Source organism: Sphingopyxis sp., assembly GCF_040216815.1.
Lineage (GTDB): Bacteria > Pseudomonadota > Alphaproteobacteria > Sphingomonadales > Sphingomonadaceae > Sphingopyxis.
Genome location: NZ_JAVJOJ010000011.1, coordinates 229,121 through 285,821, shown reverse-complemented (window position 1 = coordinate 285,821; position 56,701 = coordinate 229,121). Strand labels below are relative to the sequence as shown.

The 56,701-nt window shown below is 64.3% G+C and carries 53 protein-coding genes and 1 other RNA gene (2 of these 54 cut by a window edge); 36 read left to right on the top strand and 18 right to left on the bottom strand.

Going from position 1 to position 56,701, the window contains the following annotated elements; all coding sequences use genetic code 11:
- From RIA72_RS16290 to RIA72_RS16280, 3 genes are all read right to left on the bottom strand, one after another.
- On the bottom strand, positions 1 to 1,001 hold the 5' portion of the coding sequence (locus RIA72_RS16290; protein WP_350033115.1) for an NAD(P)H-dependent flavin oxidoreductase. It extends 403 nt beyond the left edge of the window; only the first 1,001 of its 1,404 coding nucleotides appear in the window; its start codon is at positions 999 to 1,001; its stop codon lies beyond the left edge, outside the window.
- 86 nt (positions 1,002 to 1,087) lie between these two features.
- On the bottom strand, positions 1,088 to 2,272 hold the full coding sequence (locus RIA72_RS16285) for a glycosyltransferase (RefSeq protein ID WP_350033114.1): 1,185 nt from the start codon (positions 2,270 to 2,272) through the stop codon (positions 1,088 to 1,090).
- A complete protein-coding gene (locus RIA72_RS16280; protein ID WP_502957975.1) occupies positions 2,269 to 3,036 on the bottom strand; it encodes an alpha/beta fold hydrolase in 768 nt (255 codons plus the stop codon). The genes RIA72_RS16285 and RIA72_RS16280 overlap by 4 nt, the downstream gene beginning before the upstream one ends.
- A 282-nt stretch (positions 3,037 to 3,318) precedes the next feature.
- Between RIA72_RS16280 and astD the strand changes: the two genes are divergently transcribed.
- The 6 genes from astD (at position 3,319) to RIA72_RS16250 (ending at position 8,770) form a co-directional block, all read left to right on the top strand.
- A complete protein-coding gene (gene astD / locus RIA72_RS16275; protein ID WP_350033113.1) occupies positions 3,319 to 4,764 on the top strand; it encodes a succinylglutamate-semialdehyde dehydrogenase in 1,446 nt (481 codons plus the stop codon).
- Between the two features lie 89 nt (positions 4,765 to 4,853).
- Positions 4,854 to 5,642: a uroporphyrinogen-III C-methyltransferase gene (cobA, locus tag RIA72_RS16270; RefSeq protein WP_350033112.1), complete on the top strand. Its 789-nt coding sequence runs from the start codon at positions 4,854 to 4,856 to the stop codon at positions 5,640 to 5,642.
- Positions 5,639 to 5,935: a DUF2849 domain-containing protein gene (locus RIA72_RS16265; protein ID WP_350033111.1), complete on the top strand. Its 297-nt coding sequence runs from the start codon at positions 5,639 to 5,641 to the stop codon at positions 5,933 to 5,935. Before cobA ends, RIA72_RS16265 begins: the two co-directional genes overlap by 4 nt.
- A gap of 1 nt (position 5,936) precedes the next feature.
- On the top strand, positions 5,937 to 7,568 hold the full coding sequence (locus RIA72_RS16260; protein WP_350033110.1) for a nitrite/sulfite reductase: 1,632 nt from the start codon (positions 5,937 to 5,939) through the stop codon (positions 7,566 to 7,568).
- Positions 7,561 to 7,974 (top strand): DUF934 domain-containing protein, encoded by a 414-nt coding sequence (locus tag RIA72_RS16255; protein ID WP_350033109.1) that lies wholly within the window; start codon positions 7,561 to 7,563, stop codon positions 7,972 to 7,974. The genes RIA72_RS16260 and RIA72_RS16255 overlap by 8 nt, the downstream gene beginning before the upstream one ends.
- Positions 7,967 to 8,770, top strand: coding sequence for a phosphoadenylyl-sulfate reductase (locus RIA72_RS16250; protein ID WP_350033108.1), 804 nt, complete (start codon positions 7,967 to 7,969; stop codon positions 8,768 to 8,770). The genes RIA72_RS16255 and RIA72_RS16250 overlap by 8 nt, the downstream gene beginning before the upstream one ends.
- 51 nt (positions 8,771 to 8,821) lie before the next feature.
- On the opposite strand, the gene RIA72_RS16245 is transcribed toward RIA72_RS16250, so the two are convergent.
- On the bottom strand, positions 8,822 to 10,333 hold the full coding sequence (locus RIA72_RS16245) for a replicative DNA helicase (RefSeq protein ID WP_350033107.1): 1,512 nt from the start codon (positions 10,331 to 10,333) through the stop codon (positions 8,822 to 8,824).
- 131 nt (positions 10,334 to 10,464) lie between these two features.
- On the opposite strand from RIA72_RS16245, the gene RIA72_RS16240 reads away from it, so the two are divergent.
- From RIA72_RS16240 to RIA72_RS16180, 13 genes are all read left to right on the top strand, one after another.
- On the top strand, positions 10,465 to 10,962 hold the full coding sequence (locus RIA72_RS16240) for a UPF0262 family protein (RefSeq protein WP_350033106.1): 498 nt from the start codon (positions 10,465 to 10,467) through the stop codon (positions 10,960 to 10,962).
- 2 nt (positions 10,963 to 10,964) lie between these two features.
- On the top strand, positions 10,965 to 11,720 hold the full coding sequence (locus RIA72_RS16235; protein ID WP_350033105.1) for a GH25 family lysozyme: 756 nt from the start codon (positions 10,965 to 10,967) through the stop codon (positions 11,718 to 11,720).
- Entirely contained in the window at positions 11,717 to 12,169 is a 453-nt protein-coding gene (locus RIA72_RS16230) for a cytidine deaminase (RefSeq protein ID WP_350033104.1), read from the top strand. The genes RIA72_RS16235 and RIA72_RS16230 overlap by 4 nt, the downstream gene beginning before the upstream one ends.
- Before the next feature lie 74 nt (positions 12,170 to 12,243).
- The gene (gene dcd / locus RIA72_RS16225) at positions 12,244 to 12,798 is read left to right on the top strand and encodes a dCTP deaminase (protein ID WP_350033103.1); all 555 of its coding nucleotides are present in this window, start codon (positions 12,244 to 12,246) and stop codon (positions 12,796 to 12,798) included.
- Positions 12,799 to 13,084: 286 nt separating this feature from the next.
- On the top strand, positions 13,085 to 14,452 hold the full coding sequence (locus RIA72_RS16220; RefSeq protein ID WP_350033102.1) for an MFS transporter: 1,368 nt from the start codon (positions 13,085 to 13,087) through the stop codon (positions 14,450 to 14,452).
- Between the two features lie 20 nt (positions 14,453 to 14,472).
- Positions 14,473 to 15,561, top strand: coding sequence for an ABC transporter ATP-binding protein (locus tag RIA72_RS16215; RefSeq protein ID WP_350033101.1), 1,089 nt, complete (start codon positions 14,473 to 14,475; stop codon positions 15,559 to 15,561).
- A 112-nt stretch (positions 15,562 to 15,673) separates the two neighbouring features.
- A complete protein-coding gene (locus RIA72_RS16210; RefSeq protein ID WP_350033100.1) occupies positions 15,674 to 16,702 on the top strand; it encodes a LacI family DNA-binding transcriptional regulator in 1,029 nt (342 codons plus the stop codon).
- Between the two features lie 37 nt (positions 16,703 to 16,739).
- On the top strand, positions 16,740 to 17,987 hold the full coding sequence (locus tag RIA72_RS16205; RefSeq protein WP_350033099.1) for an extracellular solute-binding protein: 1,248 nt from the start codon (positions 16,740 to 16,742) through the stop codon (positions 17,985 to 17,987).
- Positions 17,984 to 18,880, top strand: coding sequence for a carbohydrate ABC transporter permease (locus tag RIA72_RS16200; RefSeq protein ID WP_350033098.1), 897 nt, complete (start codon positions 17,984 to 17,986; stop codon positions 18,878 to 18,880). The genes RIA72_RS16205 and RIA72_RS16200 overlap by 4 nt, the downstream gene beginning before the upstream one ends.
- Positions 18,877 to 19,692 (top strand): carbohydrate ABC transporter permease, encoded by an 816-nt coding sequence (locus RIA72_RS16195; protein ID WP_350033097.1) that lies wholly within the window; start codon positions 18,877 to 18,879, stop codon positions 19,690 to 19,692. Before RIA72_RS16200 ends, RIA72_RS16195 begins: the two co-directional genes overlap by 4 nt.
- A 32-nt stretch (positions 19,693 to 19,724) precedes the next feature.
- Positions 19,725 to 20,468: a carboxylesterase family protein gene (locus RIA72_RS16190; RefSeq protein ID WP_350033096.1), complete on the top strand. Its 744-nt coding sequence runs from the start codon at positions 19,725 to 19,727 to the stop codon at positions 20,466 to 20,468.
- The gene (locus RIA72_RS16185) at positions 20,465 to 21,811 is read left to right on the top strand and encodes a GH1 family beta-glucosidase (RefSeq protein ID WP_350033095.1); all 1,347 of its coding nucleotides are present in this window, start codon (positions 20,465 to 20,467) and stop codon (positions 21,809 to 21,811) included. Before RIA72_RS16190 ends, RIA72_RS16185 begins: the two co-directional genes overlap by 4 nt.
- Positions 21,811 to 22,674 carry an endonuclease/exonuclease/phosphatase family protein gene (locus tag RIA72_RS16180; protein ID WP_350033212.1) on the top strand — a complete coding sequence of 288 codons (864 nt, stop codon included), beginning with the start codon at positions 21,811 to 21,813 and terminating at the stop codon, positions 22,672 to 22,674. The genes RIA72_RS16185 and RIA72_RS16180 overlap by 1 nt, the downstream gene beginning before the upstream one ends.
- Positions 22,675 to 22,693: 19 nt before the next feature.
- On the opposite strand, the gene RIA72_RS16175 is transcribed toward RIA72_RS16180, so the two are convergent.
- On the bottom strand, positions 22,694 to 24,214 hold the full coding sequence (locus RIA72_RS16175; RefSeq protein ID WP_350033094.1) for a glucoamylase family protein: 1,521 nt from the start codon (positions 24,212 to 24,214) through the stop codon (positions 22,694 to 22,696).
- 68 nt (positions 24,215 to 24,282) lie between these two features.
- The gene (locus RIA72_RS16170) at positions 24,283 to 27,303 is read right to left on the bottom strand and encodes a TonB-dependent receptor domain-containing protein (protein ID WP_350033093.1); all 3,021 of its coding nucleotides are present in this window, start codon (positions 27,301 to 27,303) and stop codon (positions 24,283 to 24,285) included.
- A gap of 272 nt (positions 27,304 to 27,575) precedes the next feature.
- On the opposite strand from RIA72_RS16170, the gene bglX reads away from it, so the two are divergent.
- The 3 genes from bglX to RIA72_RS16155 are packed head-to-tail and all read left to right on the top strand — an operon-like array spanning position 27,576 to position 32,728.
- Complete coding sequence (gene bglX / locus RIA72_RS16165; RefSeq protein WP_350033092.1) at positions 27,576 to 29,894, top strand: beta-glucosidase BglX; 2,319 nt, start codon at positions 27,576 to 27,578, stop codon at positions 29,892 to 29,894.
- A 4-nt stretch (positions 29,895 to 29,898) separates the two neighbouring features.
- Positions 29,899 to 31,458, top strand: a complete 1,560-nt coding sequence (locus tag RIA72_RS16160) for a sulfatase family protein (RefSeq protein WP_350033091.1) — start codon at positions 29,899 to 29,901, stop codon at positions 31,456 to 31,458.
- Between the two features lie 40 nt (positions 31,459 to 31,498).
- On the top strand, positions 31,499 to 32,728 hold the full coding sequence (locus RIA72_RS16155) for an MFS transporter (RefSeq protein WP_350033090.1): 1,230 nt from the start codon (positions 31,499 to 31,501) through the stop codon (positions 32,726 to 32,728).
- 4 nt (positions 32,729 to 32,732) lie between these two features.
- Here RIA72_RS16155 and RIA72_RS16150 read toward each other — a convergent pair whose 3' ends face one another.
- Together RIA72_RS16150 and RIA72_RS16145 are read right to left on the bottom strand one after the other, a co-directional pair.
- Complete coding sequence (locus RIA72_RS16150) at positions 32,733 to 33,665, bottom strand: winged helix-turn-helix transcriptional regulator (RefSeq protein ID WP_350033089.1); 933 nt, start codon at positions 33,663 to 33,665, stop codon at positions 32,733 to 32,735.
- A gap of 133 nt (positions 33,666 to 33,798) precedes the next feature.
- Positions 33,799 to 36,087: a TonB-dependent receptor gene (locus RIA72_RS16145; RefSeq protein WP_350033088.1), complete on the bottom strand. Its 2,289-nt coding sequence runs from the start codon at positions 36,085 to 36,087 to the stop codon at positions 33,799 to 33,801.
- Between the two features lie 116 nt (positions 36,088 to 36,203).
- Here RIA72_RS16145 and RIA72_RS16140 point away from each other — a divergent pair, with 116 nt between their 5' ends.
- From RIA72_RS16140 to RIA72_RS16120, 5 genes are read left to right on the top strand one after another with little or no spacing between them, the layout of a single operon-like run.
- The gene (locus RIA72_RS16140) at positions 36,204 to 37,172 is read left to right on the top strand and encodes an NAD(P)H-dependent flavin oxidoreductase (protein WP_350033087.1); all 969 of its coding nucleotides are present in this window, start codon (positions 36,204 to 36,206) and stop codon (positions 37,170 to 37,172) included.
- Positions 37,169 to 38,665 carry a carotenoid oxygenase family protein gene (locus RIA72_RS16135; RefSeq protein ID WP_350033086.1) on the top strand — a complete coding sequence of 499 codons (1,497 nt, stop codon included), beginning with the start codon at positions 37,169 to 37,171 and terminating at the stop codon, positions 38,663 to 38,665. The genes RIA72_RS16140 and RIA72_RS16135 overlap by 4 nt, the downstream gene beginning before the upstream one ends.
- Position 38,666: 1 nt before the next feature.
- Entirely contained in the window at positions 38,667 to 40,358 is a 1,692-nt protein-coding gene (locus tag RIA72_RS16130; RefSeq protein WP_350033085.1) for a class I adenylate-forming enzyme family protein, read from the top strand.
- A 1-nt stretch (position 40,359) separates the two neighbouring features.
- A complete protein-coding gene (locus RIA72_RS16125; RefSeq protein WP_350033084.1) occupies positions 40,360 to 41,589 on the top strand; it encodes an acetyl-CoA acetyltransferase in 1,230 nt (409 codons plus the stop codon).
- A gap of 4 nt (positions 41,590 to 41,593) precedes the next feature.
- A complete protein-coding gene (locus tag RIA72_RS16120; RefSeq protein WP_350033083.1) occupies positions 41,594 to 42,754 on the top strand; it encodes an acetyl-CoA C-acyltransferase in 1,161 nt (386 codons plus the stop codon).
- A gap of 204 nt (positions 42,755 to 42,958) precedes the next feature.
- On the opposite strand, the gene RIA72_RS16115 is transcribed toward RIA72_RS16120, so the two are convergent.
- Together RIA72_RS16115 and RIA72_RS16110 are read right to left on the bottom strand one after the other, a co-directional pair.
- Positions 42,959 to 43,303, bottom strand: coding sequence for a RidA family protein (locus RIA72_RS16115; protein ID WP_350033082.1), 345 nt, complete (start codon positions 43,301 to 43,303; stop codon positions 42,959 to 42,961).
- 110 nt (positions 43,304 to 43,413) lie between these two features.
- Positions 43,414 to 44,037, bottom strand: coding sequence for a cation efflux transmembrane domain-containing protein (locus RIA72_RS16110; RefSeq protein ID WP_350033081.1), 624 nt, complete (start codon positions 44,035 to 44,037; stop codon positions 43,414 to 43,416).
- A gap of 69 nt (positions 44,038 to 44,106) precedes the next feature.
- On the opposite strand from RIA72_RS16110, the gene RIA72_RS16105 reads away from it, so the two are divergent.
- Both RIA72_RS16105 and RIA72_RS16100 read left to right on the top strand, forming a co-directional pair.
- Entirely contained in the window at positions 44,107 to 44,517 is a 411-nt protein-coding gene (locus RIA72_RS16105; protein WP_350033080.1) for a MerR family transcriptional regulator, read from the top strand.
- 71 nt (positions 44,518 to 44,588) lie between these two features.
- A complete protein-coding gene (locus RIA72_RS16100; protein WP_350033079.1) occupies positions 44,589 to 45,080 on the top strand; it encodes a CinA family protein in 492 nt (163 codons plus the stop codon).
- A gap of 38 nt (positions 45,081 to 45,118) precedes the next feature.
- On the opposite strand, the gene ssrA is transcribed toward RIA72_RS16100, so the two are convergent.
- Positions 45,119 to 45,474: a transfer-messenger RNA gene (gene ssrA / locus RIA72_RS16095) on the bottom strand.
- A 38-nt stretch (positions 45,475 to 45,512) separates the two neighbouring features.
- Entirely contained in the window at positions 45,513 to 45,935 is a 423-nt protein-coding gene (gene mscL / locus RIA72_RS16090) for a large conductance mechanosensitive channel protein MscL (protein ID WP_350033078.1), read from the bottom strand.
- A 117-nt stretch (positions 45,936 to 46,052) separates the two neighbouring features.
- On the opposite strand from mscL, the gene RIA72_RS16085 reads away from it, so the two are divergent.
- The 4 genes from RIA72_RS16085 to RIA72_RS16070 all read left to right on the top strand — a co-directional run bounded on the left by RIA72_RS16085 (position 46,053) and on the right by RIA72_RS16070 (position 48,851).
- The gene (locus RIA72_RS16085) at positions 46,053 to 46,655 is read left to right on the top strand and encodes a LemA family protein (protein ID WP_350033077.1); all 603 of its coding nucleotides are present in this window, start codon (positions 46,053 to 46,055) and stop codon (positions 46,653 to 46,655) included.
- Between the two features lies 1 nt (position 46,656).
- Complete coding sequence (locus tag RIA72_RS16080) at positions 46,657 to 47,502, top strand: TPM domain-containing protein (protein WP_350033076.1); 846 nt, start codon at positions 46,657 to 46,659, stop codon at positions 47,500 to 47,502.
- Positions 47,503 to 47,513: 11 nt separating this feature from the next.
- Complete coding sequence (locus RIA72_RS16075) at positions 47,514 to 48,203, top strand: TPM domain-containing protein (protein ID WP_350033075.1); 690 nt, start codon at positions 47,514 to 47,516, stop codon at positions 48,201 to 48,203.
- A 105-nt stretch (positions 48,204 to 48,308) separates the two neighbouring features.
- Positions 48,309 to 48,851 (top strand): NUDIX hydrolase, encoded by a 543-nt coding sequence (locus RIA72_RS16070; protein ID WP_350033074.1) that lies wholly within the window; start codon positions 48,309 to 48,311, stop codon positions 48,849 to 48,851.
- A 121-nt stretch (positions 48,852 to 48,972) separates the two neighbouring features.
- Here RIA72_RS16070 and RIA72_RS16065 read toward each other — a convergent pair whose 3' ends face one another.
- The 6 genes from RIA72_RS16065 to carA form a co-directional block, all read right to left on the bottom strand.
- The gene (locus tag RIA72_RS16065; protein ID WP_350033073.1) at positions 48,973 to 49,608 is read right to left on the bottom strand and encodes a rhomboid family intramembrane serine protease; all 636 of its coding nucleotides are present in this window, start codon (positions 49,606 to 49,608) and stop codon (positions 48,973 to 48,975) included.
- Between the two features lie 16 nt (positions 49,609 to 49,624).
- The gene (greA, locus tag RIA72_RS16060; protein WP_350033072.1) at positions 49,625 to 50,101 is read right to left on the bottom strand and encodes a transcription elongation factor GreA; all 477 of its coding nucleotides are present in this window, start codon (positions 50,099 to 50,101) and stop codon (positions 49,625 to 49,627) included.
- Between the two features lie 96 nt (positions 50,102 to 50,197).
- Positions 50,198 to 53,518 carry a carbamoyl-phosphate synthase large subunit gene (carB, locus tag RIA72_RS16055; RefSeq protein WP_350033071.1) on the bottom strand — a complete coding sequence of 1,107 codons (3,321 nt, stop codon included), beginning with the start codon at positions 53,516 to 53,518 and terminating at the stop codon, positions 50,198 to 50,200.
- Positions 53,518 to 53,835: a hypothetical protein gene (locus RIA72_RS16050; RefSeq protein WP_350033070.1), complete on the bottom strand. Its 318-nt coding sequence runs from the start codon at positions 53,833 to 53,835 to the stop codon at positions 53,518 to 53,520. The genes carB and RIA72_RS16050 overlap by 1 nt, the downstream gene beginning before the upstream one ends.
- On the bottom strand, positions 53,832 to 54,188 hold the full coding sequence (locus RIA72_RS16045) for a hypothetical protein (protein ID WP_350033069.1): 357 nt from the start codon (positions 54,186 to 54,188) through the stop codon (positions 53,832 to 53,834). Before RIA72_RS16045 ends, RIA72_RS16050 begins: the two co-directional genes overlap by 4 nt.
- The gene (carA, locus tag RIA72_RS16040; RefSeq protein WP_350033068.1) at positions 54,185 to 55,456 is read right to left on the bottom strand and encodes a glutamine-hydrolyzing carbamoyl-phosphate synthase small subunit; all 1,272 of its coding nucleotides are present in this window, start codon (positions 55,454 to 55,456) and stop codon (positions 54,185 to 54,187) included. The genes RIA72_RS16045 and carA overlap by 4 nt, the downstream gene beginning before the upstream one ends.
- Positions 55,457 to 55,587: 131 nt before the next feature.
- On the opposite strand from carA, the gene RIA72_RS16035 reads away from it, so the two are divergent.
- The 3 genes from RIA72_RS16035 to dnaG all read left to right on the top strand — a co-directional run.
- Positions 55,588 to 56,040 (top strand): GatB/YqeY domain-containing protein, encoded by a 453-nt coding sequence (locus RIA72_RS16035; RefSeq protein ID WP_350033067.1) that lies wholly within the window; start codon positions 55,588 to 55,590, stop codon positions 56,038 to 56,040.
- A 123-nt stretch (positions 56,041 to 56,163) separates the two neighbouring features.
- Positions 56,164 to 56,418 carry a GIY-YIG nuclease family protein gene (locus tag RIA72_RS16030; RefSeq protein WP_350033066.1) on the top strand — a complete coding sequence of 85 codons (255 nt, stop codon included), beginning with the start codon at positions 56,164 to 56,166 and terminating at the stop codon, positions 56,416 to 56,418.
- A 157-nt stretch (positions 56,419 to 56,575) separates the two neighbouring features.
- Positions 56,576 to 56,701 carry the start of a DNA primase gene (gene dnaG / locus RIA72_RS16025; RefSeq protein WP_350033065.1) on the top strand. The gene runs 1,752 nt beyond the window's last position, so the window shows 126 of its 1,878 coding nt (coding positions 1-126); its start codon is at positions 56,576 to 56,578; its stop codon lies beyond the right edge, outside the window.

Sequence of the window (56,701 nt, the reverse complement as noted above, 5' to 3'; positions counted from 1 at the left end):
CCCTTCACCCCCACGTCGAGTTGGACGACATGGTCGCCCGCTTCCTGTTTCGAGTAGGGAATCTGACGTTCCGAGCGCGCTTCGAGGTCGCGGAGGAAGGGGTTGCGCACCGCGCTGGAGTAAAATCCGGTCGGCGAGAATCGGTGGAGCAGCACGTCGCCCTCGTCGAGCGTGCGGAGGCGGTCTTTCCACGCCTGCGGGATCGGGCTTTCTTCGGTGAGGAGCGGCCGCGTGCCATATTGAAAGGCGATCTGGCCGAGTTCGGGATTGTCGATCCAATGCTCCCAGTCGCGCAGATACCAGACGCCGCCCGCCATCACGATCGGCACGCTATCGGCGATCCCCTCTGCGCGCATCGTGTCGCGCAGCGCCTTGACGCGCGGATAGGGATCTTCGGGTTTCAGCGGATCTTCGGCGTTCGACAGGCCGTTATGCCCGCCCGCGAGCCACGGATCTTCGTATACCACCGCCGCCATCAGGTCGGCGACCTTGTGATAGGCGCGCTTCCACAACGCGCGAAAGGCGCGCGCCGACGAAATGATCGGCAGATAATGGACATTGTGCCGCGCCGCGATCTCGCTGAGCTTGTACGGCATTCCCGCGCCGCAGGTGACGCCGGTGACAAGCCCCTTGGCGCGTTCTAGCACGCCTTCGAGAACCTGCTGCGCACCACCCATTTCCCACAGCACGTTGATGTTGATCGCGCCCTTGCCGCCCGCGATGTCGTGCGCGCGCTTCACCTGTTCGACCGCGCCGTCGATCGCATAGCGGACCAGTTCTTCGTGCCGTTCCTTGCGCGTCAGCGCGCGATAGATTTGCGGGATGATCTTGCCGTCGGCGTCATAGCTGTCGGCGTTGACCGCCGAAACCGTGCCGATACCGCCGGCCGCGGCCCACGCGCCGCTCGACATATGGTTGGTCGCCGACACGCCCTTGCCGCCTTCGACCAGCGGCCAGACTTCACGCCCGCCATAAAGGATGGGCTTCAAACCTTTGAACACTCTAAACCTTCTCTCTCTCCGCCGACCCGCGCGTGCGAACCGGCCCCCGTCATGCCGCTTCCGTAAGCGGAAGAGGCCCCTGCTTGTCAATCGAAGCCGATCCAACGCCCCGTAAAAACGTCATACCCATCAAGCGCGCCAGCATAGAGCTTTTGATAGCGCGCGACCATGATAGATTCGTCAAAGCGTTCCGCGGCGACGCGCCGGTTCGCGGCGCCGACCGCCGCGCGCAGCGCCGCGTCGGTGCCCAAGCGGGCCAGCGCCGCGCGAAAGGCCGCTTCGTCGTCCGCAATGAACGGACGGTTCGCGTCCGACACCATCGCCGCGACATCGCCGACATCGGGGCTGACGACCGGCAGACCTGCCGCCATCGCCTCGATCACCGCGATCGGCGCCTGTTCGCTGCGCGACGACAGCGCGAGCATATCGAAATGGCCAATCCAGCGCGCGGGTTGGGCCATAAAGCCCGGCATCAACAGCCGGCCCGTCATGCCGCAGGCGGCCGCTTCGGCCTCGATCGCTGCCCTTTCGGGTCCTTCGCCGACGATGACGAGGCGGATATGGGCGGGCAGCGGCGCGACCGCGCGGACCAGGCGCGGCAGATCCTTGACCTTGCGCAATCCCGCGACGGTCCCGATCACCACCTCGCCCTCGCGCCGGACGAAGCCGGATATCGCCTGCGTCGGCGCTTCGCCATAGGCCGCGACGTCGATGCCGTTGCGGATGAGCCGCACGCCGTCGCCGACGCCCCATTCGCGGACGGCGATCCGCTGAAGCTGGACCGAGGGCACCACCACCGGGGCGCAGCGATACAGCGCGATGCGCCGGAACAGATTGCGTTTCCAGTTGCGCCGGACGCTTTCATCCTCGTTGAACCCATCCTCATGGTGGACAAGGTCGGGCATCGCGTGGCCGTGACGCGCAAGATTCAGACGGCGCGCCATCACCCCGTCCATCGCCCCCCAATTATAGCTGAGCAGCAGGTCAAACCGGCAGAAATAGCGCGCAAGATCGCGATAGCGGGCGAGCGACGGGCGCCCGTGCAGCGGCGGTGCGTCCTTCGGAAATTCGACGCGGACGGCGGGATCGATTGCCTCGCGCGCGCCGAGCGCGTCGGGAACGGCCGACAGGATCGTGTGCTGCGCGCGATCCTCCATCAAATTCATCAGGCGGACGGCGCGGGCTTCCTTGCCGCCCAGCGAAAAGCTGGAATGGAGATGGAGGATGCGCACGGGATGTTCACGTGGCGCGATGTCACCGCGTCCGGTCATGCGGGCGGCAGGCTGGCAACCCAGGCGTCGATCGCCGCGCGCGCTTCGGGTTCGTCCATCGTCGGCGCATGACCGACGCCCGGCACTTCGACAAGGCGCGCTCCGGGCAATTCGGCCGCCATTTTTTCGGCCGCGGAACGGGCCAATATATCCGACAGCGCGCCGCGCAGGACGAGCAGCGGAATGCCGCCGAGCGCGCGATAGGCGGGCCACAGGTCGATCCCTGCGTCGCCGCCGTTGGGAACGCGCAGCGGCGCCGCGATCTGCTTGTCATAATCGGTGACGATCCGCCCTTCGGGGGTCAGCTTGTGCGTGCGCTTGGTCAGTCGCAGCCAGTCGTGGATGCTATAACTGGGATAAATCGCGGCATTGAGCTCGGCGAAGGTGCGCGCGGCATGCATCCAGGTCGGCTGGCTTCCGCCGGCGCCGATATAGTCGCGAATGCGGTCGAGCCCCGCGGCCTGCAATTCGGGTCCGACATCGTTGAGCACCGCGCCGACGATGCGCCCCGGCAGGCTGGCCGCCATCAGCATCGACACCAGCCCGCCGAGCGACGTGCCGATCGTCGCGAAGCGGTCGATGCCCAACTCGTCGAGCAAGGCGACGACATCCTGAACATAGGTCAGCGGCACATAGGTCATCGGGTCCTTGGCATAGGCGCTCTCGCCGCGGCCGCGGAACTCGACCACGATCACCTGGCGATATTGCGCGACATGCGGCGCCAATCCTTCGAAATCGCGGGCATTGCGCGCAAGGCCGGGCATACACAGGACCGGCGGCGCGCCTGCGCTGCTGTCGGGGCCGGAATAGACGCGCGCGTGCAGCCGGACGCCATCGTGCGACCACCAATAATGGTCGGCCCATTCGCGGCGGCTGTCGTCTCTGCCCAGAATCGATTGTCCCCTTGGTCTGTATCGCGCCCGACAAATGCTGCGCGGGAGTCCCCCCGTCTATCGCCAAGGCGGCGCATCGGCGCAAGCAATCCGTCGCGAAAGCCGCCGCCGTGGTTGCCGACGTCCGCTTTCGCCGATAAGAGCGGGACGACCATGAGCGAAGAGCTGCTTTCCTTCGAACCCGCCACCGGCGAACAGCTTTGGCGCGGCACGGTAAGCGACGTCGATGCCGAGGTCGAAATCGCGCGGCGCGCCTGGCCCGAATGGGCGGCAAAGCCGGTCACTTTCCGCACCGAGACGCTGCGCCGCTTTGCCGACCGGGTGAAGGCCGAGGGAGAGGCGCTGGCCGACCTGATCGCGCGCGAGACGGGCAAACCGCTGTGGGAAGCGCGCACCGAGGTCGAATCGGTCGCGAACAAGGTCGATATTTCGGTCAAGGCCTATGCCGAACGCACGCCCAACCGCCGCATCGAGGGGGCGATGGGGCTGCGGAGCGCGGTGCGCCACAAACCGCACGGCGCGCTCGCGGTGCTGGGCCCCTATAATTTCCCCGCGCACCTGCCGAACGGCCATATCGTCCCCGCGCTGATCGCGGGCAATTCGGTCGTTTTCAAGCCGTCCGAAAAGACCCCGGCGGTCGGCGCGAAGCTGGTCGAGCTTTTCCACAGCGCGGGTGTGCCGCAAGAGGTGCTGCGCCTCGTCGTCGGGGGGCCCGACACGGGCAAGGCGCTTGCCGCGCATCCCGGCATCGACGGATTGCTGTTCACCGGATCGGCGCGCACCGGATTGGCGCTCAGCCGCCAGTTCGCGGGACAGCCGGGCAAGATGCTCGCACTCGAAATGGGCGGCAACAACCCGATCGTGGCCTGGGACACCGCCGACCTCCGCACCGCGGCGATCGTCATCGTCCAGTCGGCCTTTCTCAGCGCCGGACAACGATGCAGCAACGCCCGGCGGCTGGTCGTCAAGGACAGTCTGGCCGACGCGCTGATCGCCGAAGTGCGCGACCTCGCGAACCGGCTGATCGTCGACCATCCGCACGCCGACCCCGCGCCCTATATGGGGCCGGTGATCGACAATGAGGCGGCGGACGGGCTGACCGAAAGCTTTCTGGTGCTCATGTCGAACGGCGGCCAGGTGATCCGTCACATGACGCGCCCCGTTGCGGACCGTCCCTTTCTGACCCCCGGCATCATCGATGTCACGGCGATGCCCGAACGGCCCGACATCGAATTGTTCGGGCCGTTGCTCCAGGTGATCCGCGTCGAAACGTTCGAGGCGGCAATCGCCGAGGCGAACAACACCGCCTTTGGCCTGTCGGCGGCACTGGTCGGCGGCACGCCGCAGCTTTACGATCAGTTCTGGGCCAATGCGCGCGCGGGCGTGATCAACTGGAACCGGCCGACCAACGGTGCCTCGTCGGCCGCACCGTTCGGCGGCATCGGCCTTTCGGGCAACCACCGCCCCAGCGCCTTTTACGCCGCCGATTATTGCGCCTATCCGGTCGCGAGCGCCGAAAGCGACGCGCTGCGCGCCGCCATCGGGGTGGGCCTGCGCGATCCCGAAGGGTCGCAATTGGTGACGAAGAAATATCTCTGACCCTTCGGACGACGCGCGCAATTTTACCTACACCCCCGCCAACAAAGCCTGCTTTGCGCTTTCCGGGCGCGTGAACCATCTTTGTCGACATGGAAAAGTCTCTCTCCCCCGCGGGCAAGCTTTGGCTCGTCGGCGCCGGGCCCGGCGATCCCGACCTCCTGACGCTGCGCGCCGCGCGGTTGCTTGAGAGCGCCGATCTGGTGGTGCACGACGGGCTGGTCGGCGGCGGCGTGCTCGCGCTGATCCCCCCGCATGTGACGCGTATCTCGGTCGCCAAACAACGCAGCCGCCACACGATGAAGCAGGAATTGATCAACGACCTCCTCGTCCGCGAAACGCGCGCGGGCAAGCAGGTCGTGCGGTTGAAGGGCGGCGACCCGTTCATCTTTGGCCGGGGCGGCGAAGAGCTTGACGCCGCGCGCGCGGCGGGCATCGCGGTCGAGGTTGTCCCCGGCATCACCGCCGCCGCGGGCTGCGCCGCGCAGGCGGGCCTCCCCCTCACCCACCGCGAGGATGCGAGCGCGGTCAGCTTCGTCGCGGGCCAGTGCAAGGATCTGACCGATCAGGACTGGTCGGGCCTTGCGGGGCATGGCCGCACACTCGTCATCTACATGGGCCTCGCGACCGCTTCGGCGATCGCCGACAAGCTGATCGCCGACGGTGTTTCGCCCGACCTGCCGGTTGCGGTGGTCGAACGCGGGACGACGGCGGACGCCCGCGTGCTCCGCACCTTGCTCACCGACCTTGGCGATCTGGTCGCGCGCGAACGGGTGGCCAGCCCGGCGCTGATCATCGTCGGCAAGGTCGCGGCACGCGCGGATGCGCTCGACTGTCTCGGCATCCCAGGCACCGCTGCACAAATGGGGAATCTTACATGAAATTGCTTACGGGCAACGACCTCAAAACCGGGTTCGTGACATGGTGGACCGGCGCCGACTGGTCGATCCATATCGAAGATGCCGCCGACGTCGGCGAAAATGGCGACGCCATCCTCGCCGTCGAGGAAGCCGCGCGCCGCGTCAACGCGCCCTATATCATCGCGGGTGAAATGACCCCCGATGGCCCGCGCCCCGCGCATATCAAGGACCGCATCCGCGCATTGGGCCCCACGGTGCGCCCCGACCTGACATTGAAACCCGCCGATCCGACGGCCGGCGACTGGGTGATCTGACATGTATAAATATGACGAATATGACCAGGCGATGGTCGAGGCGCGCGTCGCCGAATTTTCCGACCAGGTTCGCCGCCGTTTGGCGGGCGAGATTACCGAGGACCAGTTCAAGCCGCTGCGGTTGATGAACGGCCTCTACCTCCAGCTTCACGCCTATATGCTGCGCGTTGCGGTGCCCTATGGCACGCTCGACAGTCGGCAAATGCGGATGCTCGCGCACATCGCGCGCACGTATGACCGCGACTACGGCCATTTCACGACGCGCCAGAATATCCAGTACAACTGGATCAAGCTGGAGGATGCGCCCGCGATCCTCGCCGACCTTGCCTCGGTCGAAATGCACGCGATCCAGACGAGCGGCAATTGCATCCGCAACATCAGTTCGGACCAGTGGGCGGGCGCCGCCGCCGACGAGATCACCGATCCGCGCCCCTGGGCGGAGCTGCTGCGTCAGTGGTCGAGCTTTCACCCCGAATTCAGCTATTTGCCGCGCAAATTCAAAATCGCGGTGATCGCCGCCGACGAGGACCGCGCCGCGATGCGCCTGCACGACATCGGCATCCAGATCGTCGAGAAGGATGGACAGCACGGCGCCGCCTTCTATGTCGGCGGGGGTATGGGCCGCACGCCGATGATCGCGCCGCTGATCAAGGATTTCGTGCCGCTCGACGATCTGCTCAGCTACACCGAGGCGTGCCTGCGCGTGTACAATCGCTATGGCCGCCGCGACAATATCTACAAGGCACGGATCAAGATCCTGATCCACGAGCTCGGCGCCGACGAATATCGCCGCCAGGTCGAGGAGGAATTTGCGCACGTCAAGACGCTGGGCATCGACCCGCCGCGCGCTGAGTTTGATCGTATCGCCGCGCAATTCGCGCCGCCGCCGCTCGACGCCTCGGCGCCCGACGCGGTCGACCGCAGCGACCCCGATTTCGCCGTCTGGCTGGACCAGAATGTCGCCGCGCACAAGGTGCCGGGCCATGCGATCATCAATATCAGCCTGAAACCCGTCGGCGGCATCCCTGGCGATGCGAGCTCGGCGCAGATCGACCTGATGGCCGACCTTGCCGAGACATATAGCCACGACGAACTGCGCGTCACCCACGCGCAGAACATCGTGCTGCCGCACGTCCGCAAGGCCGACCTCTATGCCATCTGGCAAAAGCTCGACGAAGCGGGGCTCGCGACGCCGAACCTCGACCTCATCAGCGACATCATCGCCTGCCCCGGTCTCGATTATTGCAGCCTCGCCAATGCGCGCTCGATCCCGGTGGCGCAGAAAATCGCGACGCGCTTTGCCGACCTCGGGCGGCAGAAGGAATTGGGCGAATTGAAGCTCAAGATTTCGGGCTGCATCAACGCTTGCGGGCATCACCACGCGGGGCACATCGGCATCCTCGGTGTCGACCGCAAAGGCACCGAAAATTACCAGCTGTTGCTTGGCGGGTCGGGCGCGGAGGACGTCAGCCTCGGCACGATCACCGGCCCCGGTTTCGACGAGGACGGCATCGTCGACGCGATCGAACGCGTCACCGACAAATATCTGAGCGAACGGACCGAGGGCGAGCGCTTCGTCGACACCTTCCGCCGCGTCGGCATGGCGCCGTTCAAGGAGGCGATCTATGGTTGAGCATCTGCAAGCCGACGGCGAAGAACCCTGCGTCACGCTTGACGCCTTTCTGTCGCAGTCGAACGCGACCGCGGTGCGGCTCGAAAGCGACGAGGATGCGCGCGCGCTCATCCCCTATCTCGACCGGCTCAAGCTGATCGAAATCGCCTTTCCGGCCTTTCGCGACGGACGCGGCTATTCGTCGGCACGCATCCTGCGCGAGGCGGGCTATACGGGCGAATTGCGCGCGCAGGGCGACGTGCTGGTCGACCAGATCGCCTATATGAAGCGTTGCGGCTTCGACAGCTTCGCGTCTGAAAAGCCGCTCAACCCGGCCGATGTCGACGCGGCGCTGGCGCGCTGGCCGCACCATTACCAGGGCGCCGCCGACGCAGCGGTGCCGATATGGAAATTGAGGCATGGCTGACGTGACCTTCTCTCCCCAACGCAAGGCCGAAGACCGCGCCCGCGACCGCATCGACGTCGCGCCGCGCTTCACCCAGGCCGACGTCCTCCGCCTCAACAACCTCTTCCGCGGGCAGGACGCCGCCGAGGTTGTCGCGAGCGTGATCGGTGCCGGACTGATCGGCGAAACCGCAATCGTGTCGAGCTTCGGCGCCGAAAGCGCGGTGCTGCTGCACCTCGTCACGCGCGTCGCGCGAGACATGCCGGTGCTGTTCCTCGACACCGGCAAGCATTTTCCCCAGACGCTGGCGTATCGCGACGAATTGGCGGCCAGGCTGGGGCTTAACATCGTCAACCTGACCCCCGATGCCGAGGAGCTGGCGCAGAAGGATGCGACCGAGCTGCGCTGGTCGTACGACCCCGATGGCTGCTGCGAAATCCGCAAGGTCCGGCCGCTCGAAAAGGCGCTGGCCGATTTCGATACCTCGATCACCGGCCGCAAGGGCTTCCAGTCATCGACGCGGCAGGGCCTGCCGCGCTTCGAACTCGACGGCACCACCGGGCGGCTCAAATTCAACCCGCTCGCCAATTGGACGCGCGAGATGCTCGACGCCTATTTCGCCGAGCACGACCTGCCGCGACATCCGCTGGAGGCGGAGGGTTATCCCTCGATCGGCTGCTCGCCCTGCACGTCGAAGGTCAAGCCCGGCGAAGACCCGCGTTCGGGCCGCTGGCGCGGCTGGGACAAGACCGAATGCGGCATCCACACCGCGGTCACGCCAATCGACGACGATCCGGCGAACGATCCGGCGTTCTGACAAACAAACGTCGTCCCAGCAAAAGCTGGGAAGACGATTGTTCGCTAATCATCACTCATAATCCTCATACGCCATGCTGTCGTCGGCAAGGTCGCTGAACTTCGTCGTCTTGGCCTCGAAGTGCAGGCGCACCTTGCCCGTCGAGCCGTGACGCGATTTGGCGACGATGACTTCGGCAAGGCCGAAGACGCGCTCCATCTCTGCCGCCCATTCCTCGTGCGCGGCGTGGATTTTGACATCGTCGCCCTCGATCGGGCGCTTCGGTTCGCGCGCCGCGACATAATAATCCTCGCGGAACACGAAAAGCACCATGTCGGCGTCCTGCTCGATCGAGCCCGACTCGCGAAGGTCGGAGAGCTGCGGGCGCTTGTCCTCGCGGCTTTCGACCTGACGGCTGAGCTGTGACAGCGCCATTACCGGGACGTTCAACTCCTTGGCCAGCGTCTTCAGGCCGCGCGAAATTTCGGAGATTTCCTGCACCCGATTGTCGCCGCTGCGCGACGAGCCCTGAAGGAGCTGGAGATAGTCGACGATGATGAAGCCGATACCGTGGCGCCGCTGAAGCCGCCGCGCCCGCGTACGCAGTCCCGCGATCGTCAGGCCGGGCGTGTCGTCGATATAGAGCGGCAGCGTTTGCAGCGTCTGCGCGGCGCGCGAGAGCTGCTGGAACTGCTCCTTGCTGATCTTGCCCATGCGCAGCGCCTCGCCCGAGACGCCCGACTGTTCGGCGAGCACACGCGTCGCGAGCTGGTCGGCCGACATTTCGAGACTGAAAAAGGCGACCTTCGCACCCATGTTCTTTTCGGGCGGAATGCCGTCCTCCTCGTCGCGCCGCCAGCGTTCGGCGGCGTTATAGGCGATGTTCGTTGCGAGCGAGGTCTTGCCCATGCCGGGACGCCCGGCCAGGATCATCAAATCGCTGTTGTGCATCCCGCCGATCTTGGCGTTCATGCTCGCGATGCCGGTGGTGATGCCCGACAAATGCCCGCCCGAATTGAGCGCGCGCTCGGCCGCCTGCAGGGCGGTGAGGCTCGCCTGGTTGAACGTCTTGACCGACCCCATTTCGGCTTCGCCCCCGGCAACCCGGTAGAGCGCGGTTTCAGCCTCCTCAATCTGTGCCTGCGGGTCGACGCGTTCGCTGGTGTCGAGCGCATTGTCGACCAGCGTACGCCCCACCCCCGCGAGTTCGCGAAGCAGCGCAAGGTCGAATATCTGCTTCGCAAAGTCGCGCGCGCCGATCAGCCCCGCGCCGCTGCCGGTGAGCTGCGCCAGATAGCCGACCCCGCCCACCGCCTTCATCGCCTCGTCGGCCTCGAAATAGGGTTTGAGCGTCACAGGCGTCGCGATGCTGTTGCGTTCGATCAGCGCCATCGTCTGCTGAAAGATGCGGCCGTGCAGCGGCTCGAAAAAATGTTCGGGCGTCAACTGGACGGGCAAATCCTCGACGACTCGGTTGTCGATCAGAATCGCCCCCAGAAACGCGGCCTCGGCCTCGATATTGCGGGGCAATTGACGCTCATCCCCGGCCGTCGCCGGGGTCGGGATAAGGGCTAATTCGGGCATGGCGACCTTCATGGGCCGGTGGCCCCGGCGGCGCAACCGGCGATGTCGCGAGACATATCATAACTGTGGAATGCTGTGAATAAGTTGCCCCCCTTGCCCTTCGGCGCAGCCCAAGTAGAAGCACGGTCAGCATGTCCGACGCCGATCCTTCCAAACAGCGTATCATTTCGGTCGATCTCGACGAGGGTTCGATCGTCTGGCGAAACCCCGACGTCGAGCAGGAACGCCGCGTCGCGATCTTCGACCTGATCGAAGACAATAAGTTCGTGCCGCAGCGCGGCCACCCCGACGGCTATGCCGGACCCTACCGGCTGAAACTGCGTGTCGAGGACGGGCGCCTGATCTTTGAAATATCGCGCGAGGACGGATCGCCGTTGGAGGCGATCATTCTCGGCCTCGGCCGCTTTCGCCGTCCGATCCGCGACTATTTCGCGATTTGCGATTCCTATTATCAGGCGATCAAGACCTCGACCGCGCAGCAGATCGAAACGGTCGATATGGCGCGCCGTGCGCTGCATAACGAGGCCGCGGAGATGCTGATGGACCGGCTCGACGGCAAGATCGCGGTCGATTTCGACACGGCGCGGCGATTGTTCACGCTGATCTGCGTGCTGCACATCAAGGGGTGACGATGAAGGCGGGGGCGATCAGGGGCGGAAAAGCGGCGCAAGCTGCGGCCGCATGGCGTACCGCGGCGCTGCAAGCCCTGCGCCGGATCGGCGCCCTTGTCGTCCTGCTTCTTCTCGCCACCGGACTCGCGCTGTGGTGGGCGGCGCGCTGGACGCCCGACCGCGCCGTCTATCCGGTGCAGGGGGTGACGATCGACGCGGATAATGGCGAGGTTCACTGGGGGTCGATCAAGGCCGCCGGCGCCGATTTCGCTTATATCGCCGCGACCGGCGGCGCCGCGAGCGTCGACGCGCAATTCGCGCGCAATCTGTCGGACGCGCGCGAAGCGGGGGTGCAGGTGGGCCCGATCCATCGTTACAGCCTCTGCCGCCTCGCCACCGACCAGGCGGCCAATTTCATCCGCCACGTTCCGCGCCGCGCCGACATGCTGCCCGCAGTGGTCTGGCTCGATTATGACGACCGCTGCCCCGACCGCCCGACGCGCGCACTTCTGCTCTCCGAACTCGCGACCTTTCTTGCGCAGATCGAGGCGCATATGGGCAAGCGGAGCCTGATCGCCCCCGGTCCGGCGTTCGAGGCCGATTATCAGGTAACGCGTGGCATCGCGCGCACGACATGGCTGCGACGCGACTTTTTCGAACCCGATTACGGCGCGCACGCCTGGACCATGTGGCAGGCGAACGATTATGTCCGCCTGTCGGGTGCAACGGGCACCGTCGGCTGGAATGTCCTGCGCGCGCGAGGAGACATGCCATGAGCGAAATGACCCGCAACGCGTTGATCGACGCCGCGCGCGACGCGGCGAGCCGCGCCTATGCGCCCTATTCGGGTTTCCACGTCGGCGCCGCGCTACTGCTCAAAAATGGCGACGTCGTGACCGGCGCCAATGTCGAAAATGCCAGCTATGGCCTCACCCTCTGCGCCGAAACCGCGGCGGTGGCGAAAATCGCCAACGAAGGCTGGATCGGCGAGCTTGCCGAAGTCGCGATCGTCGGCGGGCGTCCGCAGGGCGCGGCGCTGATCGGCAGCGAACCGGTGCATCCGTGCGGCCGCTGCCGCCAGATTTTGAACGAAGCCGCCGAACGGTCGCGAACCGATATATTGGTTCATTGCGCCTCGGGCGACGGCAGCGCGATCGCGACCTACCGGCTGAGCGAGCTTCTGCCCGCCGCCTTTGGGCCGAAGGATCTCGGCCTTATCACATAGCCATCGTGTCCGCCGCGAAGGCCGGGCGTTACTGATCGCTTGCGCGAAGCGCGGCTCCCCGACAAGACAGCGACATGAGCATTCTTTCCGACAAATGGATTCGCGAAGCCGCCCAAACACAGGGCATGATCGAACCTTTCGTCGAGGCCCAGCGCCGCGACGGTTGCATCAGCTATGGCCTCTCCTCCTACGGCTATGACGCGCGCGTGGCGCCCGAGTTCAAGATTTTCACCAATGTCGACAGCGCGGTCGTCGATCCCAAGGACTTTGCGTCGAACAGCTTTGTCGACCGCGAAACCGACGTGTGCATCATTCCGCCGAACAGCTTTGCGCTTGCCCGCACGGTCGAATATTTCCGCATCCCGCGCGATGTGCTCGTCATCTGCCTGGGCAAATCGACCTATGCGCGCTGCGGCATCATCGTGAACGTCACCCCGCTCGAGCCTGGCTGGGAAGGCCATGTGACGCTGGAATTTTCCAACACAACCCCCCTGCCCGCCAAGATATATGCCAATGAAGGCGCGTGCCAGTTCCTGTTCCTCAAAGGCAACGAGCCGTGCGAGACCAGCTACGCCGACCGCGCGGGCAAATATATGGGGCAAAAGGGCGTAACGCTGCCGAAGTTATAGGCGCGACCCCGCGGGACAGGATGACAGGCCCCGACCGAAAGCGGGCGTTCATTTCATCGTCATTGCGGACGTGATCCCGGATGACGAAGGTTGGGGGTATCAACGTCGGATCCTCCCCCAAACCGGACATCGCAAATATTCCACGCCGCTTTGTGTCATCCCGCATTCGGGCCCGGCACCCTCGATTTCCCGGTCCTCCGCTCGCATCTATGTAACCGGTTGCATTGATCGACACCCCGCATTAGACCCTTTGCTCAATAACAATTTCGGGAAGAGGAAATTCGGGATGGACGCACCCAGCGCGGCGCCGGACGCCGGCACGAAGTCCACCGCGATGGCGGCCTTTGCCGCGGTGACGGTGCTCTTTTTCGCGTGGGGGTTCATCACCTCGCTGATCGATCCGCTGGTGGCGGCGGTAAAAGGCATTTTCACGCTCAGCGATGCCGAGGCGCAACTATCGGCTTCGGCCTTTTTTATCGCCTATGGCCTCATGTCCTTTCCCGCCGCCGCGCTGATCGCGCGCTTTCATTCGGTGCCGTCGATCCTCACCGCGCTGTCGACGATGGTTGCAGGCTGCCTCGTCATGCTCGCCGCGGCGAACCTTGCGATCTATCCGCTCGTGCTCGCTGGACTGTTCATTCTCGCGAGCGGCATCACCATATTGCAGGTCGCGGCGAACCCGCTCGCCGCCGCGCTCGGCGACCCCCGGCGCAGCCATTTCCGCCTGACCTTCAGCCAGACTTTCAACAGCTTCGGCACCTTTCTGGGCCCATTGATCGGATCGCATCTCTTCCTTGAAGGGGTTGAGGTGAAGGAAGGGACGGTCGTTACCGAAGCGGTGCGAAGCCAGGCGCTCGCGGGGATCGACTCGGCCTATTTCTGGATATGCGGGCTGATCCTTGCGCTGCTGCTTTTCTTTTGGGTCAGCCGCCGCATCGTCGATGCCGCGGTCCCGCCCGCGCCGATGGGACGGCGCGCGCGCATAGGCGAACTCATCGGCGAGGCTTTCTCTTCGCGCTGGGGCCTGTTCGGCGCCGCCGCGATCTTCCTCTATGTCGGCGCCGAAGTCGCGATCGGTACGCATATGGCGCTGTTCCTCAACAGCGATGCCGTGTGGGGCCAGTCGGACGCCCCGTTCGGCGTACCGCTGCTCGGCTGGTTCATGGGCAGCGACGGCGTCCCCGGCGTGTCGTTGCAGGAAGCGGGCAAGGCGGTCGCCTTTTACTGGGGCGGCGCGATGGTCGGCCGCGCGATCGGGTCGGTGCTGCTCGCGCGCATGTCGGCCGCAAAGCTGCTCACCGCCTTCACCGCCGCAGCCACGCTGCTCTGCCTTTATGTTGCGCTCGTCGGGGGCGTGAATGCGGGATTTGTCGCGCTCGGCATCGGCCTGTTCAACTCGATCATGTTCCCGGTGATCTTCACGCTGACGCTCGAACGCTCCACCGCGCGCGCGGAAGCGACGTCGGGGCTGCTCTGCACTGCGATCGTCGGCGGCGCGGCCATCCCCTATTTCGCGGGGCTTCTCTCCGACGCCGTCGGCTATGGCATGGCGCTGGTGCTGCCCGCGGCATGCTATGCACTGCTCTGCGTCTTTGCTATCGCCGCAGGGCGCACCCCGGCGCGGCAGATGAGCGCGGGCGCGACGGTCCACTGAGAAGGGGCGCGAGGGGGAGCATGGCGGGACTGTCGATCGAGGGCGCGCGCAAGAGCTTCGGCGGAACCGAAGTGCTGAAAGGCGTGTCGATCGACGTCGCCGACGGCGAGTTCGCGGTGATCGTCGGCCCCTCCGGTTGTGGCAAATCGACGCTGCTGCGCGCTGTTGCGGGGCTGGAGGATCTGACCGGCGGGCGGATCGCGATCGGCGGCCGCGATGTGACGGACCTCGCCCCATCGCAGCGCGGCATTGCGATGGTGTTCCAATCCTATGCGCTCTATCCGCACCTGTCGGTCCGCGACAATATGGCGTTCGGGCTGAAGATCGCCAAGGCCGCCAAGGACGACATCGCGCGGCAGGTGCAGCGCGCCGCCGAAATCCTGAATATCGAGGCGCTACTCGACCGCAAGCCCGCGGCGCTGTCGGGCGGGCAGCGTCAGCGCGTCGCGATCGGCCGCGCGATCGTGCGCCAACCGCAAATCTTCCTGTTCGACGAACCGCTGTCGAATCTCGACGCCGACCTGCGCGTACGGATGCGATACGAATTTGCCAATCTCCACCGTCAGCTCGGCACGACGACGCTGTATGTCACGCACGATCAGGTCGAGGCGATGACCCTTGCCGATCGCATCATCGTGCTGCGCGACGGGCGGATCGAACAGGTCGGCCATCCGCGCGACCTGTACGAGCGGCCGGCCAATATCTTCGTCGCACAGTTTCTGGGCTCGCCGCGGATGAACGTCCTTCCCGCGACCATCGCCGACGACGGCTGCGCGGCGATTGACGGCGGGCGACGCATCACCCTGCCCGCGCCGGTCGCCGCGCTCGCGCCCGGAACGCCGCTGTCGATCGGCATTCGGCCCGAACACATCGGAATCGGTGCCGCCCCGGATGCCCTGCCCTTTACGATTGGTTTCATCGAACGCCTGGGCGGCCTTGCGACCATCCATCTGCACGGCGCTGCCGGAAGCGACGCCCTGGCCTGCCAAATACGTGACGAGGGCCAATTTCGGGAGGGCGAGACGGTGTCGGTGCTGTTCCCGCCGGACCGGCTGCACCTGTTCGATGCGGACGGAATGGCAATAGCAACGCGGAGCGAACGGCCTTGATCTGGAGCCTTGTAACCGGTTACTCCATTCAATGCCCGGAACAGAAATCCCGGCGAGCGCGGCGAGTCACCATCACCGCCGCGCGCCACGCGGAAAAGAGGGGGAAGGCGGCATGACTACATTGAGAGATGTCGCCCGCGAAGCGGGGGTTTCGGTCGCAACCGCGTCGCGCGCAATCAACGGCCTCGGCAACGTCACCGCGCCGACGCGCGCCGCGGTGATGGCGGCGGTCAAGAAGCTCAATTTCGTGCCGCACAGCGGCGCGCGCAGCCTGACGCGGCGCAAGACCGATACCGTCGGCGTCATCCTGCCGGACCTGTTCGGCGAGTTCTTCTCCGAAATCATCCGCGGGATCGACCTTGTCGCGCATGAATCGGAGATGCATCTGCTGCTCGGCAACATGCACGGCAGCACGCATGAAACCGCGGCAGCAATCGCCGCGATGCGCGGCCGTGTCGACGGCCTGCTCGTCATGCCCCCCGACCTCAAGCCCGAGCTGCTCGCCGATTATCTCGACCCTGCGCTGCCGACCGTGCTGCTCAACTATGACGCGGGCTCGCTCGATCTGCCCTTTGTCGCCGTCGACAATTATCATGGCGCCTATACAATGACCGAAGCGCTGCTGGCGCGCGGCGCCCGCCAGATCGTCCATATCGCCGGTCCCAAACATAATCGCGACGCGCGCGACCGCCAGCGCGGCTTTACCGACGCTATGGCGAAGATCGGGGGTGTTCTCACGCCCGCGATCCTTCCCGGCGACTTTTCGGAAAAAAGCGGCGCGCAAGCGGCACGGTTGCTGGTGCAGGGCCAATTGCCCGCCGACGCGGTCTTCGCCGCGAACGACCAGATGGCGGTGGGGCTGATCGCGGGACTGGCCGAGGCGGGCAAGTCGGTGCCGGGCGACATCATGGTTGCGGGCTTCGACGATATTCCGCTCGCGCGTCACCTCAACCCCTCGCTCTCGACGATGCAGGTCCATATCGACCGGCTGGGGTCAACCGCGATGATGCTGCTCCTGCGCATGTTGCGCGGCGAGACGCTCGGCGCGGCGAACGCGACGATCCTCACCCCCGAACTGATCGCGCGCGGCACCACCGCAGGCGAAGCCGCCGCGACGGTCGCTGGCGGCGCGCGCCTGTGACCCCCGACGGCGCCCGATGCGGTTAGGACGGCGCCAGTTGACGGGCGCGCTTGCGGCGCTGCCCCTGCTCCCGACGCTGGGCGGCTGTGGCGCGCGGAATGGCGAGGCGTTGACCATCTGGGCGATGGGCAATGAAGGGGCCAGCCTTCCCGCGCTCATCAAGACGCTCGCCTTGCCCGCGAGCCTTCCGCCGGTCGAGGTGCAGCCGCTGCCGTGGAGCGCGGCGCACGAAAAACTGCTCACCGGTTTTGCGGGCGGGTCGCTGCCGGCGATCGGGCAGGTCGGCAACAGCTGGATTGCCGAGATGGCGGCTATCGGCGCGATCGCGCCCTTGCCCGCGGCGGCAGCACAGCTGCTCGACGATCAGTTCGCCGCGGTGGTCGACACCAACCGGATCGGCGGCACGGCCTGGGCGGTGCCCTGGTATGTCGACACGCGGCTGCAATTCTACCGCAAGGACATGTTCGCGCGCGCCGGATATGCGGCGCCACCGCTTAAGTGGAGCGAGTGGAAGCGCGCGCTGCACCGCGTCAAGGCGCTGGCAGGGCCCGGAAATTACGCCGTGCTGCTGCCGCTCAACGAGTTTGAGCAATTGCTGACCATCGCGCTATCCTCGGGCGCGCGGCTGCTGCGCGACGACGGCGCGCGCGGGGCCTTTGCCGAGCCGGAGTTCAAGGCCGCGCTCGCCTTTTACAAGTCGCTGTTTGACGAGGAGCTGGCGCCAATCGCGTCGGCGACGCAAATCTCCAACATCTGGACCGAATTTGCGAAAGGCTATTTCAGCATCTTCACCTCAGGCCCGTGGACGATCGGCGATATGAAAAGCCGCCTCGCGCCCGATATGCAGGACAAATGGGCGACCGCGCCCAATCCTGGCCCCGCTGGTATGGGTTCGGCCGCGCCCGGTGGATCGAGCCTCGTCGTTTTTGCCAGCCAGGCCGACCCGGCCGCGGCATGGGATATTGTCGCGCGCCTACTCTCGCCCGCCGCGCAGATCGAACTTCACCGGCTGACGGGCAATCTTCCCGCGCGGCGCTCGGCGTGGCGCGCGGCAGGTCTTGCGAGCGACCCCATCGTCGCGCCCTTCGCCGCCCAACTCGAACGCGCAACCGCGCTCCCCAAAGTGCCCGAATGGGAACGCATCGTCACCGAGATGCAGGTGGTCGCCGAACGCATGGTACGCGGCCAGTACAGCATCGAGGCCGCCGCGCGCGAAATCGACCGCCGCGCCGACCGCCTGCTCGAAAAGCGTCGCTGGATGCTGGACAAGGGACGGGCGCTGTGAGCGGGGTGGGCCGTCCCGGCGAAGCACGCGCCGGCTGGGCGATGAGCGCGCCCGCGCTCGCCGCGATCCTTGTCTTCTTCGTCTTTCCCGCCGCCGCATCGCTGTTCCTGAGCTTTACCGACTTCGACATCTATGCGCTCGCCGACCTGGGCAATCTGCGTTTCATCGGTTTCCAGAATTACGAAAGGCTGGTCGCCAATCCCCTGTTCTGGAAGGCGATGACGAACAGCTTGTTGTTCGTCGCGATCGGTACGCCCTTCATTGTCGCGCTGTCGCTCTCAGCCGCAATGCTCGTCAATTCGCGCTGGCTTGCGTGGCGGCCGGTGTGGCGCGTCGCGCTCTTCGCGCCTTATGTGACGACGCTGGTGGCGACGGCCGTGGTGTGGCGCTATCTGCTCCACACGCGCTACGGGCTCGTCAACTATCTGCTGTCGCTGTTCGGGATCGCACCGATCGACTGGCTGGGCAGCCCCACCGCGTCGCTGCCCGCGATCCTGCTGTTCGTCGGCTGGAAGACCTTTGGCTATAACATGATCATCTTCCTCGCGGCGCTACAGACGGTGCCGCGCGAACTCGACGAGGCGGCGCGCATCGACGGAGCGGGCTGGTTCACGCGGCTGCGCCACGTCACCCTGCCCGCGGTCGCGCCGACGGTGCTGCTCGTGTCGGTGCTGACCGTCGCGGGCATGTTCCAGCTGTTTGCCGAACCCTATGTGATGACACAGGGCGGCCCGGCCCAGTCGACGGTGACAATCCTCTATTTCATGTATGAGGAAGGGTTCAAATGGTGGAATTTGGGGTCGGGCGCGGCGGTCGCCTTTCTCCTCTTCCTCTGCATATTGGCGGTAACGCTGGTGCAATTGCGGCTGGCAAAGCGGAGCGGAGCGATATGAGCCTGCGCCGCTGGACCGTCACCCTGTTCGCCGCACTCGTCGCGCTGCTCACTATCGCGCCGCTCGTCTGGATGGTCTCGGTCAGCTTCATGGCGCGCGGCGAAGCGGCGCAGTTCCCGCCGCCGCTGCTGCCGAGCGATCCCAGTTTCGAAAATTATCGCGCGCTGTTCGACACCTTCGGCGCCCGCCGTTTCCTGGCGAACAGCCTGCTCGTCTCGACGCTCGCGACGCTGCTCGCGCTGCTCTTTACGGTCCCGGCGGGTTACGCTTTTGCCAAGCTGCGTTTTCGCGGCCGCGACGCGACCTTTCGCCTGCTCGTCGCGGCGCTTGTCGTGCCGGGGCAGATCGGGATGCTGCCGCTGTTCCTCGAACTCAAGGCCATGGGGCTGGTCAACAGCTATGCCGGCGCGCTGGTGCCGTGGCTTGCCGGGATTTTCGGTATTTTCCTCGTCCGCCAATATTGCCTGTCGATCCCCGACGAAATGCTCGAAGCCGCGCGCATCGACGGCGCCAGCGAGGGCCAGATTTTGCGCCGCATCGTGCTGCCGCTGCTCACCCCGATCATCGTCACGCTCGCGCTGTTCGTCTTTCTCGGCAGCTGGAACGATTTCATGTGGCCGCTCATCATCTTCGCCGATCAGGAGCTTTATACGCTGCCCGTGGCGCTCGCGGCGATGAGCCGCGAACATGTGCAGGATAATGAACTGATGATGGCCGGCGCCGTCGTCACCACCCTGCCCGTGCTCATCCTCTTCCTCGCCCTTCAGCGCTTCTATCTGAGCGGTCTGCTCACCGGGAGCGTCAAGGGATGACCCGCCCTCCTGCCCAGAAAAGGACAATAACAATGCGATTTCGCCTGGCGGCGCTTTCGGCGCTCGCCCTCTCCTTCGCCCTCCCCGCGGCCGCCCCGGCGCAGGCCGCAGTGGACGGACAATCGCCGCAACCCGCGATCGAGACGGGCAATTATCCCTATCAGCTGTTCCTGCCGCGCGGATATTCGGCGGATCAGAAAGCCGACTGGCCACTGCTGATCTTTCTTCACGGATCGGGCGAGCGCGGCGACGATGTCGCGAAGGTCAAGGTCCATGGACCGCCGAAGATCGCCGACCGCAGCCCCGACTTTCCCTTTGTGACAGTATCGCCGCTGCTCGGCGCCGATCAGGATTGGGACGTCGCAAAGCTCGAGCGGCTGCTCGATCATATCGTGCGGACGCATCGCATCGACCGCACCCGCATCTATCTGACCGGGCTCAGCCGCGGAGGCCATGCGAGCTGGCGCTGGGCGGCGGCCGATCCGCGCCGGTTCGCCGCCGTCGCGCCGGTGGCGGGGCGCGGCGATCCCGCCGGCGCCTGCGCGCTCAAGGACACGCCCGTCTGGGCCTTTCACGGCGACCGCGACGATGTGGTGGTGCCCGAAGGCAGTTTTGCAATGGCGCGCGCGATCCGCGCGTGCGGCGGCCGCGCGTCGCGCCTGACCATCTATCCCGACCTTGGCCATAATGCCTGGGACCCGGCGTATGACGACCCCGCGCTCTATTATTGGCTGCTCTCCCACCGCCTCCCCACGATGACCAAGGATAAAAAATGACGACTTCCGCTTTCCCCGACAATTTCCTGTGGGGCGCCGCGACCGCGGCCTATCAGATCGAAGGATCGCCGCTTGCCGACGGCGCGGGCGCCAGCATCTGGCAGCGGTTCAGCCACGACCCGCGGCTGATGGCGTCGCCCGGCGATACGGGCGATGTCGCGTGCGACCATTATAACCGCATGGAAAGCGACGTGGCGCTGATGAAGGAGCTGGGGCTCCAGGCCTATCGCTTCAGCGTCAACTGGGGCCGCGTACTTCCCGACGGAACGGGGCGCGTGAACGCCAAGGGCCTCCGCTTTTACGAACGGCTGGTCGACGAATTGCTGAAGCATGATATCGAACCGTTGCTGACGCTGCACCATTGGGATCTGCCCGCGGCGCTCGACGACCGGGGCGGCTGGCTCAACCGCGACAGCGCCGACTGGTTCGCCGAATATGCCGATGTGATGTACCGCGCGCTCGACGGGCGGGTGAAGAAATGGGTGACGCTGAACGAACCCTGGGTGATCACCGACGGCGGCTACCTCCACGGCGCGCTGGCGCCCGGCCACCGCAACATGTTCGAGGCGCCGATCGCCAGCCACAATCTGATGCGTGCGCACGGCCGCGCGGTACAGGCCTATCGCGCCACCGGCGCGCATGAAATCGGGCTGGTCGTCAACATCGAACCCAAATATCCGGCGAGCGACAGCACCGAGGATCGCGCCGCGACGCAGCGCGCCCACGCCTACATGAACCGCCAATATCTCGACCCGGCGCTGAAAGGTTCCTACCCCGCCGAAATGGCCGAGATTTTCGGTGAGGCATGGCCGCAATGGGCGGCCGAGGACATGGCCGACATCTGCCAGCCCGTCGATTTCATCGGCATCAACTATTACACGCGCAACGTGGTAAAGGCCGACCCGAACCAGTGGCCACTCGGCGCCTCGCCGGTCAAACAGATTGCGACGCACACCACGACCGACTGGGAAGTCTATCCGCCCGCGCTGACCGACATGCTTGTCTGGTTTCGCGACACCTATGGCGATATTCCCGTCTATATAACCGAAAATGGCGCAGCCTTTTACGACCCGCCACAGGCGGGGCCCGACGGTATCGACGACCCGCTACGCTGCGACTATCTGCGCACGCATATCTCGGCGATCGGCGACGCGATCAAAAAGGGGGTCGATGTGCGCGGCTATATGGCCTGGTCGCTGCTCGACAATCTCGAATGGTCGCTCGGCTTTTCCAAGCGCTTCGGCATCATCCATGTCGATTACGAAACGCAGGTGCGCACGCCCAAGCGCAGCGCGCGTTTCTATAGCAGCGTCATCGCGGCAAATGGCGGGAACCTCGGTTGATGCGATGGCTGGCGCTCATCCTTGCGGCCTTGCTCGCGCTGCCCGTGGCGGCCAAGGAGCGCGCCGATCGCTATAGCGCGATGACATATAACATCCGGCTCGACATCGCGTCGGATGGCGACAATGGCTGGCCGCATCGCCGCGCCGCGCTGACGAGCCTGATCGCCTATTATGCACCCGACCTCGTCGGAATGCAGGAGGTGCTATTGCACCAGAAACAGGCGGTCGAGGCCGACCTGCCCGGCTACACCTTCGTCGGCGCGGGGCGCGACGACGGCAGGGACAAGGGCGAATTTTCGCCGCTCGGCTTTCGCCGCGACCGCTTTGCGCTGGTCGCGTCGGGAACCTTCTGGCTGTCGCCGAGCCCCGATGTTCCGGGCAAGGGATGGGACGCCGCCTATCCGCGTGTCGCGACCTGGGCGCGGCTGAAAGACAAGGGCGCGCGGCGGAGCCTGCTCGTCGTCAACACGCATATGGATCATGTCGGCACGACCGCACGGCTGGAGAGCGCGCGCCAGATCCGCCGCTGGATGGCCGCAAACCGCCGCGCAGGGGAAAGCGCCGTGCTGATGGGCGATTTCAACAGCCCGGTGGACAGCGCCCCCTATAGCGCGATCACCGAAGCAGGCGACGGCGCACTCAGCGACACGCTGACGATCAGCCGCACGCCGCATTTCGGCCCGCGCGGCACCTTCACCGGTTTCCGGATCGAGCAGAATGATGCGAGCCCCATCGACCATATTTTCGTCGGCGACGGCGTTGCGGTGCTCCGTCACGCGACGCTGACGCAGCATACGGGCGGCAAGCTGCCGTCCGATCATTATCCGGTGCTCGCCGACCTGTGCATCGGGAAAGGTTGCTGACGTCGCCGGACGACACGGCCTATTCGGCGTTTGCGTCCTTTACCTGGTCGAGCCAGCCGCCGGTAAAGCCGATGCGTTTCAGGCCGCGAATGATGTGCGGATTCTTGCGCATCACCTTCCACACGAGTCCGCTGCGATGATTTTCCATCATCGCGAGGATCGGCCCCTGGTCGATGCCGATATAGTCGCGCGCGATCCAGCCCTTTTGCGCGTCGACCTCGCCCGACTTCGATCCGAAATCGGTGAAGGTGAAGCTGGGGTTGATCGCGTCCTTGAAGCCATATTCGGTGTAGAGACGCGCGCCATACTGGCTGCGCATCGCCATCAGCGCGGGGATCGTCACCTCGGGCGCGAAGGGGATCGAGCCCCCCGCCGCGGTCGGCACGATCGTGCCGTCGTCGACAACGCGCCCCGCGCTGACGCCGCGCGCCATATAGCCGTTGAAGTTCCGCGGCGTGCCCGCGACGCTATATTTGCCCTCGCTATATCCCGGGCCGTCCGACGCGGTCCAACCCCAGATGTCGGCACTGTAATCGGCCCATTTGTTTGGATTGTCGGCGCCATAGGCGCGCTGCGACAGGGTCGCGCGGCGGCTGTTCTCGAAATAGTCGATGCCCTTGCCGCGCATGAAAGCGTCGCGAATGCCACGGAAATCGACCCAGACATGGCTGTACTGATGCCCGAACAAGGGTTCGAACTGCAGATGCTCCTGCCCATAATAGGTGCCCCAATCCTTTTCGAGATCGGCCGCCCAGCCCTTGTCCCACGCCTCCTTGCTCACCGGATGCGTCGGCGAGCCGAGCGCGAGGATATAGACGAGCATCCCCTCATTATAGCCGACCCAGTCGTGGGTTCCGAAATCGCCGCCATTGCCGCGTTCGGGATACCAGCCCATCGCGATTGCCAGCGGCCCGCCGCCGTTGCGCGAGGCTATGGTCGAATTGCGCCGCTGAACGAAGGTCCAGTCGACGCGACCATAGATTTTCTCAGCAAGATCGCGGATTTCGGCTTCGACCGGATTATTGCGGTCGAAATAGCTTTGCGCAAACAGCACGCCGCCGAGCAGCAGTGCGGTGTCGACGGTCGACAGCTCGGTCTTGCCGCGCCGCGTCCCGTCCTCATTATTGAGGAAATGATAGAAAAAGCCCTTGTGCCCGCTCACGCCCGACGCCGCCGGGCCCTGCGGCGCGGTCCAGTAGAAGCGCAGGCAGTCGCGCGTGCGTTCGGCAGCCGCGGCGCGCGTCACATAACCGCGCTCGGCGCCGATCCCATAAGCGGTGAGCGCAAACCCCGTCGCGGCGATCGACGAGAAAGGATTGCTCGGCCAGCGGTCGGGCGCCAGGCAGCGTTTCGTATCGGTCGTATCCCAGAAGTAGCGGAAGGTCCGCTCGGTCAGCTCTTCGGAAAAGGCCGCCTCGCTGATCGGTGCGAGCGCGGCGGGAGTGGACGGCATGGCGGGGGACGGCACCGGCGCAGCGGTACAGGCCGCGACGCTGAGTGCGGCGAGAGGCATAAGCGACGCCCCGAGACGAAATGACATTGGATACTCCAAAAAATGGGCGCCCGGCCGACGGGAGGGGGGGTGTGGCCGGGCGTCCTGTCAGCCGGTCAGAAAGAGAAGCCGGCCGAGACCTTAATCGTACGCGGCGGCCCATCAATACCGAGATCGTTCGGGTTCCGCAGCCCGGTAACCGAGTTGAAGCCGCTGTAATTGCGATCGTTGAACAGGTTGATGATATCGACGCGGAGGCGCAATCGTGCTTCATCGTTGATGAAGCCGATCGGAATATATTTGGTCGCCGACAGATCCATCTGACGGAACCCCCACAAATCGCCATTTCCTTCGGTCTTGGTCGAAACGATCGTCCGGCTCGGCGGCGGGCCGGCCGTATTGACGAAGGCATTGAGATATTTGGGCGAAGCAATCTGGAATTTGCCCGACAGCGTGACGCCGATCGGCAAGTCGACGGTTCCGGCCATCACGAAGCGGTGCTTGCGCACACCGGTCGAGGTGACGAACGGATAGTCGTCGAGGCTCGGATAATCGAGGCTGAAGACTTCGCCGAACTGCCGGTTCGCCTCGGCGTTGGTGAAGGTGTAGGTCGCATCGAGGCTCCACGGCGAAAATTCGGTGTAGCGCTTCGTCAGCTTGAAATAGGCCGTGTTGGCGCGCGTTTCGAGGCCGTTGGTCCCGATGATGATACTGCCGAACGGTGCCGGGGGATTGCCGAAGGGCGAACTCGGCGACCCGGTCGGGGCAAAGAAGTTGCCGTCGGGACGGCGGTTGCCGAGCAAATAGGCAAAGCCATCCTTGCTTTCGACATAGCTATAGCCTGCTTCGAGGTCGAGCAGGTTGAACCGGCCGCGCACACCCAGGCTGAACTGGTCCGAATAGGGCACCTTGATGTCGTTCTTGATGAAGCGAAGCTCGCGCCCCGCGCCGATCGGCAATCCGGCAATCAGCGCTGCCCGGCCTTCAGCCGTCAGATAGGCCGGATTCCACGGGATGCAGGTCGCGCTCGGCGCGCAGGTGTTGAGCGTATCGCCGGGGTTGTTGAAGTTGAACACCCGGTTGGCATAGAGACCCTGCGCCAGTTCCTGCTGGATGAAATCGAACTGGGTGCGATCGTAGGAACGGCCATAGCCGCCAAAGATTGCAAAGCGCTTTTCCTCATCGAGCGCATAAGTGAAGCCGAGGCGCGGCTGCCATGCGCCCTTGAAGGCTTTGCGCTCGCTGCCCGTCGAAATATAATCGTCGATGTCGTAGTTGGCGTTGGTGAGGTTCATATAGGGCGGCGTCACCGAGCCATTGGGCCCGGTATAGGATGCACGGCCCGCCACGAACTCGGCGATGGCCGGATCATGTTCGTAATTCAGGAACGCCGGCGTGCGTTCATAATCCCAGCGCAGGCCGATATTGAGCGTCAGCCGGTCGTCGACCTCCCAATCGTCCTGCGCATAAATGCCGAACTGGAAGTTCTTGGACCGGATATTGGGATCGCCATCGGCGACGGCTGCGCCGAATTCCATGCGATAGGGAATGGTATCGTTGAACGTCCCGCCACCAGGATTATAATTCACATTATAAGTGAAAATGGGATTGATATTATTCTGCTGCGTCGTGCGCAGCGTGACCCACTTCGCCTTCACGCCGACCTTGAAGGTATGGCCTTCCATCCCGGTCCAGGTGAAATCATCCGACACTTGCCAACCAGACTGGCCTTTGTCCTGAAAATTGCTGCCCGCGCCGATGCGAAGAATGTCGCCGCGCCGCGTTCCGGTCAGCGGCGGCGCATTGGGCACCGTCGCGTTAAACACCGAAATATTGCCGAAATTGAGCGGCCGGGGCCCCCAGGTCACATCCTCATAGGCGACCTTGAAATCATTGATCCAGGTGTCGCTGGTGTGCTCCCAGCGCGCGAGGCCGCGCCATTCCTCAACCTTGGCGATAGTGCGCGTTTCAAAGGCGGCGATGCCGCTGTTGAAGGTTTCGCCACTTTCGTCACGATATTTGACGGAAAATTCGAACAAATCCTTGCTGGTGGGCGTGAAGTTCAACTTACCGAAGTAGAGATTCTCGTCGAAGGTTTCGTTGCGCGGACCGAATGCGTCGCGATACTGCGTCGGGAAAAAATCGACGGGCAATTGCAGGCCGGGCGTGACATCGCGCGGGTTGATCCGCCTTTTGCCTTCATAGGTCGCAAAGAAGTGGAGCATGTCCTTGATGATCGGACCGCCGAGCGCACCGCCGAACTGAAAATCCTTCGTCTTGACCTTGCTGCCCGCCAGTTCGCTCGGACGCGGATCGCGCAGGCTCTGGTTGGTAAAATCGACAAAGGCTTCGCCGTGGAATTCGTTGGTCCCCGATTTGGTGACGGCGGTGATGGCGACCGAGCTAACCTGATCGAACTCGGCCTTATAGTTCGATGAAATGACGCGATATTCGCCGACCGCAAGCTGCGGGAACGGGTTGCCCTGGGTCGAATCCTGCCCGGTAATGCCGTTTTTCAGGACATAATCCTTCTGCCCGACACCATCGATGAAGATGTTCACCGAATTGCTGCCCTGCGCCCCGCCCTGAAGCCGCGACTGATCGTTGCCCGCGGTGATGAATTGGACGCCGGGCGCCAGATCGGCGAAGGCAAGGAAGTTGCGGTTGTTCTGCGGCAGCTGCTCGATCAACCGCTGGCTGATGTTGGTCCCAACTTCGCCGCCCTCCATCGAACGGAGGCGGGTACCGGTGACGATGATCGCGCCGTCGTCCGACGCGATGTCGGGCTGCGAAAAGTCAAAGTCGAGAACCGCGCTCTGGCCGACCGACAGCGTGAATTCGTCGGTGCGGCGAACGCCGCCCGGCGTCGTGAGTTCAAGGCGATAGGTGCCGACGGGAAGCGAGGCGATATTATAGCTGCCATTCTCCCCCACCGCGACGCTGCGCGTCAGGCCGGTGTTCACGTTGATCGCCGTCACCTGTGTCACGCCGCCCTCGGCCTTTACGGTGCCGCGAAGCGAAGCATTCGACACCTGCGCATGGGCGGGGATCGCAACGGCGACCGCCATGGCCGCAGCCGCGCTGCCCAATGCCAGCGCAGCGGCAAGCGACCGCCTGCGCGAACGGCGAGCACCCATATTCCGAATTTCATGTGAAAGCGTCACAGCATCCTCCCTTTTTGCCCCGACATTCCCCGCCCTCGCCTTTGATCGCGGCCCGGCCTTGCCACCGGATCGCGACGAATCGCGGGAAATTTCCGTCGTCGTTTTTTTGATTTGTAACCGGTTTCACGATGACTGTATAGGGGGAAGCGACACAGGATGACGAAATCGGGGACCAGCCGGTTTTGGCCGTTTTTTGGCCAATCCCGTGAGAATCTATAATGGGAATTGACTGGGAAGGACGAATCATGCCGCCGATTTCGCGCAACCTGACAAGCGCCACGCTTGCCACCCTTCTGGCCGCGGGATCGCTGCCCGCTGCCCCGCTGCACGCCGCTCCTCCGGCGACATCGACCGACGAGGCGCCTGTCGATGCTGCCAGCTGGCGCCGTGCCGACCCCGCAATGGATCGCTTCGTCGCCGATCTGATGGCGAAGATGACCCTCGACGAAAAGATCGGCCAGCTCACCCTACTCACGAGCAATTGGGAATCGACCGGGCCGACGATGCGCGATAGCTATAAGGAAGATATTCGCGCCGGGCGCGTCGGGGCGATCTTCAATGCCTATACCGCCCGATATACGCGGGAACTTCAAGCGCTCGCGGTCGAGGGTACGCGGCTCAAAATCCCTCTGCTCTTCGGCTATGACGTGATCCACGGCCACCGCACGATTTTCCCCATCTCGCTCGGCGAAGCGGCCAGCTGGGACTTGCAGGCCATTGAAAAGGCGGCGCGAATCTCGGCCACTGAAGCTTCGGCCGAGGGCATTCACTGGACTTTCTCGCCGATGGTCGACATCGCGCGCGACCCGCGCTGGGGCCGGATTTCCGAAGGCGCGGGCGAGGATGTCTATCTGGGCAGCCAGATCGCAAGGGCGCGCGTCCGCGGTTATCAGGGCGGCGATCTTTCACGGCCCGACACCGTCCTCGCCACCGCCAAGCATTTCGCCGCCTATGGCGCCGCACAGGCCGGACGCGACTATCACACCGTCGATATTTCCGAACGCACGATGCGCGACATCTACCTGCCACCGTTCAAGGCCGCGGTCGATGCGGGCGCCGCGACCTTCATGACGTCGTTCAACGAATATGATGGCGTTCCCGCGTCGGGCAGCCGCTATCTGCTCACCGATGTGCTGCGCAAGAGATGGGGCTTTCAGGGCTTTGTCGTAACCGATTACACGTCGATCAACGAAATGGTGCCGCACGGCTATGCGAAAGATTTGAAACAGGCGGGCGAGCAGGCGCTCGATGCCGGGGTCGACATGGACATGCAGGGCGCTGTTTTCATGGAAAATCTTGCCAAATCGGTCACCGAAGGCAAGGCCGATACGGCACGCATCGATGCCGCGGTAAAGGCGATTCTGGAAATGAAATATCGCCTCGGCCTGTTCGACGATCCCTATCGTTACGCCGACGAAACGCGCGAAAAGGCGACGATTTACAAGCCCGAGTTTCTGGAAGCCGCGCGCGATGTCGCGCGCAAGTCGATTGTCCTCCTCAAGAACAACGACAATGCGCTGCCGCTGGCGGCCAGCGCAAAATCGATCGCGGTGATCGGCCCGCTCGGCAACAGCAAGGAAGACATGATCGGCAGCTGGTCGGCCGCGGGCGACCGGCGGACGCGGCCGGTGACCTTGCTCGAAGGGATGCAGGCGGGCGCGCCCAAGGGGACGACGGTTTCCTATGCCAAGGGGGCGAGCTATGACTTCGACGATGCGGGCAAGACCGACGGCTTTGCCGAAGCGCTGGCGCTGGCCGCAAAATCGGATGTCATCGTCGCCGCGATGGGCGAGCATTGGAACATGACGGGCGAGGCAGCGAGCCGCACCTCGCTCGACCTGCCCGGCAACCAACAGGCGTTGCTCGAAGAACTCAGGAAAACCGGCAAGCCGATCATCCTCGTGCTGATGAGCGGGCGGCCGAACAGCATCGAATGGGCCGACGCGAACGTCGATGCGATCGTCCAGGCCTGGTATCCGGGCACGATGGGCGGCCATGCGGTCGCCGACGTGCTGTACGGACGATACAACCCGTCGGGCAAATTGCCGGTGACTTTTCCGCGCAATGTCGGGCAGGTGCCGATCCATTATGATATGAAGAATACCGGCCGCCCGATCGAACTCGGCGCGCCGGGGGCGAAATATGTCTCGCGCTATCTCAACACGCCGAACACGCCGCTTTATCCCTTTGGTTATGGCCTCAGCTACACCAGCTTCACCTATTCGCCGGTCACGCTCGACAAGGCCAAGATTCGCCCCGGCGAGCCGCTGACCGCCAGCGTCACCGTGACCAACAGCGGCGCGCGCGACGGCGAAGAGGTGGTGCAGCTTTATGTCCGCGACCTGGTCGGATCGGTGACGCGCCCGGTCAGGGAACTCAAAGGCTTCCAGAAGATCGCGTTGAAAAAGGGTGAAAAGCGGACGTTGCGCTTTACCTTGACCGACGCCGATCTCGCCTTCACCCGCCAGGATATGAGCTGGGGCAGCGAGCCGGGACAATTCAAACTGTGGGTCGGCCCGTCGTCCGCCGAAGGGTCCGAAGCCGATTTTGAACTGACGGAGTAGGGCCATGCCGCTTCGGTTCTCGCTGGCGATTGCGCTGCCGCTGGCATTTGTCGGTGCGGCGGGGGCTCAGTCCCCCGCCCGCCCGAACATCGTCTTCATCATGTCCGACGATCACGCCTATCAGGCGATTTCGGCCTATGGCTCGCCCGTGTCGAAACTGGCGCCGACGCCCAATATCGACCGGATCGCCAAAAATGGAGCCATTTTTACCCAAAGCTTTGTGGGCAATTCGCTGTGCGGTCCCAGCCGCGCGACGCTGCTGACCGGGCGGCACAGCAATGCGCATGGGTTCCGGCAGAATGGCAACAAGTTCGACAACAGCGTCTGGGTCTGGCCGCGCGCGCTTTCGCAGGCGGGTTATGCCACCGCGATGTTCGGCAAATGGCACCTCAACTATTCGCCCGCCGGTATCGGCTTCGACGACTGGAAGGTGCTCGACGATCAGGGCGAATATTATAATCCCGACATCATCACGCCCAAGGGCCGCAGCGTCGTCGAAGGCTATGCCACCGACCTGACGACGCAGTTCAGCCTCGACTGGCTGAAGACCGGGCGCGACAAGTCGAAACCCTTTGCGATCCTGATCCACCACAAGGCGCCGCACCGCAATTTCATGCCCGCGCTGCGCCATGTGCAGAAATATCAGGGTGTGAGCTTTCCCGTCCCGGCCAATTATTTCGACGATTATACGGGCCGCATGGCGGCGGGCACGCAGGAAATGAATATCTATCGCGACATGTATGAGGGGCACGACCTCAAGATGACGGTCGCCGAAGGTTCGGCGCAGCTTCGCTACAATCGCTGGCCGAACGCCTTTGATCGCATGACGCACGCACAGCAGGCCGAATGGGACGCGCTGATGCAGGCCGACAACGACCGCATGAACACCGCCAACCTGTCGGGCCGCGACCTCGCGATCTGGAAATATCAGCGGTACATGCAGCAATATCTGGGCACGATCGCCGCGGTCGACGAGGGCGTCGGCGCGGTGCTCGATTATCTGGAAGAAAGCGGCCTCGATAAGAATACAGTGGTCGTCTATACCTCCGACCAGGGCTTTTACCTTGGCGAACATGGGTGGTTCGACAAGCGTTTCATCTATGAAGAATCGATGCGCACCCCCTTTCTGATCCAGTATCCGGGGCATATCCGGCCCGGCACGCGGATCGCGGCGCCGATCCAGAATATCGACTATGCGCCGACCTTCCTCGACTTCGCCGGGGTCAAGGGACCGGCAACGATCCAGGGTCGCTCGATGTCGCCCTTGCTCGCGGGGCGCACGCCGTCCGACTGGCGCAGGGACGTTTATTATCATTATTATGAATTTCCGGGCTTTCACGCCGTGCGCGCCCATTATGGCGTTCGCGGCGAGCGCTACAAACTCGTCCGTTTCTATGGCGAGGGCCTCGACGCCTGGGAGTTTTACGATTTGCAGACCGACCCGAACGAGATGGACAACCGGATCGACGATCCGGCGATGAAAGGCGCGATCGAACGGATGAAGCGGCGCTTGGTCGAACTTCGCCGCGAATATGCGGATACGAGCGGTCCCGCGATCCGCTGACCGGCTTGCGGACATCGCCCGCGAGCGGTAGGCGCGGCGCGTGAGTCCCGAACCGCCATCCGCGTTCGCGCCCTTTCGCTATCCCGCGTTTCGGGCAATCTGGATCGCCAACCTCGCATCGAACATGGGGTCGATGATCCAGTCGGTCGCCGCGGCGTGGCTGATGACCGAGCTGACCGACTCGCACCTGCTCATCGCGCTGGTGCAGGCAGGCGTGACGATTCCCGTCATGCTGCTCGGCATTTTTGCGGGCGCGATTGCCGATAATTTCGACCGGCGGCGGATCATGCTCGCGGCGCAGACCGGAATGCTCATCGTATCGGCGGCGCTCACCGTGACGACGTGGCTGGGTGCGATCACGCCCTTGTCGCTCCTCTTTTTCACTCTTGCCGTCGGTTGCGGCACCGCGCTCAACGGCCCCGCATGGCAGGCATCGGTGCGGATGCAGGTGGGCCCCAAAGACCTGCCGCAAGCCATCGCGCTCAACACCATTGCGTTCAATCTTGCGCGCAGCGCCGGGCCAGCGCTCGGCGGGCTGCTCATTTCGATCGTCGGCACCGCTGCGGCTTTCGGCCTCAATGCGCTGAGCTATATCGCGCTCATCGTCGTCCTGCTCCGCTGGCATCCCGAAACCGTCCCGCCGCGGCGTACGCCGATGCTGTCCGCGATCGCCCAGGGCCTGCGCTTCTGCGCGCGTTCGGACCCCGTGCGCCGGGTACTCGTGCGCGGCTTTGCCTTTGGCTTCGGGGCGGCGGGTTTTCAGGCGCTCCTCCCCTCGCTGGTCCGCGACCGGCTCGACGGAACCGAAATCATCTATGGCCTGTGCCTCGCCGCCTTTGGCACCGGTTCGATCTTTGCCGCGCTGTGGGTGGGGCGCGTGCGACGGCGCTGGGGCAGCGACCGGGTCGTGACCGCCGCATCGCTGATATTCGCCGCCGCAATGCTGCCCGTCGCGGCCACCACCAGCCTGCCCGCGCTGATGGCCGCAGCGTTCGTCGCGGGCGGCGCGTGGGTATCGACGCTGACGACGCTCAACGTCGCGATGCAGCTGCGATCGCCCGACGAAATCCTGGGCCGCTGCCTGTCGATCTATCAAGCCGTGACCTTTGGCGCGATGGCGCTCGGCGCCTATGCCCTTGGGCTGATTGCCGACCTGACCTCGCTCCCCGTCTCGATCCTCGTGTCGGCAGGCTGGCTGCTGCTCTCGGCGCTGGTGTTGCGGTTCATCGCACCGATGCCCCGACGCGACGAAGGCCGCGTCCTGCCCTGACCGGTCAATGCGTTTCGTCGATGGTGAAGCGGCTGTTCGAAAGCTGCAACTCGTCGCCGCAATGGCTGCACGCCGCGATCATGCGCAGATCGTGGCCGCACGGCCGGTGCGTCAACAGCAGCGGCGGCCCGCGCTCGTCGGCGAACCAGCGATCGCCCCATTGCAGGAGCGCGAGCAGCACCGGATAAAGATCGCGCCCTTTTGCGGTCAGGCGATATTCGACGCGATCGGCGTGGCTCGAATAGGGTATGGTCTTCAAAATGCCCTGCCGCACCAGCCGTTCGAGGCGGCCGGTCAGGATGTTCGTCGCCATTAGCGTGTCGCGCTGTATATCGTCGAAGCGGTTTATGCGCGTAAACATCGCGCGGACGACGAGCGTTGCCCAACGGTCGCCGAACAGCTCGATCATCGTGTCGACCAGCGGGCGTCCGCCGGGACGCCGCGCAGCGACGACGCCGTTGAAGCGGCGGCGCTCGTAATGCGGCACGACCTGCGCCAGCCCCGGCCCCTCGCGCCAGTCGACGTCGCGCGGATCAATCTCGGCGCGGCAATGCGCGCACACCGGCACCGGCTCGGTCGCATGGCCGCAGGTCGCATGGTGCAGGCGAACCTGAAAATCGCGGCTGTCCGATTCCCATTTATGCTGCCAGCGCAGCATCATCAGGCCGTTGGGAAACTGATCGCGGCCCTTCTCGGTCAGCACATAGTGAAACCCGCGCGCACCCTTTTTCGGTACCTTGGCGAGACAATCCTCCTCGACCAGTTTCTTGAGCCGGCCATTGACGACCGAGCGCGCAAGCCCCGTGCGCGCCACAAACTCATCGAAGCTGTGGATGCCGAGGAACGTCTGTTCCATGAGCAACAGGACCGGCACGTCGCCGACGACATCGAGCGCGCGCCAGATCGAACAGGCCCTGATGGTGCGGTCGTGTTTCACACGCTCCCCTAGCTAAGACCGTCATCCCGGCCCTTCGACTGCCTTGGCAGGCGCTCAGGATAAACTTCAGCCTCTGGTTGAAGGCCGGGATGACGTCTTTAGGGCAAAGAATATCCGAATTGAAACACCATCCTCAAAAGCGTCCGGTCAGCTGAACCGCAATCGTGCGCGGGCGGTCGACGATGCCGTTATAGGCGTTGCCGGCGCCGCGCGTGATCGTCGTCGCGAGTGGCATCGAACTCCCCGTTTGCAGGATGCGCTGGTTCGTCAGGTTGCGCCCGATCAGCGCAATCTCCCACCGATCGTCGACCTCGGCGAGCGCCAAACGCGCACCGAGCTTTACATAGCCGTCCTGGTGCGTCCGCGGATCGAGGTTGGCCGCGGCGATGTAGGAGGAGGAGAAGTCGGCATTGACGTTCAGCGCGACCTTCATGTCGGTCGTCACCGGGGTGGTGTAATCGAGGTTCAGATTGCCCGACCATTTCGGGCTGAGGGCGTTGCGCTTGCCCGAATAGTCGCAAAAGCCGTTCGGTCCCGGCGTCTGCAGATAATAGCATTGGCCATCGGTGAAATTGGTGAATTTGAAGTCGAGATAGGCGACCGCGCCGCTGACGGTCAGCCCGTCGGCAATCGCGGCGCGGAAGTCCGCCTCCACCCCCTGCGTGCGCGCTTCGGCGGCGTTGCGGACGTTGAAGTTCAGCGTGCCGTCGAAGATATTGACCTGAAGATCCTTATAGTCGGTGCGATAGAAAGACAGGTTGAACGCGACATTGCGGCCCTTGTATTTCAGCCCGGCCTCGAAATTGTCGGCGCTTTCGTCCTCGAACTCGAACGCCCCGGGGCGCGCAACGGTCGTCGAGGTCGGCAGCGAGTTCGACCGGATGTCGAAACCGCCCGCCTTTGTCCCCCTGGCATAGGAGGCATAAAGCATCAGGTCATCGGTCGCGTCGAACTGCACGTTGACCATCGGGTTGAAGCTGTCCTCGCTGATCTTGCCCGAAATGCTGTGCGATTCGATGTTGAGCGCGCGAAACACCGCCGCCACGACGGGCGCGGGGGCGGTGCTGAGCGGTCCCTGCACGACGGCCAGCGTTCGGCTGCCGGTCTTTTTTTCATGGTTGAAACGCGCCCCGGCCGTGATGCGAAGCTGGTCGGTGAGCGAAAATTCACCCTGCGCGAAGCCCGAAACCAGGTCCGACTTCTGTGTGTAGTCGCGATCGTTGCGCGTGTCGCCGAGCGCATTGAACGGCGCGCCGAGACCAAGGAAGGTCGGGTTGAACCGCGTGAAATCCTGCACGTCGAGCTTGGCGTGCTGGTAATAGACGCCCGCGATATAATTGAACCTCTCGCCACCCGGCGAGGTCAGGCGCAGTTCCTGGCTGAACTGACGATAATCCTCGCGCAGATTGGTGCCGTCGAGGAAGCTGATGCCCGAAAAGTCGACGTCGACGATCTCGCGCGTCTTGTAATCGAGCAGCGACGAAACCGAGGTGAGCGTGTGGTCGCCGAGTTCCAGATCGGCATTAAGTGTTGCCCCGAAAACCTTGTTTTTGCTCTCGTAGCCATTATCCTCGCGGACATAATCGGGGTCGGTGCTGACAAAGAAGGGCCCCTGGAAAACGGCGTTGTAATTGCCGACGGCGCCGAACACGTCGCGCGGCTGCCCCTTCATTTCGAAGTCGGCATATTCGAGCTTGAGCTCGGCCGCGAACGGCCCGCCCTTGTCGAGCTCGAGCTTGCCGCGGACATAATATTCATCGACATTCGGCTCGTCGCGATCGAGCTCCTGGTTATGGAAATAGCCGTCCATCGAGCGGTGGTAGCCGACGACGCGCGCCTCGATCCCGTCGCTCAAGGGGCCCGAAAGGACGCCGGTGAGCTGGAATTCCTTGTGATTGAATTCATAAAGGCCGCTCACCGAGCCTTCGAACGCGTCGGTCGGACTGCGCGTCGTGATGTTGACCGCGCCCGCGATCGCATTTTTCCCGAACAGGGTCGGCTGCGGCCCGCGCAGCACCTCGACCCGTTCCATATCGACGAGCGGCAGGCGCGAAAGCTGGTCGCGGCCGTAATAGACGCCGTCGACAAACATCGCGACCGATTGTTCAAACCCCTTGTTGTCGCCCGACGCGATTCCGCGGATTGCGATGCGGTTCGCGATCGCGGTCTGCGTGATCTTGAGGTTCGGGACCGATGAGGAGATTTGTTCGAGGTTGGTCTGGCCGTAATTTTCGACCTGCTTGCCGCTGACCGCCGAGATCGAGATCGGCACGTCGGACAACCCCTCGGCGCGTTTTTGCGCGGTGACGATGATTTCTTCAAGCCCGCCCCTGTCGTCGGCGGCCGGCGCATCCTGCGCAAAGGCGGCAACGGGACTGACAAGCGCGGATGCAGCGAACAGCGCGACCAAATGCGTTTTCATAGACACTCTCCCTCCCACTATCGTCGGGTTGGCCCCGCGATGTTTTTCTGGCCTTGCGACTCATACCGTCTTTAAGTATCGTTATGCAAGTCAGATAATTTGAGAGAGGATGAAGAGTGCCGCAACACGGCTTGCCCCCCGCGCTGACGCGCAATTTGCGCCTGCCCGCGATTGCCGCGCCGATGTTCCTCGTGTCGGGTCCCGAAATGGTAATCGCGGCGTCGCGCGCCGGGGTGATCGGCAGCTTCCCTGCACCCAATGCACGCACGTCGGCCGATCTGGAAGATTGGGTGACCCGCATCGACGCGGCACTGTCGGGCGATCGCGATGCCGCGCCCTGGGCTGTCAATCTTGTCGTCCATCCGTCGAACAGCCGCCTGCCCGAAGACCTGGCCTGCGTCGTGCGCCACAAGGTGCCGCTGGTGATCACCGCGCTCGGCAGCCCGGCGCGGGTGGTCGAGGAAATCCATAGCTATGGCGGGCTGGTCTTTGCCGACGTCAATTCGGTCGGCTTTGCGCGCAAGGCAGCAGCAGCGGGGGTCGATGGACTGGTTCTCGTCGCTGCGGGCGCGGGTGGGCATACCGGCGCCACCGCGGGCTTCGCCTTTGTCGAGGAGGTGCGGCAATTCTGGGACGGCCCGCTGGTACTCGGCGGCGCGATATCGACGGGTCACGCCGTCCGCGCCGCCGAGATTTTGGGGGCCGACCTTGCCTATCTCGGCACCTCGCTGATCGCCTGCGCCGAGAGTATGGCGGTGCGGCCTTACAAGGATATGGTCGTCGCGGCGGGCGCCGAGGACATCGTTCCTTCAAAGGGCATCACCGGAGTGACCGCCAACTGGCTGAAATCAAGCCTGATCGCTGCGGGCTACGATCCCGCCAACATGCCCGAGGACAAGCGCCCCAACTTCTCCGACGCGCAGGATGATGCGAAGGCGTGGAAGAATGTCTGGTCCGCCGGGCAAGGCGTCGGCGCGGTGCGCGCGGTCGAACCCGTCGCGGCGATCGTCGATCGCCTCGTTTCCCAATATGATGCCGCCGCCGCGCGACCACGCTTTGCCGCCGCCGAAGGAGTCCCCGCATGACCGCCGAGCTTGTCGACACGATCACCTCCACGATCCAGCCGAACGACCATCCCTATATGAAGGGCGCGTGGCGCCCGACCTATAATGAATGGAACGCGATCTTCGCGAGCGGCGATGCCGAGGTGATCGGCAATATCCCGACCGACATCGACGGCGTTTATGTGCGCACCGGCGAGAATCAGATTCATGAGCCGATCGGCCGTTATCACCCCTTCGACGGCGACGGATTCATTCACGCCATTTCGTTCAAGGATGGCCGCGCGAGCTATCGCAGCCGCTTCGTGCGCACCAAGGGCTTCGAGGCCGAGAAGGAAGCCGGCCGCTCGCTCTGGGCCGGGCTGATGGAACCGCCACACAAATCGACGCGCCACGGCTGGGGTGCGCAGGAGTGGCTGAAGGATTCAAGCTCCACCGACGTTGCGATCCATGCGGGCAAGATCATCTCGACCTTCTATCAGTGCGGCGAAGCGTATCGGCTCGATCCCTTCACGCTTGAACAGTTCGGTACCGAAAGCTGGGTGCCGCTCGACGGTATTTCGGCGCATTGCAAGGTCGACCTCGCGACCGGCGAGCTGATGTTCTTCAATTACTCGAAACACGCGCCCTATATGCACTATGGCGTCGTCGGGCCGGACAACAGGCTCAAACATTATATCCCCGTCCCACTCGCCGGGCCGCGCCTGCCGCACGACATGGCATTCACCGAGAATTACACGATCCTCAACGACATGCCGCTCTATTGGAACGAGGAGTTGCTGAAGAAGAACCTGCACGTCGTGCAGTTCCACCCCGACCAGAAGACCCGCTTCGCGATCATTCCGCGTCACGGTCAACCCGAAGATATACGCTGGTTCGAAGCGGCACCAACCTACACGCTCCACTGGCTCAACGCGTGGGAGGAAGGCGACGAGATTATCCTCGACGGCTATTATCAGAAAGAGCCGATGCCGAAGTCCTATCCCAATGCCCCGGAGGGATTGGAGCGGATGATGGCCTATCTCGATCAGGGGCTTTTGAAGCCGCGCCTCCACCGCTGGCGCTTTAATTTGAAGACGGGCGAAACGACGGAGCAACGCCTCGACGAGCGCGACCTCGAATTCGGCATGTTCAACCACCGCTACGCCGGTAAACCCTATCGCTATGCCTATAGTGCGATCCCCGAGCCGGGCTGGTTCCTGTTCCGCGGGCTGGTCAAGCACGACCTCAATGCGGGAACGAGCGAGGAATATGAGTTCGGCCCCGGACGCTTCGGGAGCGAAGCGCCCTTTGCGCCCCGCATCGATGCCAGGCAAGAGGACGATGGCTATCTCGTCTCCTTCATCGCCGACCTCGAAACCGATCGCTCCGAATGCGTGTTGATCGACGCGAAAAATGTCGCGGCCGGGCCGGTGTGCCGGATCATCCTGCCCGAACGCATCTGTTCGGGAACGCACAGCGTCTGGGCTTCGGGCGACGACATCGGCATGGGCCCGAACAGCGTGCTGGCCGCCTGATATGATCGTCGCGGGAGAGGATAAGCGGCGGCAATATCGGGAAAGCGGCTGGTGGGGCGACCGGACTTTCGCCGACCTGTTCGCGGCCAATGCGGCGGCGCATCCCGACCGGCTGGCGCTCGTCGACGCGCCCAATCGCGGCGATTTCGCTTTCGGCGAGCCGCAACGGCTGAGCTATGCGGAGCTGGAAGCCGAGATCGACCGGATTGCAGGCGCGCTGGTCGTCGCCGGGATCGGCAAGGACGATGTGCTGCTCGTCCAGCTGCCCAATATCAGCGAATTCGTCGCGCTCTATTTCGCCGCGGCGAAGATCGGCGCGATCGTCAGCCCCGCCGCGGTGCAATATCGCAGCCATGAACTGAAGGGCATGATCGGCGTCGTCGAGCCCAGGGCATTCGTCTGCGCGACCGATGTTAAGGGCTGCGACCATGTCGGCGTCGCACAGCCATTGCTGGGCGGCGTTCGGCTGATGACCTTTGGTCCCAATCCACCTCCCGGCGCGCTCGACCTTTCGTCCGCGCCGGGGGACGGGAAAGCGCTCGCCGCGCATGTCGCCGCCACCCCCATCGACGCCGACGATATTTTTACAATCTGCTGGACCTCGGGCACCACGGGCGTCCCCAAGGGCGTACCGCGCAGCCATAACCACTGGATCGCGGTCGCCGGTGCAGGATATGAGGCGATGAAGGTCGGGCCCGGCGATGTGCTGCTCAACCCCTTCCCGCTTATCAACATGGCCAGCATCGGCGGCATCACCATGTGCTGGCTGACCAGCGCGGGGACGATGGTGCTGCACCATCCCTTCGATCCCGGCGTGTACCTCAAGCAGATCGCGACCGAACGTCCGAGCCTGACGATCGCACCGCCTGCGGTGCTCAACATGCTGCTGCAGAATGAGGCGCTGCTCGCCTCGGTCGACCTGTCGAGCCTGCGCGTCATCGCGTCGGGCTCGGCGCCGCTCGCGCCCGCGATGGTGCGCGGTTTTCAGGAAAAGCTCGGCATCATCATCGTCAACGTCTTCGGGTCGAACGAGGGGATGAGCTTCATCACCGGCGAGCGCGACATGCCCGACCCCGACAAGCGCGCGAGCCTGTTCCCACGGCGCGGCACCTATCGGCGCCCCTATGGCGAGGGCCGCGCGCCCAATATCGAAAGCCGACTCGTTCCGCCCGGCGGGGGCGATCCGATCGAGATCGACGGCGTTGCGGGCGAATTGCAGATCCGCGGGCCGACCTTGTTCGAGGGCTATCACAACGCCCCCGATCGGACCGCCGAGGCCTTCACCACCGACGGCTGGTTCCGCACCGGCGATTTGTTCGAGATCGCCGAGGTCGGTGACTTTTATCGCTTCGTCGGGCGCTGCAAGGACCTGATCATTCGCGGCGGGGTCAACATCTCGCCCGAAGAGATCGACCAGCTGCTGGGCGGCCATCCCCTGCTTGCCGAGGCGTGCGTCTTTTCGCTTCCCGACCCGACGATGGGCGAGCGCATCGGCCTCGCCTATGTCCCGCGCGGCGCCGACGATGTGGGGATCGACGAGGTCGCCGACTATCTGCGCGGCCACGATCTCGCGGTGTTCAAACTGCCCGAACGGCTGTTCCGCTTCGACGCGCTGCCGCGCAACGTCACCGGCAAGGTGATGCGCAGCAATGTGCGCGAACAGGCGCTCGCCACTCTCGAAAAGGAAGCCTGACATGGCAAAGGACGTTTTCATCCTCGGCGGCGCGCAGACCGATTTTTCGCGCAATCTGGAGCGCGAGGGGGGCGGGTTGTTCGAGCTGTTCCGCGATGTCGCCGAAGCGGCGTTTGCGGCGACGGGTATCGAGCCGAAGGAGGTCGAAACAGCGCATGTTGGCAATTTCGTCGGCGAGCTGTTCGCCGGGCAAGGCCAGCTCGGCGGCTTTTTCGGCCATGTCCACCCCGACCTCGCGGGCATCCCCGCGTCGCGGCACGAGGCCGCCTGCGCGTCGGGCAGCATCGCGAGCCTCGCCGCCGCGGCCGAGATCGAGGCTGAACGCTATGGGCTTGCCCTCGTCCTTGGCGTCGAGCTGATGCGCAATGTCCCCGGCCAGCGCGCCGCCGAATATCTGGGAGCCGCCGCCTGGGCAGGACGCGAGGCGCGGGAGGCGCGTTATCTGTGGCCTTATATGTTCGCGCGGGTCGCCGAGGAATATGACGAGCGCTTCGGCCTCGACCGCGCTTATCTGCGCGCGATTTCGGCCAATAACTTCGCCAATGCGAAAAAGAACCCCAACTCGCAGACACGCGGCTGGGCAATCACCGACGCGCATCTGGGCGAGAATGACGAGGTCAATCCGCTGATCGAAGGGTCGCTTCGCAAATCCGATTGCGGGCAGGTCACGGATGGCGCGGCGGCGATCTTTCTCGCCTCGCGCGAGGTCGCCGAAACCTATGCGAAACGGCGCGGCATCCCGCTGGAGAACATCCCGCGGATCAAAGGCTGGGGCCACGCCACCGCGCCGCTCCTCTATTCGACGAAGGTGGCGGACAGCCGCGGCGGCGCCTATGTCTTCCCCAGCGTGCGCAAGGCGATGATGGATGCGCTGCGCCGCGCCGACATGCCCGATATCTACGCCTGCGACGGCGTCGAGGTGCACGACTGTTTCTCGATCACCGAATATATGGCGATCGACCATTTCGGCATCACCAAGCCCGGCGAAAGCTGGCGCGCGGTCGAGGACGGGACGATTGCCCTCGGCGGCAAGTTGCCGGTCAATCCTTCGGGCGGCCTGATTGGCCTGGGGCATCCGGTCGGTGCCACGGGCGTCCGGATGCTGCTCGACAGCTGGCGGCAAGTCACCGGAAATGCGGGCGATTATCAGGTCGATGGCGCACGCAACTTTGCCACCTTCAACGTCGGTGGCAGCGCGACCACGGCCGTCAGCTTCGTCGTCGGCGTCTGATCCCTTGGGCGACGTTTATCTGTACGATGCCGTGCGTACGCCGCGCGGCAAGGCCAGGCCCGACGGCGGGCTCGCCAACCTCAGCCCGCAGGAACTGGTGCGCCAGCAGACGGCGGCCCTGACCGCGCGTTGCGGCGCGGCGGCGGCGTCACCCGACGCGCTGATTCTTGGCTGCGTGACGCAGACCGGGGCGCAAGGCGGGAATATCGCGCTGGTATCGAAACTCCATGCGGAGCTGCCCGACGCGACCGCCGCGCACAGCATCAACAATTATTGTGCGTCGGGATTGTCGGCGATCGGCCATGCGATCGCCAAGGTCGCCAGCGGCGAGATGACGCATGTTCTGGCGGGCGGCGTCGAATCGATGAGCGCGACCCGCTTCCTCAGCGACCATGCGGCCTTCTACACCAACGACGAGCTGCCGCCGCGCGCACGCTTCGTTCCGCCCGTACTCGGCGCCGACCGCCTCGCCCATGCCGAGGGGATTACGCGCGCCGAGCTCGACGCGGTTGCCCTCGTCTCGCAGCAGCGAGCTGGGGCGGCCGACACCGACGCCGCCCTCCAGGCCTCGCGTATCGCGACGGGCGCGCTGACGGGCGAAGAATGTATCCGGCCGCAAACGAGCGCCGAATCGCTTGCCGCCCTGCCCGCCGCCTTTGGCGAGTTGCAGGCGCAATATGCCGGGGCGCTCGAAGGCGCGACCTTCGCACCGGTGCACGGCATCGCTCACGCGCCGCCGATCTGCGACGGTGCTGGACTGGCGCTGGTTGGCGGCGAAGGATTGGGGCTGCCGCCGCGGGCGCGTGTCGTCGCCTATGCCGAAAGCGGCGGCGATCCCGCTGCGTCGCTCACCGCAGGCTTTGCGGCGATGGACAAGGTTCTGGCCCGTGCCCGGCTGACGCTCGCCGATATGGACCGCATCGAATTCATGGAGGCCTTTGCCGTCACCATCGCCAAATTCCTGCGCGACCGCGACGCCGATCCGGCCCGCGTCAATGTGAGCGGCGGACATCTTGCCAAGGGACACCCGATGGGAGCCAGCGGCGCGATCCTGACCTCTACCCTGCTCGACGCGCTCGACGCGTGCGCGGGCCGATACGGGCTGGTCGTGCTGACGGGCGCGATGGGTGTGGGCGCGGCGATGATCGTCGAGCGGATCGGTTGAATTGACGAAGAAGCCGCTTCCCTCGCCGTTAGAGCGTCGAGAAGGCGGCCGACCGGACATCCACCGCCGATTTACCGGGGCGGAAGGGAACCACTCCCACTAGCTGAACCGAATGGACGTCACATCCGCACCACCGGTCGTCGCTCGCCTTTCAAGCGCTGGTCCCCTTCCCTTGCGGTAGAGCCGGGGACCGATCGACTTTGATCATCGGCGAACCGCGATCGCCTCAACCTCGATCAGCGCATCGGGTGCCAGCAGCGCTGACACAACGGTCGAGCGAGCGGGCCAGGGTTCGCCGAAGATGCGCACATAGGCTGCATTGAACGCCGCGCCATAGCTGGGGTCGGTCAGCCAGGCCGTCACCTTGACGACATCGGCAGGCACGCAGCCGGCTTCGACGAGCACCGTCACCAGATTGGCGAGCGCCCGCTCCGCCTGCGCCTCGATCCCCCCTGCCACGATTGCGCCGTCATCGCCGCGCGCGAGCTGACCCGATGTAAAGATGAGATCGCCCGCGGTTCGTGCGGGCGACAAAGGTGGTCTGGCCATGTCGTGTCCTTTGAAGCAGAAGCGCCTTTCGCTACCCGCCGCAGCGCCGCGCTCCTATCCCCGATCGATGCGGGCGGTATAGGGTGCGGTTATAGCCGCGCGGCTACGGATCAGCTCGCGGCAGCGGCCAGTTCGCCGCGCGCCTGCCGAAATACCTCGATACTGCCCCAGATCGCGAGCGCCGCCATGATCGCCGCCACGCCAAGGTCCGGCCAGCTTCGCCCCGTGCCGAACACGCCCAGCGCGGCCGCCAGCACGGCGAGATTGCCGATCGCATCGTTGCGCGAGCAGATCCATACCGACCGCATGTTCGCATCGCCCGTGCGATAACGGTAGAGCATCAACGCCACGACGACATTGGCGACCAGCGCCAGCGCGCCGATGATCCCCATCGTTTCGGCGTGGGGCGCTGTCCCCGTCACGAAACCCCACAGCGCCGAGCCCAACACCCACAGGCCGAACGCCAGCATCGTCACCGCCTTGAACAGTGCGGCGCGCGCACGCCACGCGAGTGCCATGCCCGCGACGCCCAGGCTGATCGCATAATTGGCGCTGTCGCCCAGAAAATCGAGCGCATCGGCCTGAAGCGCCCGCGAATCGGCTGCGACCCCCGCGACGATTTCCACCGCAAACATCGCGGCATTGACGATGAGCGCAATCCACAGGACGCGCCGCCAACGCGGATCGTTGAGCGCGGTGGTTCCGCTTTTGCTTGCACAGCATTGATCGGCCATCGCCAAAACCTCCTTGGTTCTTCGAGTCGGCACCCTATATGGACCCTGTAGCAACTACAGGGTCAAGCGATGAAAATCGGCGAGCTGGCGCGTGCCACCGGCACCAACATCGAAACCATCCGCTATTATGAGCGGATCGGCCTGCTTCCCGAACCGGGGCGGACCGACGCCAATTACCGAAGTTACAGCGACGCGCATCGCGCGCGGCTGAGTTTCGTGCGCCATTCGCGCGAACTGGGTTTCACGATCGAGGAGATACGCTCGCTGCTCGACCTGTCGGACGACCCGGAACGCGATTGCGCCGAGGCCGACCGGATCGCGAGCCGGCATCTGGCGCAGGTTGAGGAAAAGATCGCACAGCTCGCCCTGCTTCGCGACGAACTCTCGCGCATCGTCGGTCGCTGCCGCGGCGGCGTAGCCGCCGACTGCCGAGTGATAGAGGCGCTGGGCGATCATGGGCAGTGCGAGACGTCGCATTAGGGTCGGGCGCGGCCGAGCAACCCTCCGTGTCGCAACGGCGTTGAAAGGGGCAACCAAGGGACACCCGACCGATGGCCGATTGCAATGATCTGGAGACGCTCGCCGCCGCACTCCTTCGGGCGGCGGCAGCGCGGAACCTGCGTATCGCGACAGCCGAAAGCTGTTCGGGCGGCCTGATCGCATCGTTGCTCACCGATATTGAGGGATTGGGGCATGTATTCGAGCGCGGCTTTGTCACCTACAGCGACGAAGCCAAGATCGAAATGCTCGGCGTTTCCCGCCGCCTGATCGAATCGAAGGGCGCGGTATCGGCCGAGGTCGCGGCCGCGATGGCCCGCGGCGCAATATCCCGGTCGTGTGCCGATGCCGCAATCGCGATTACCGGCTTTGCGGGCCCTGGTGGCGCCGACGATGAAGAAGGCCTCGTCCATATCGCGGCACTGTGCTGCGGGCGTTCGGCCGCCGCCGAACTGCACATCGGCGCAGTCGGGCGCTCTGCGGTGCGCGAAGCCGCAGCACGGGCGGCGCTCGCCATGACGAGCGATCTGATCGCAAGGGAATAGGTGGGACGATTCTGTTGCCCGGCTCGTCCCCAGCCGCTGGTATCCGATTCTGTTGCCCGGTTCGGTCCGAACCGCGTTCTATTTGTCTAACCTTAGGCCGTGAGGCTTATCGGTTAGGCAGCAAGAGCGAGTGCTTCGTTATCGTTAGCACTTATAGTTTTGAGCCTTGAACGGGTTACTCAGCCCGGAAGAAAACATCGTCTTTGAACACACGTCGATCCTGGTTCGGCCCCGTCAGAAACCCGCGCGCCCATCGAAGAAGCGCGGGTTTGTGGTGGAGCCGCCGGGTACTGCCCCCGGGTCCGCTGTGTCTATTCCACGACACCATTTATCCTCATAGCCGGCCGAGACCGGCACAACCTATATAGGAAACCCGTCCGCGCATGGAAAGGGTGCAGCGGGCCCATTCGTCCCGCAATCCACTCAACTCCCTTATTTCTTTCGCAATTCGTCGCGAATCTCGGTGAGCAGGTCGACTTCGCTCGGTCTCGCAGGCGCCGCCTCCGGCTCCTGCTTGCGCATCACGCGGTTCACCCAGCGCACGAGCAGGAAGATGATGAAGGCGAGAATCAGGAAATTGATCACCGCGGTGATGAACGCGCCATAGCCGATCATCGCCACGCCGGCTTCCTTCAGCGCGGCATAGTCGGTCGCCGACACGCCTTCGGGAACGCTGCCGAGCAGGATGAACTTGCTCGAAAAATCGACCCCGCCGAAAAGCGCGCCTGCAAACGGCATGATGACATCTTCGGTCAGCGAGGTCGTGATGGTCGCAAAGGCGCCGCCGATGATGACACCCACCGCCAGGTCCATCACATTGCCCTTGGCGATAAATTCCTTGAACTCTGCCAGCATGTTGGCGCTCCCCGATAGACTGAATCCTGCCCCAAAGCGTGCCCCGGCGATTGCACAAAGGCAAGCGGCTTCCTATTATGTGTGTTGTTGCGGCAAAACGCCGCTGGAGGGAGCCTGATGACCATGACCTATCGCAACGCCCGCTGGTTAATCCTGCCTGTCGCCGCGATGAGCCTGTCCGCGTGCGGCATCAACAGCGTGCCGACCAAGGAAGAGGCCGCCAAGGCCAAATGGGCGAATGTCGAGGCCGCCTATCAGCGGCGTGCCGACCTGATCCCCAACCTTGTCGAGACGGCCAAGGGTGCCGCGCAGATCGAACAATCGACGCTGGAAGGCGTGATTCAGGCGCGCGCGTCGGCCACGCAGGTGAAACTCAGCACCGACGATCTCGACGATCCTGCAAAGGTGCAGGCATTCCAGCAGGCGCAGGGCAATGTATCGAGCGCGCTCGGCCGCCTGCTTGTCACGGTCGAGTCCTATCCCAACCTCGCCAGCCAACAACGCTTCGCCGACCTGATGACCCAGCTCGAGGGCACCGAAAACCGCATCAACGTGTCGGTCCAGGATTATAACGCCGCGGTGCAGGACTATAACACGACGATCCGCACCTTCCCCGACATCATCGGCGCCAAGATCGTCCATGGCGCCCAGCCGATGACGCCCTATCGCGCCGTGACGCCGAACGCCAATCAGGCACCGAAGGTCGATTTCGGGTCATAAGGTGGGCGCCCCTGCCCTGATCCGTTCGCTGGCAGCAGCGGCCCTGTCGGGGCTGCTGCTGTTTGCCGCGCCCGCGGCGGCGCAGAGCTTTCCCAAACTGGCGGGCAGCCCGGTTGTCGATCAGGCCGACATCATCCCCGCGGCCGAGGAAGCGGTGCTCAATGCCCAGCTTCTCGACCTTGAAAAACGCACCGGGCATCAGCTTGTCGTCGCGACGATCAAGGATCTGGAGGGCCGCGACGTCGCCGATTACGGCTATCGGCTTGGCCGCGAATGGGGGATCGGCGATGCGGAGCGCGACGATGGCGTGGTATTCCTGATCGCCCCCAACGAACGGCGGATGCACATCGCCGTCGGGCTGGGGCTCGAACCCGTGCTGACCGACGCGATGTCGGGGCGGATCATTCGCGACACCATTACCCCCCGGTTCAAGGACGGCGACTTTCCCGGCGGCATCCAGGCCGGCGTCAACGCGATCGCCGAGCAGATCGAACTGCCCCCCGAGGAAGCCGCGGCGCGCGCCAAGGCGGCAGGGGCCGAGGAGCGCGATCGCGCCGACGAGGGCAATTTCGGCGGGCTGTTTTTCCTTGGCTTCATCGTCCTCATCTTCTTCGTCATCCCTTGGCTGGCCAGTCGCGGCGGGCGCGGCAAGAAACGGCGGCGGCGCAACAGCCCGTGGGGCGCCGCGCCGATCATCATCTGGGGCGACGATGACGATTGGGGCGGCTGGGGCGGCGGCGGTGGATCGTCGTGGGGCGGCGGCGGCGGCTTTGGAGGCGGCGGCTTCGGCGGCTTTTCGGGCGGCGGCGGCAGCTTCGGTGGCGGCGGCGCGTCGGGCGGCTGGTAGCAGGACGGGCAATGGCACTTCGCAAGGTCAACCATGTGAGCGAGACCGACCACCGCATCGTCACCGATGCAGTCGCGGCCGCCGAGCGCCACACCGATGGCGAGATCGTCACGATCATCGCCGCACAGTCGAGCGACTATGACGATGTCGCGCTCGTCTGGGCCGCCGTCGGTGCCTTCCTCGCCATGTCGCTGGTCGCGCTCTTTCCCGATTTTTATCGCGGCCTTTACGATGGCTTGCGCGGCGGATGGGGGCACGAGCCCACCGCGAACGAGTGGCTCGGCACGATCATCGCCCTTGGCGTCGTCAAATGGATCGGCATCTGGCTGGTCCTGCTCTGGCGTCCGCTGCGGCTCGCGCTCACGCCGCGTGCGATCAAGGCGGGCCGCGCCCGCGCGCGCGCGATCGACCTGTTCAAGGTCGGGACCGAGGCGAAGACGGTCGGGCGCACCGGCGTCGTCCTGTACGTCAGCCTGGCCGAGCATCGCGCCGACATCGTCACCGACGAAGCGATTGCGGCCAAGGTCGCGCCCGAAATATGGGGCGATGCGATGGCGGCGCTGATCGACCGCATCCGCGCGGGACAGCCGGGCGAAGGCATGGCCGAGGCAGTGCGGCAGGTCGGCGCCGTGCTCGCGGAGCATTTCCCGAAAAGCGCGGGCAATCCCAACGAGCTCTGCGATCGGCTGATCGAGATTTGATTTACCTCGTCAATGCGAGCAAAGCGAAGCAATCCAGGGTGCGGCCGACGCTACGCTGAATTGCCACGCGATCGCGCCGCTCGCAATGACGAAACAGGATAGATTATGACCCGCCCTGCCCCCGAAACACCCATCGAGACGCGCTGGGAAGGCCGCTTCGTGACGGTCAAACAGCAGGGCAATTGGGAATATGTCTCGCGCTCGCGCGGCATCCATGCGGCCGTGATCCTGGCGATCGACGATGCGGCGGACGGACGGCACGTCATTCTGGTCGAGCAATATCGCGTGCCCTTGAAGCGTCCATGCCTCGAGCTGCCCGCGGGGCTGGTCGGCGACGACAGCGCAGGCGAAGCGGCGGAGGTTGCGGCCGCGCGCGAACTGGAGGAAGAAACGGGCTATCGCGCCGCGACCTGGCACACCGTGGGCGAATTTTACAGCTCGCCCGGCATGGTCAGCGAAAGCTTCACGCTGCTGGTGGCGACCGGGTTGACCCGGGTTGGCGATGGCGGCGGCGTCGATGGCGAGGAGATCACCGTCCACCGCGTCCCGATCGATCGCATCGCCGATTTCGTCGCAGCGAAGCGCGCCGAAGGCTGTGGCATCGACGTGCGCGTCGCGATGTTGCTGGCGGGCGGGTTGCTGGGCTGACGACGGGTTTCGGCCGAAAAGCAGGCATCCTTTCCCTTGTCCTCCCGGCGAAGGCCGGGATGACGGACCTGAAGATATCCGCCCACCACCCCCAGCTATCCTTCGCTTCGCCGCAACGCCTTTACCGCGCCCCGAAACGCCAGCGGAGCAACGGCCGCGCCAGCAGCAGGCCCGCCAGGAATCCCCCGACATGCGCCCAGATCGCGATCGCCCCGAAACCGGCGCCGCCCGCGAACCCGAGCAGAAGCTGCACGCCGATCCACGCCGCGGCGAGCCACAGCGCGCGCACCCAGTGACCGGGGATCGGGCCGATCGCGGGCGCCTGGCTGCGGCTGAAAATCAGCGCGAACACCGCGATCAACGCAGAGATCGCACCGCTGGCGCCGATCATCGGCACCGGCGAGGCAGGGTCGGCGAGATATTGCGCCAGTGCGCCGCCATAGGCGCCGGCGAGCAGCAGCGCCGCCATCGCCTTGGCGCCCAGCGGCGCTTCGAGCTGGCGGCCGATGAACAGCAGCACGATCAGGTTGAAGGCGATGTGCAGCATCCCGCCGTGCAGGAAGGCTGACGACAGCGGCGTCAGCAGCGCGGGCACCATGGTCCCCGGCGGCAGGATCAATTCATCGCCGAAACGCGCGGGAATAAACCCCGCGCGCACAATCGCCTCGATCTGAAAGCCAGTGATCCAGAGGAGCAAGAAAATCACCGCGCAGGCGAGCGCATAGCCCGTGACCAGCGGCGCATCCTGCGGTTTCATCGCGTCCGTCCGCCGGTCAGATGAACTCGATCTTGGTGACGAGATAATATTTGTCGCCCGAAGGCACCGTCACTTCGACCTCGTCATCGACGCGGCGCCCGATCAGCGCCCGGCCCAGCGGCGAGTTATAGCTGATCTTGCCCGCCTTCGCGTCGGCCTCGGCCTGGCCGACGATCTGATAGCGGACCGGCTTGTCATCCTCGTCCGCGAGCGTGACGGTCGCGCCGAACACGATGCGGTCGCCCGACAGCGTCGTCGGGTCGATCACCTGCGCGCGCGACAATTTATCCTCCAGGTCGCCGATCGTCGCTTCGACCTGGCCCTGGCGTTCCTTGGCAGCGTGATATTCGGCATTTTCCGAAAGGTCACCGTGCGCGCGCGCTTCCTCGATCGCATCGACGATCAGCGGTCGCTCGGCTTTGAGAGCGGCGAGTTGCGCGCTCAGCTTCTCATAGCCTTCTGCCAGCATCGGAACCTTTTCAACGCTTGCCATTATCATCTTGTCCTTCGTCAATAATCCTGCCCCGGCGGGAGAACGCCGGGCGGCTGAGCCGCCGTTTCCGTCGATGTGGGGAGGTGGAGCGGTGCGTCAATAATAGTCCTGAAGCGGCTTCACTTCAAGGGAGTGCGCGCGGAGCGCCCCGATCGCCTGCGTCGCCGCGTCGCTTGCCGCCGCGGTGGTGTAATAGGCGATATCCGCCGCCAGCGCCGACGCGCGGATCGACTGCGAATCCTGCAAGCTTTGCCAGCCTTCGGTCGTATTGAAGATCAGCTGGACGTCGCCATCCTTGATCCGGTCGACGATATGCGGACGCCCTTCGGCGACCTTGTTGACGCGCTCGACCTCGATCCCCTCGCCCGCGAGATAATCGGCGGTGCCGCCGGTCGCGATGACCTGCCACCCCCAGGCCGCGAGCTGCCGGACCGCACCGACGACACGCGGCTTGTCGCTGTCCTTCACCGATACGAAAAGGCGGCCGCCGGTCGGCAAGCGGTCGCCCGCGCCGAGCTGTGCCTTGGCGAAGGCAAGGTTGAAATCACGGTCGATTCCCATGACTTCGCCGGTGGATTTCATCTCCGGCGACAAGACCGGATCGGTGCCAGGGAAACGCGCGAAGGGGAAGACCGCTTCCTTCACCGCAACATGGTCGATGTCGCGGTTGATCCTGGGCAGGTCGGCGAGCTTTTCGCCCGCCATCACGCGCGCCGCGATCTTGGCGATCGGCGAACCGACCGCCTTGGCGACGAAGGGCACCGTGCGCGACGCGCGCGGATTGACCTCGATCAGATAGACCTCGTCGTCCTTGACCGCGAACTGGATGTTCATCAGGCCGCGGACTTCGAGCGCGCGCGCCAGCGCGTCGGCCTGCCGCTCGATTTCGGCGACGATTTTGTCCGACAAGCTGTACGGCGGGATCGAGCAGGCGCTGTCGCCCGAATGGACCCCCGCCTCCTCGATATGCTGAAGTACGCCCGCGACGACGACATCGGTGCCATCGCAGAGTGCATCGACATCGACCTCGATCGCGTCGCGCAGATATTGGTCGATGAGGACGGGCGAGTCCCCCGACACCTGCACCGCGGTCTCGATATAATTTTCAAGCTGCGCCTGATCGTCGACGATCTCCATCGCGCGGCCGCCGAGGACATAGGACGGCCGCGTCAGCACCGGATAGCCGATGCGCGCCGCGACCGCGACGGCTTCCTCGCGGCTGCGCGCGATGCCGTTTTCGGGCTGTTTCAGGCCGAGCTTGTTGACGAGCGCCGCGAAGCGCTCGCGGTCTTCGGCGAGGTCGATCGCGTCGGGCGAGGTGCCGAGGATCGGGATGCCCGCGTCCCCCAGTGCCTGCGCGAGCTTGAGCGGCGTTTGCCCCCCGAACTGAACGATCACGCCGACGAGCGTGCCCTTCGACATTTCGACGTGCAGAATCTCCAGCACATCCTCGGCGGTCAGCGGCTCGAAATAGAGGCGGTCCGACGTGTCATAGTCGGTTGACACCGTTTCGGGGTTGCAGTTGACCATGATGGTTTCATAACCCGCCTCTTCCAAGGCGAAGCAGGCGTGGCAGCAGCAATAGTCGAACTCGATCCCCTGCCCGATGCGGTTGGGACCGCCGCCGAGGATCACGACCTTCTTGCGCTCGCTCGGGTTTGCTTCGCACTCGGGCTCGCCAAAGGTCGGCGCTTCATAGGTCGAATAGAGATAGGGCGTGCGCGCCTGAAATTCAGCGGCGCAGGTGTCGATCGTCTTGAAAACAGGCCGCACGCCGAGTTTGTGGCGCAGCGCCCGCACCTCCTTTTCGGTGACGCCGCCGGTCATCGCCTTGACCGCGTCGTGGATCAGGCCCGAACCGCGCGCGGTCGCCTGCCTCGATCCCGGACGGAGGTTCGCCGACTGGAGCGCCAGATAGGCCAGCCGCTTGTCCGAAAAGCCCATGGCCTTCAGCTTGCGAAGCCCCTCGGCATCGCGCGGCAGGCCGTTTTCGCAAATCTCCTGCTCGGCTGCGACGATCTCGGCAATGCGTTCGAGAAACCACATGTCATAGCCCGCGACGCGGTTGATCTCTTCGAGCGGCAGCCCCTCGCGGATCGCCTGCGCGGTATTGAGCAGCCGGTCGGGGGTGCGCTGGGCCAGCTCGTTGCGCAGCTGATCGTGGCTCGCGCCCTTCAGCCGCTCAACGAAGTTGAAGCCCGAAAGCCCCGTCTCCAGCCCGCGCAGCGCCTTTTGCATCGATTCATGGATGGTGCGGCCGATCGCCATCACCTCGCCCACCGATTTCATCGCGGTCGACAGCGTCGCCTCGGCGCCCTTGAACTTCTCGAACGCGAAGCGCGGGATCTTCGTCACGACATAGTCAATGGTCGGTTCGAACGACGCCGGGGTGACGCCGGTGATGTCGTTCATGATCTCGTCGAGTGTGTAGCCGACCGCCAGCTTCGCCGCGACCTTGGCGATCGGGAAGCCCGTCGCCTTTGACGCGAGCGCCGACGAGCGCGACACGCGCGGGTTCATCTCGATCACGATCAGGCGGCCGTCCTTCGGATTGACCGCGAACTGGACGTTCGACCCGCCGGTCTCGACGCCGATCTCGCGCAGCACCGCGATGCTCGCGCTCCGCATGATCTGATATTCCTTGTCGGTCAGCGTCAGCGCCGGCGCGACGGTGATGCTGTCGCCCGTATGCACGCCCATCGGATCGACATTTTCGATCGAGCAGATGATGATGCAATTGTCCTTGCGGTCGCGCACCACCTCCATCTCATATTCTTTCCAGCCGAGGAGCGATTCCTCGATCAGGACTTCGGTGGTGGGCGATGCGATCAGGCCGCCGCGGACGATATGCTCGAACTCCTCGCGGTTATACGCGATGCCGCCGCCAGTGCCCCCCAATGTGAACGACGGACGGATGATCGCGGGCAGCCCGGTGCGTTCGAGCACCGCAAAAGCTTCCTCCAGCGTGTGCGCGACGCCGCTGCGCGCGCTTTCCAGCCCTATCTTGTCCATCGCGTCGCGGAACTTCTGCCGGTCCTCGGCCTTGTCGATCGCCTCGGCATCGGCGCCGATCATCTCGACGCCATATTTCGCGAGCGTACCATCCTGCGCGAGCGCGAGCGCGGTGTTGAGCGCGGTCTGCCCGCCCATCGTCGGCAGCACCGCATCCGGGCGCTCCTTTTCGATGATCTTCGCGACGATCTCGGGCGTGATCGGCTCCACGTATGTCGCATCGGCGAGGTCGGGATCGGTCATGATCGTCGCCGGGTTGGAGTTGACGAGGACGATGCGATAGCCCTCCTCCTTCAGCGCCTTGATCGCCTGCGTTCCCGAATAGTCGAACTCGCACGCCTGACCGATAACGATCGGGCCGGCGCCGATGACGAGGATGGATTTTATGTCGGTTCTTTTGGGCATTATTGCTCTCTAGCGGGAAGAAAAGTTTGATCGGAGCTGGGGAAACCGTGATTATTGATCCAGTTCCAAACGAGGTCGGTCTGCGCTCCACCCATGTGCGATGGGAAAGCTTGTGTCAGAATGAATGGCGCTCCATCAAAAGCGCCACGAAAACTTTCAGCGAGAGACGAGAGAGGCTCGACCGACTTTAGCACATAGGTTCCCAAGAAGGGAGAATACCACTGCGTTACCTTCCTGTTATCCTTGATGAAGGTCGCGAGTTGGCTGTAAGATATCTTTGGCTCAAAAGGGCTGTAGCTCAAGAGGTAGGTGTTCATTTCTCACCTCCATCTCGAAGCATGGGATTTTCGCCGAGCGAAGCTCGATGATCGACAATCACGTCTTTCCCATCAGAACTGCTGATGCGCGCAAGAGCTTGTAGCTGTATCCTAAAATCTTCCGTTTGAAGCCGATTTGGATCTTCTCGGTTCCAATAGCGATAGTACCAAATCGCAGAAAAAACGGGGAGCGAACCCGTGACAAAAACGACAAGGTTCATGGGCCAAGGAGCGAGGGCGGCCGCTACCGAGCCGGATGGAAAAGTGATTGCGGAAAGCCAAACGAGCGAAGTCAAGATGTTAGTCTTCTTAGGAAATTGAATTTCCTCGATGTTTGGCTTCAATATGTTCACTTGATTCCCCCCACAAACTTCTCGAACAGATAGAAGCTATCCTGCGGCCCCGGGCTCGCCTCGGGGTGATATTGCACGCTGAACGCATTTTTGCCCGTGATCGCGATGCCGCAGTTCGATCCGTCGAACAGGCTCTTGTGCGTTTCGACCACGCCCGCGGGCAGCGTCGCGGCGTCGACCGCGAAGCCATGGTTCATGCTGGTGATCTCGACCACGCCGTCGGCGAAATCGCCGCCGACGCGCTGGACCGGATGGTTCGCGCCGCGGTGCCCCTGGTGCATCTTCACCGTCCGCGCGCCCGCGGCGAGCGCGAGCAGCTGGTGGCCGAGGCAGATGCCGAAGATCGGTATGTCGCGTTCGAGCAGCCCCTGAATGACGGGCACCGCATATTCGCCCGTCGCCGCGGGGTCGCCGGGGCCGTTCGAGAGGAACACGCCCGCGGGGTTGTGGCTCAATACTTCGTCGAGCGTCGCGGTCGCGGGGACCACGGTGACGCGCGCGCCGGCCTTTACGAGGTTGCGGAAGATATTGTCCTTTGCGCCATAGTCGATCGCGACGACATGCGGGCGATCTTCAACAGACTCCCCATTTCCGTTCGTGTCGAGCGAAGTCGAGACACCGGGCGCGGGGGCGCTGCCGACGGGCATCTCGACTTCGCTCGATGCGAACGGATTTTCATAGCCTTTGCCGAGCGTCCACGCGCCGCCGGTCCAGTCACCCACGTCCGTCCGGCTGACCGCTTTCGCAAGGTCCATCCCCTCCAGCCCCGACCAATTCCGCGCCATCGCCAGCAGCTCGTCCACGTCGAACGCGCCGTCAGGATTGTGCGCGATCACCCCGTTCGGCGCGCCCGCATCGCGGATGCGGCGCGTGAGCGCGCGCGTGTCGATGCCCGCGAGGCCAATCACGCCTTGTTCGGCCATCCATTCGGGCAGCGTCTGCACACTGCGGAAATTGCTGGGCTGCGTCGGCAGCTCGCGCGTGATGCACCCGAGCGCGCCGTGGACATTGCGCTCCATATCTTCGGGGTTCGCGCCGACATTGCCGATATGCGGGAAGGTGAACGTGACGACCTGCCCCGCGTAGCTGGGGTCGGTCAATATCTCCTGATACCCCGTCATCGACGTGTTGAAACAAATCTCGCCGACCGCCGATCCGGCGGCGCCATAGCCAACGCCCCACAGGATCGTGCCATCGGCAAGGACAAGGACGCCGGTAGCGCCCGAAGGCTGAACCGCAGGCGCGGCAGAGGGGTTGGCTTGTGCCATTCAACATGCTCCGGACGGGGGGCTAAACGGCCGATCACCTATGCGCCAAAAAAGTGATTCACAAGCTATCGGATTTGGAATCTTCCCGCTAAAGAGGGCCTTTCCGAAATTTGCAGCGCATGGGGACACGCATGATTCGCGATGACATCAAGGCTGCGCAGGTTGCCGCGATGAAAGCGGGCGACAAGGCGCGTTTGGGTACGATCCGGCTGATGCTGGCCAAGATCAAGGACAAGGACATCGAACTGCGCACCGGCACCGCGCCCGCCGACGACGATGTGCTCGTCACCGACGTTCTGCAAAAGATGGTGAAGCAGCGCCGCGAATCGATCGCCATGTACGAACAGGGCGGCCGCCAGGAACTCGCCGACATCGAAGCGGCCGAGGTCGCGGTGATCGAGGATTTCCTGCCCGCGCAGCTTTCGGAAGAAGAAGCGACCGCCGCGATCAAGGCCATCGTCGGCGAACTGGGCGCGACGAGCCTGAAAGACATGGGCAAGGTGATGGCGGCGGTAAAGGACCGGCTGGGAAGCCAGCTCGACATGAGCAAGGCGAGCGGTTGGGTGAAGGCGGCTTTGGGCTGACCTTTCAGCCAAGAGCGCTCTCTCCTTTCCCGCTTGTGTCGAGCGAAGTTGAGACACCCATCGGCGTTGCCCGCGTCGATAGGCGTCTCGACTTCGCTCGACGCGAAGGGGTAGAGGGGTCAGATGGCGTTTTGGACGTATATCCTGCTTTGTGCCGACGGGCTCTATTATACGGGGCATACGGACAATCTTGCGTATCGGGTTAGCCAGCATCAGTCGGGCCAGATTGAAGGCTTCACATCGTCACGCTTGCCCGTCCGCCTTATGTGGTCACAGGATTTCGCAACTCGCTTCGAAGCATTGGACGCCGAGATGCGGATCAAGAAATGGTCGCGCGCCGAAAAGAAGGCGTTGATCAGGGGGACTGGAAAGCCGTGAGCCACTTCGCCAAACCTCCAAGCGAACGCCCGCCCCTCCCCGTTCGCGTCGAGCGAAGTCGAGACGCCCAGCAGCATGGCGTTACCCCGATGGGTGTCTCGACTTTGCTCGACACGAACGGAATTGGGACGACGGTTCGCCAATCAAGAAAAGAAAAGTGACCCTCACCCCCCAATGGCTCGACGAACTGCGATCGCGCATCACGCTGTCGACGCTCATCGGCCGCACGGTGAAGGTCACGCGCGCGGGGCGCGAGTATAAGGCGTGCTGCCCCTTCCATAAC

Bases quoted from the DNA above. Each gene is read 5' to 3' on its own strand.
- RIA72_RS16240 (WP_350033106.1), top strand. From the start codon at position 10,465: ATGTCCGACGCCGATCCTTCCAAACAGCGTATCATTTCGGTCGATCTC.
- RIA72_RS16070 (WP_350033074.1), top strand. From the start codon at position 48,309: ATGACCCGCCCTGCCCCCGAAACACCCATCGAGACGCGCTGGGAAGGC.
- RIA72_RS16160 (WP_350033091.1), top strand. From the start codon at position 29,899: ATGCCGCTTCGGTTCTCGCTGGCGATTGCGCTGCCGCTGGCATTTGTC.
- bglX (WP_350033092.1), top strand. From the start codon at position 27,576: ATGCCGCCGATTTCGCGCAACCTGACAAGCGCCACGCTTGCCACCCTT.
- RIA72_RS16145 (WP_350033088.1), bottom strand. From the start codon at position 36,087: ATGAAAACGCATTTGGTCGCGCTGTTCGCTGCATCCGCGCTTGTCAGT.
- greA (WP_350033072.1), bottom strand. From the start codon at position 50,101: ATGGCAAGCGTTGAAAAGGTTCCGATGCTGGCAGAAGGCTATGAGAAG.
- RIA72_RS16035 (WP_350033067.1), top strand. From the start codon at position 55,588: ATGATTCGCGATGACATCAAGGCTGCGCAGGTTGCCGCGATGAAAGCG.
- astD (WP_350033113.1), top strand. From the start codon at position 3,319: ATGAGCGAAGAGCTGCTTTCCTTCGAACCCGCCACCGGCGAACAGCTT.
- RIA72_RS16135 (WP_350033086.1), top strand. From the start codon at position 37,169: ATGACCGCCGAGCTTGTCGACACGATCACCTCCACGATCCAGCCGAAC.
- RIA72_RS16195 (WP_350033097.1), top strand. From the start codon at position 18,877: ATGAGCCTGCGCCGCTGGACCGTCACCCTGTTCGCCGCACTCGTCGCG.
- RIA72_RS16285 (WP_350033114.1), bottom strand. From the start codon at position 2,272: ATGACCGGACGCGGTGACATCGCGCCACGTGAACATCCCGTGCGCATC.
- RIA72_RS16280 (WP_502957975.1), bottom strand. From the start codon at position 3,036: ATGCCCGGCCTTGCGCGCAATGCCCGCGATTTCGAAGGATTGGCGCCG.
- RIA72_RS16265 (WP_350033111.1), top strand. From the start codon at position 5,639: ATGAAATTGCTTACGGGCAACGACCTCAAAACCGGGTTCGTGACATGG.
- RIA72_RS16210 (WP_350033100.1), top strand. From the start codon at position 15,674: ATGACTACATTGAGAGATGTCGCCCGCGAAGCGGGGGTTTCGGTCGCA.
- RIA72_RS16115 (WP_350033082.1), bottom strand. From the start codon at position 43,303: ATGGCCAGACCACCTTTGTCGCCCGCACGAACCGCGGGCGATCTCATC.
- RIA72_RS16230 (WP_350033104.1), top strand. From the start codon at position 11,717: ATGAGCGAAATGACCCGCAACGCGTTGATCGACGCCGCGCGCGACGCG.
- RIA72_RS16250 (WP_350033108.1), top strand. From the start codon at position 7,967: ATGGCTGACGTGACCTTCTCTCCCCAACGCAAGGCCGAAGACCGCGCC.
- RIA72_RS16085 (WP_350033077.1), top strand. From the start codon at position 46,053: ATGACCATGACCTATCGCAACGCCCGCTGGTTAATCCTGCCTGTCGCC.
- RIA72_RS16110 (WP_350033081.1), bottom strand. From the start codon at position 44,037: ATGGCCGATCAATGCTGTGCAAGCAAAAGCGGAACCACCGCGCTCAAC.
- RIA72_RS16100 (WP_350033079.1), top strand. From the start codon at position 44,589: ATGGCCGATTGCAATGATCTGGAGACGCTCGCCGCCGCACTCCTTCGG.
- cobA (WP_350033112.1), top strand. From the start codon at position 4,854: ATGGAAAAGTCTCTCTCCCCCGCGGGCAAGCTTTGGCTCGTCGGCGCC.
- RIA72_RS16220 (WP_350033102.1), top strand. From the start codon at position 13,085: ATGGACGCACCCAGCGCGGCGCCGGACGCCGGCACGAAGTCCACCGCG.
- RIA72_RS16030 (WP_350033066.1), top strand. From the start codon at position 56,164: ATGGCGTTTTGGACGTATATCCTGCTTTGTGCCGACGGGCTCTATTAT.
- dcd (WP_350033103.1), top strand. From the start codon at position 12,244: ATGAGCATTCTTTCCGACAAATGGATTCGCGAAGCCGCCCAAACACAG.
- RIA72_RS16075 (WP_350033075.1), top strand. From the start codon at position 47,514: ATGGCACTTCGCAAGGTCAACCATGTGAGCGAGACCGACCACCGCATC.
- RIA72_RS16180 (WP_350033212.1), top strand. From the start codon at position 21,811: ATGCGATGGCTGGCGCTCATCCTTGCGGCCTTGCTCGCGCTGCCCGTG.
- RIA72_RS16105 (WP_350033080.1), top strand. From the start codon at position 44,107: ATGAAAATCGGCGAGCTGGCGCGTGCCACCGGCACCAACATCGAAACC.
- RIA72_RS16260 (WP_350033110.1), top strand. From the start codon at position 5,937: ATGTATAAATATGACGAATATGACCAGGCGATGGTCGAGGCGCGCGTC.
- RIA72_RS16185 (WP_350033095.1), top strand. From the start codon at position 20,465: ATGACGACTTCCGCTTTCCCCGACAATTTCCTGTGGGGCGCCGCGACC.
- RIA72_RS16190 (WP_350033096.1), top strand. From the start codon at position 19,725: ATGCGATTTCGCCTGGCGGCGCTTTCGGCGCTCGCCCTCTCCTTCGCC.
- RIA72_RS16065 (WP_350033073.1), bottom strand. From the start codon at position 49,608: ATGAAACCGCAGGATGCGCCGCTGGTCACGGGCTATGCGCTCGCCTGC.
- RIA72_RS16130 (WP_350033085.1), top strand. From the start codon at position 38,667: ATGATCGTCGCGGGAGAGGATAAGCGGCGGCAATATCGGGAAAGCGGC.
- RIA72_RS16255 (WP_350033109.1), top strand. From the start codon at position 7,561: ATGGTTGAGCATCTGCAAGCCGACGGCGAAGAACCCTGCGTCACGCTT.
- carA (WP_350033068.1), bottom strand. From the start codon at position 55,456: ATGGCACAAGCCAACCCCTCTGCCGCGCCTGCGGTTCAGCCTTCGGGC.
- RIA72_RS16175 (WP_350033094.1), bottom strand. From the start codon at position 24,214: ATGTCATTTCGTCTCGGGGCGTCGCTTATGCCTCTCGCCGCACTCAGC.
- RIA72_RS16245 (WP_350033107.1), bottom strand. From the start codon at position 10,333: ATGCCCGAATTAGCCCTTATCCCGACCCCGGCGACGGCCGGGGATGAG.
- RIA72_RS16215 (WP_350033101.1), top strand. From the start codon at position 14,473: ATGGCGGGACTGTCGATCGAGGGCGCGCGCAAGAGCTTCGGCGGAACC.
- mscL (WP_350033078.1), bottom strand. From the start codon at position 45,935: ATGCTGGCAGAGTTCAAGGAATTTATCGCCAAGGGCAATGTGATGGAC.
- RIA72_RS16170 (WP_350033093.1), bottom strand. From the start codon at position 27,303: ATGGGTGCTCGCCGTTCGCGCAGGCGGTCGCTTGCCGCTGCGCTGGCA.
- RIA72_RS16050 (WP_350033070.1), bottom strand. From the start codon at position 53,835: ATGAACACCTACCTCTTGAGCTACAGCCCTTTTGAGCCAAAGATATCT.
- RIA72_RS16235 (WP_350033105.1), top strand. From the start codon at position 10,965: ATGAAGGCGGGGGCGATCAGGGGCGGAAAAGCGGCGCAAGCTGCGGCC.
- carB (WP_350033071.1), bottom strand. From the start codon at position 53,518: ATGCCCAAAAGAACCGACATAAAATCCATCCTCGTCATCGGCGCCGGC.
- RIA72_RS16125 (WP_350033084.1), top strand. From the start codon at position 40,360: ATGGCAAAGGACGTTTTCATCCTCGGCGGCGCGCAGACCGATTTTTCG.